Source organism: Shewanella sp. GutCb (genome assembly GCF_002836135.1).
Taxonomy (GTDB): domain Bacteria; phylum Pseudomonadota; class Gammaproteobacteria; order Enterobacterales; family Shewanellaceae; genus Shewanella.
Genome location: NZ_PJBL01000017.1, coordinates 57,672 through 115,342, shown reverse-complemented (window position 1 = coordinate 115,342; position 57,671 = coordinate 57,672). Strand labels below are relative to the sequence as shown.

The 57,671-nt window shown below is 43.6% G+C and carries 51 protein-coding genes (1 of these 51 only partly in view); 27 read left to right on the top strand and 24 right to left on the bottom strand.

What is annotated here, in order from left to right; genetic code table 11:
• Window positions 1–48 precede the first annotated feature (48 nt).
• From CXF86_RS10040 to CXF86_RS10025, 4 genes are read left to right on the top strand one after another with little or no spacing between them, the layout of a single operon-like run.
• On the top strand, window positions 49–1,440 hold the full coding sequence (locus CXF86_RS10040; protein ID WP_102038882.1) for a TolC family protein: 1,392 nt from the start codon (window positions 49–51) through the stop codon (window positions 1,438–1,440).
• On the top strand, window positions 1,430–2,401 hold the full coding sequence (locus CXF86_RS10035) for an HlyD family secretion protein (RefSeq protein ID WP_101089844.1): 972 nt from the start codon (window positions 1,430–1,432) through the stop codon (window positions 2,399–2,401). The genes CXF86_RS10040 and CXF86_RS10035 overlap by 11 nt, the downstream gene beginning before the upstream one ends.
• Window positions 2,402–2,435: 34 nt before the next feature.
• A complete protein-coding gene (locus CXF86_RS10030) occupies window positions 2,436–3,590 on the top strand; it encodes an ABC transporter permease (RefSeq protein WP_180961045.1) in 1,155 nt (384 codons plus the stop codon).
• A gap of 1 nt (window position 3,591) precedes the next feature.
• Window positions 3,592–4,761 carry an ABC transporter permease gene (locus CXF86_RS10025; protein ID WP_102038880.1) on the top strand — a complete coding sequence of 390 codons (1,170 nt, stop codon included), beginning with the start codon at window positions 3,592–3,594 and terminating at the stop codon, window positions 4,759–4,761.
• Window positions 4,762–4,919: 158 nt separating this feature from the next.
• Here the strand turns inward: CXF86_RS10025 and CXF86_RS10020 are convergent, their stop codons facing one another.
• Together CXF86_RS10020 and yjgA are read right to left on the bottom strand one after the other, a co-directional pair.
• On the bottom strand, window positions 4,920–7,778 hold the full coding sequence (locus CXF86_RS10020; RefSeq protein WP_102038879.1) for an Ig-like domain-containing protein: 2,859 nt from the start codon (window positions 7,776–7,778) through the stop codon (window positions 4,920–4,922).
• Between the two features lie 151 nt (window positions 7,779–7,929).
• Window positions 7,930–8,472, bottom strand: a complete 543-nt coding sequence (gene yjgA / locus CXF86_RS10015; RefSeq protein ID WP_101089848.1) for a ribosome biogenesis factor YjgA — start codon at window positions 8,470–8,472, stop codon at window positions 7,930–7,932.
• A gap of 693 nt (window positions 8,473–9,165) precedes the next feature.
• Between yjgA and pmbA the strand changes: the two genes are divergently transcribed.
• The 6 genes from pmbA (at window position 9,166) to CXF86_RS09980 (ending at window position 16,873) form a co-directional block, all read left to right on the top strand.
• The gene (gene pmbA / locus CXF86_RS10005) at window positions 9,166–10,506 is read left to right on the top strand and encodes a metalloprotease PmbA (RefSeq protein ID WP_101089850.1); all 1,341 of its coding nucleotides are present in this window, start codon (window positions 9,166–9,168) and stop codon (window positions 10,504–10,506) included.
• A 584-nt stretch (window positions 10,507–11,090) separates the two neighbouring features.
• Window positions 11,091–11,435 carry a metalloregulator ArsR/SmtB family transcription factor gene (locus tag CXF86_RS10000; protein WP_101089851.1) on the top strand — a complete coding sequence of 115 codons (345 nt, stop codon included), beginning with the start codon at window positions 11,091–11,093 and terminating at the stop codon, window positions 11,433–11,435.
• A 33-nt stretch (window positions 11,436–11,468) separates the two neighbouring features.
• Complete coding sequence (arsB, locus tag CXF86_RS09995) at window positions 11,469–12,506, top strand: ACR3 family arsenite efflux transporter (protein WP_102038877.1); 1,038 nt, start codon at window positions 11,469–11,471, stop codon at window positions 12,504–12,506.
• A gap of 186 nt (window positions 12,507–12,692) precedes the next feature.
• A complete protein-coding gene (locus CXF86_RS09990; protein WP_102038876.1) occupies window positions 12,693–13,700 on the top strand; it encodes an ArsJ-associated glyceraldehyde-3-phosphate dehydrogenase in 1,008 nt (335 codons plus the stop codon).
• A 165-nt stretch (window positions 13,701–13,865) separates the two neighbouring features.
• Complete coding sequence (gene arsJ / locus CXF86_RS09985) at window positions 13,866–15,092, top strand: organoarsenical effux MFS transporter ArsJ (RefSeq protein WP_101089854.1); 1,227 nt, start codon at window positions 13,866–13,868, stop codon at window positions 15,090–15,092.
• A 410-nt stretch (window positions 15,093–15,502) separates the two neighbouring features.
• Window positions 15,503–16,873: an alanine/glycine:cation symporter family protein gene (locus CXF86_RS09980; RefSeq protein ID WP_101089855.1), complete on the top strand. Its 1,371-nt coding sequence runs from the start codon at window positions 15,503–15,505 to the stop codon at window positions 16,871–16,873.
• Between the two features lie 82 nt (window positions 16,874–16,955).
• Here the strand turns inward: CXF86_RS09980 and CXF86_RS09975 are convergent, their stop codons facing one another.
• The 5 genes from CXF86_RS09975 to CXF86_RS09955 all read right to left on the bottom strand — a co-directional run bounded on the left by CXF86_RS09975 (window position 16,956) and on the right by CXF86_RS09955 (window position 20,151).
• The gene (locus CXF86_RS09975; protein WP_101089856.1) at window positions 16,956–17,135 is read right to left on the bottom strand and encodes a hypothetical protein; all 180 of its coding nucleotides are present in this window, start codon (window positions 17,133–17,135) and stop codon (window positions 16,956–16,958) included.
• Window positions 17,136–17,520: 385 nt separating this feature from the next.
• On the bottom strand, window positions 17,521–18,216 hold the full coding sequence (locus CXF86_RS09970; protein WP_101089857.1) for a TorF family putative porin: 696 nt from the start codon (window positions 18,214–18,216) through the stop codon (window positions 17,521–17,523).
• Window positions 18,217–18,473: 257 nt separating this feature from the next.
• Entirely contained in the window at window positions 18,474–18,746 is a 273-nt protein-coding gene (locus CXF86_RS09965; RefSeq protein WP_020910742.1) for an HU family DNA-binding protein, read from the bottom strand.
• Window positions 18,747–18,883: 137 nt separating this feature from the next.
• Window positions 18,884–19,681, bottom strand: coding sequence for a response regulator (locus CXF86_RS09960; protein WP_101089858.1), 798 nt, complete (start codon window positions 19,679–19,681; stop codon window positions 18,884–18,886).
• An 83-nt stretch (window positions 19,682–19,764) separates the two neighbouring features.
• A complete protein-coding gene (locus tag CXF86_RS09955; RefSeq protein ID WP_102038875.1) occupies window positions 19,765–20,151 on the bottom strand; it encodes a hypothetical protein in 387 nt (128 codons plus the stop codon).
• Window positions 20,152–20,331: 180 nt separating this feature from the next.
• Between CXF86_RS09955 and CXF86_RS09950 the strand changes: the two genes are divergently transcribed.
• Window positions 20,332–20,841 (top strand): DUF4240 domain-containing protein, encoded by a 510-nt coding sequence (locus CXF86_RS09950; protein ID WP_101089860.1) that lies wholly within the window; start codon window positions 20,332–20,334, stop codon window positions 20,839–20,841.
• A gap of 141 nt (window positions 20,842–20,982) precedes the next feature.
• Here the strand turns inward: CXF86_RS09950 and CXF86_RS09945 are convergent, their stop codons facing one another.
• Entirely contained in the window at window positions 20,983–21,291 is a 309-nt protein-coding gene (locus CXF86_RS09945; RefSeq protein WP_102038874.1) for a hypothetical protein, read from the bottom strand.
• A gap of 287 nt (window positions 21,292–21,578) precedes the next feature.
• Window positions 21,579–21,884, bottom strand: a complete 306-nt coding sequence (locus CXF86_RS09940; RefSeq protein WP_101089862.1) for a hypothetical protein — start codon at window positions 21,882–21,884, stop codon at window positions 21,579–21,581.
• A gap of 258 nt (window positions 21,885–22,142) precedes the next feature.
• Here CXF86_RS09940 and CXF86_RS09935 point away from each other — a divergent pair, with 258 nt between their 5' ends.
• Window positions 22,143–22,679, top strand: a complete 537-nt coding sequence (locus CXF86_RS09935; RefSeq protein WP_102038873.1) for a DUF3016 domain-containing protein — start codon at window positions 22,143–22,145, stop codon at window positions 22,677–22,679.
• 2 nt (window positions 22,680–22,681) lie between these two features.
• Here the strand turns inward: CXF86_RS09935 and CXF86_RS09930 are convergent, their stop codons facing one another.
• Together CXF86_RS09930 and CXF86_RS09925 are read right to left on the bottom strand one after the other, a co-directional pair.
• Window positions 22,682–24,451, bottom strand: coding sequence for a GGDEF domain-containing protein (locus CXF86_RS09930; protein WP_102038872.1), 1,770 nt, complete (start codon window positions 24,449–24,451; stop codon window positions 22,682–22,684).
• A gap of 159 nt (window positions 24,452–24,610) precedes the next feature.
• Complete coding sequence (locus tag CXF86_RS09925; protein ID WP_101089865.1) at window positions 24,611–24,922, bottom strand: prephenate dehydrogenase; 312 nt, start codon at window positions 24,920–24,922, stop codon at window positions 24,611–24,613.
• Between the two features lie 44 nt (window positions 24,923–24,966).
• On the opposite strand from CXF86_RS09925, the gene CXF86_RS09920 reads away from it, so the two are divergent.
• From CXF86_RS09920 to CXF86_RS09910, 3 genes are all read left to right on the top strand, one after another.
• Window positions 24,967–25,851 (top strand): TraB/GumN family protein, encoded by an 885-nt coding sequence (locus CXF86_RS09920; RefSeq protein WP_101089866.1) that lies wholly within the window; start codon window positions 24,967–24,969, stop codon window positions 25,849–25,851.
• A 131-nt stretch (window positions 25,852–25,982) separates the two neighbouring features.
• Window positions 25,983–26,816: a MaoC/PaaZ C-terminal domain-containing protein gene (locus CXF86_RS09915; RefSeq protein WP_180961048.1), complete on the top strand. Its 834-nt coding sequence runs from the start codon at window positions 25,983–25,985 to the stop codon at window positions 26,814–26,816.
• Window positions 26,817–27,166: 350 nt separating this feature from the next.
• Window positions 27,167–28,879, top strand: a complete 1,713-nt coding sequence (locus tag CXF86_RS09910) for a formate--tetrahydrofolate ligase (RefSeq protein WP_102038871.1) — start codon at window positions 27,167–27,169, stop codon at window positions 28,877–28,879.
• Between the two features lie 96 nt (window positions 28,880–28,975).
• Here the strand turns inward: CXF86_RS09910 and CXF86_RS09905 are convergent, their stop codons facing one another.
• Window positions 28,976–30,583, bottom strand: coding sequence for a mechanosensitive ion channel family protein (locus CXF86_RS09905; protein WP_102038870.1), 1,608 nt, complete (start codon window positions 30,581–30,583; stop codon window positions 28,976–28,978).
• A gap of 346 nt (window positions 30,584–30,929) precedes the next feature.
• Between CXF86_RS09905 and CXF86_RS23045 the strand changes: the two genes are divergently transcribed.
• A complete protein-coding gene (locus CXF86_RS23045; protein ID WP_257985322.1) occupies window positions 30,930–31,136 on the top strand; it encodes a hypothetical protein in 207 nt (68 codons plus the stop codon).
• Window positions 31,137–31,268: 132 nt separating this feature from the next.
• On the opposite strand, the gene CXF86_RS23040 is transcribed toward CXF86_RS23045, so the two are convergent.
• Window positions 31,269–31,394: a hypothetical protein gene (locus CXF86_RS23040; protein ID WP_257982718.1), complete on the bottom strand. Its 126-nt coding sequence runs from the start codon at window positions 31,392–31,394 to the stop codon at window positions 31,269–31,271.
• A 231-nt stretch (window positions 31,395–31,625) separates the two neighbouring features.
• On the opposite strand from CXF86_RS23040, the gene CXF86_RS09895 reads away from it, so the two are divergent.
• The 6 genes from CXF86_RS09895 (at window position 31,626) to rraB (ending at window position 36,344) form a co-directional block, all read left to right on the top strand.
• Entirely contained in the window at window positions 31,626–31,907 is a 282-nt protein-coding gene (locus CXF86_RS09895) for an ABC-type zinc uptake system zinc chaperone (RefSeq protein WP_101089901.1), read from the top strand.
• An 81-nt stretch (window positions 31,908–31,988) separates the two neighbouring features.
• Complete coding sequence (locus tag CXF86_RS09890; RefSeq protein ID WP_101089871.1) at window positions 31,989–33,182, top strand: hypothetical protein; 1,194 nt, start codon at window positions 31,989–31,991, stop codon at window positions 33,180–33,182.
• Between the two features lie 55 nt (window positions 33,183–33,237).
• The gene (locus CXF86_RS09885; protein WP_101089902.1) at window positions 33,238–34,089 is read left to right on the top strand and encodes a metal ABC transporter solute-binding protein, Zn/Mn family; all 852 of its coding nucleotides are present in this window, start codon (window positions 33,238–33,240) and stop codon (window positions 34,087–34,089) included.
• An 82-nt stretch (window positions 34,090–34,171) separates the two neighbouring features.
• Entirely contained in the window at window positions 34,172–34,972 is an 801-nt protein-coding gene (locus CXF86_RS09880; protein ID WP_101089872.1) for a metal ABC transporter permease, read from the top strand.
• Window positions 34,973–35,164: 192 nt separating this feature from the next.
• On the top strand, window positions 35,165–35,893 hold the full coding sequence (locus CXF86_RS09875) for a 1-acylglycerol-3-phosphate O-acyltransferase (RefSeq protein WP_101089903.1): 729 nt from the start codon (window positions 35,165–35,167) through the stop codon (window positions 35,891–35,893).
• A 28-nt stretch (window positions 35,894–35,921) separates the two neighbouring features.
• Entirely contained in the window at window positions 35,922–36,344 is a 423-nt protein-coding gene (rraB, locus tag CXF86_RS09870) for a ribonuclease E inhibitor RraB (protein WP_102038868.1), read from the top strand.
• A 74-nt stretch (window positions 36,345–36,418) separates the two neighbouring features.
• Here rraB and CXF86_RS09865 read toward each other — a convergent pair whose 3' ends face one another.
• A complete protein-coding gene (locus tag CXF86_RS09865; RefSeq protein ID WP_101089874.1) occupies window positions 36,419–37,387 on the bottom strand; it encodes a sensor domain-containing diguanylate cyclase in 969 nt (322 codons plus the stop codon).
• A gap of 13 nt (window positions 37,388–37,400) precedes the next feature.
• Complete coding sequence (locus tag CXF86_RS09860; RefSeq protein WP_101089875.1) at window positions 37,401–38,396, bottom strand: response regulator; 996 nt, start codon at window positions 38,394–38,396, stop codon at window positions 37,401–37,403.
• A 382-nt stretch (window positions 38,397–38,778) separates the two neighbouring features.
• Here CXF86_RS09860 and CXF86_RS09855 point away from each other — a divergent pair, with 382 nt between their 5' ends.
• Together CXF86_RS09855 and CXF86_RS09850 are read left to right on the top strand one after the other, a co-directional pair.
• Window positions 38,779–39,585, top strand: a complete 807-nt coding sequence (locus CXF86_RS09855) for a crotonase/enoyl-CoA hydratase family protein (protein ID WP_101089876.1) — start codon at window positions 38,779–38,781, stop codon at window positions 39,583–39,585.
• 111 nt (window positions 39,586–39,696) lie between these two features.
• Window positions 39,697–40,194 carry a YqhA family protein gene (locus CXF86_RS09850; RefSeq protein ID WP_101089877.1) on the top strand — a complete coding sequence of 166 codons (498 nt, stop codon included), beginning with the start codon at window positions 39,697–39,699 and terminating at the stop codon, window positions 40,192–40,194.
• A gap of 16 nt (window positions 40,195–40,210) precedes the next feature.
• Here the strand turns inward: CXF86_RS09850 and CXF86_RS09845 are convergent, their stop codons facing one another.
• Window positions 40,211–41,095, bottom strand: a complete 885-nt coding sequence (locus CXF86_RS09845) for a DUF3530 family protein (protein WP_102038867.1) — start codon at window positions 41,093–41,095, stop codon at window positions 40,211–40,213.
• 189 nt (window positions 41,096–41,284) lie between these two features.
• A complete protein-coding gene (rapA, locus tag CXF86_RS09840) occupies window positions 41,285–44,191 on the bottom strand; it encodes an RNA polymerase-associated protein RapA (protein WP_101089879.1) in 2,907 nt (968 codons plus the stop codon).
• Between the two features lie 330 nt (window positions 44,192–44,521).
• Here rapA and CXF86_RS09835 point away from each other — a divergent pair, with 330 nt between their 5' ends.
• Window positions 44,522–45,916 carry a PhoH family protein gene (locus CXF86_RS09835; RefSeq protein ID WP_101089880.1) on the top strand — a complete coding sequence of 465 codons (1,395 nt, stop codon included), beginning with the start codon at window positions 44,522–44,524 and terminating at the stop codon, window positions 45,914–45,916.
• 406 nt (window positions 45,917–46,322) lie between these two features.
• Here CXF86_RS09835 and CXF86_RS09830 read toward each other — a convergent pair whose 3' ends face one another.
• From CXF86_RS09830 to CXF86_RS09800, 7 genes are all read right to left on the bottom strand, one after another.
• A complete protein-coding gene (locus tag CXF86_RS09830) occupies window positions 46,323–47,957 on the bottom strand; it encodes a methyl-accepting chemotaxis protein (RefSeq protein WP_102038866.1) in 1,635 nt (544 codons plus the stop codon).
• Between the two features lie 165 nt (window positions 47,958–48,122).
• Window positions 48,123–49,259, bottom strand: a complete 1,137-nt coding sequence (locus CXF86_RS09825) for a hypothetical protein (protein WP_102038865.1) — start codon at window positions 49,257–49,259, stop codon at window positions 48,123–48,125.
• Between the two features lie 361 nt (window positions 49,260–49,620).
• Entirely contained in the window at window positions 49,621–50,958 is a 1,338-nt protein-coding gene (locus CXF86_RS09820) for an MFS transporter (RefSeq protein WP_101089883.1), read from the bottom strand.
• Window positions 50,959–51,379: 421 nt separating this feature from the next.
• Window positions 51,380–51,667, bottom strand: coding sequence for a ferredoxin family protein (locus CXF86_RS09815; RefSeq protein WP_101089884.1), 288 nt, complete (start codon window positions 51,665–51,667; stop codon window positions 51,380–51,382).
• Entirely contained in the window at window positions 51,664–52,956 is a 1,293-nt protein-coding gene (gene fixC, locus CXF86_RS09810; RefSeq protein WP_102038864.1) for an FAD-dependent oxidoreductase FixC, read from the bottom strand. The genes CXF86_RS09815 and fixC overlap by 4 nt, the downstream gene beginning before the upstream one ends.
• Before the next feature lie 90 nt (window positions 52,957–53,046).
• Window positions 53,047–53,988 carry an FAD-binding protein gene (locus CXF86_RS09805; protein ID WP_102038863.1) on the bottom strand — a complete coding sequence of 314 codons (942 nt, stop codon included), beginning with the start codon at window positions 53,986–53,988 and terminating at the stop codon, window positions 53,047–53,049.
• 11 nt (window positions 53,989–53,999) lie between these two features.
• Window positions 54,000–54,773 carry an electron transfer flavoprotein gene (locus CXF86_RS09800; protein ID WP_102038862.1) on the bottom strand — a complete coding sequence of 258 codons (774 nt, stop codon included), beginning with the start codon at window positions 54,771–54,773 and terminating at the stop codon, window positions 54,000–54,002.
• 1,090 nt (window positions 54,774–55,863) lie between these two features.
• On the opposite strand from CXF86_RS09800, the gene caiT reads away from it, so the two are divergent.
• Window positions 55,864–57,408, top strand: coding sequence for an L-carnitine/gamma-butyrobetaine antiporter (gene caiT / locus CXF86_RS09795; RefSeq protein ID WP_101089888.1), 1,545 nt, complete (start codon window positions 55,864–55,866; stop codon window positions 57,406–57,408).
• Window positions 57,409–57,464: 56 nt separating this feature from the next.
• On the top strand, window positions 57,465–57,671 hold the beginning of the coding sequence (caiA, locus tag CXF86_RS09790; RefSeq protein WP_101089889.1) for a crotonobetainyl-CoA dehydrogenase. Its footprint extends 930 nt past the window's final position; the window shows 207 of its 1,137 coding nt (coding positions 1–207); the start codon lies at window positions 57,465–57,467; its stop codon lies off the right edge, out of view.

Here is a 57,671-nt window from a genome sequence, read left to right as displayed (position 1 = left end):
AATGGTACTATTCACTCAATAATTAGAGTAATAACTCTAGAGGTGTAAATGAAACGTTCGCTCTGTGCTCTTTTGTTGGTTCTTCCGCTGTCGATACAGGCCAAGCCAATTGCGTTTAATCAAGCTTGGGATCAATTACTCAAGGTGAGTGATAAATTGCAAGCGGGCACGCAAGAGGTCAATCGTGCAGAGGCCGAGCGCGATGCTGGTGAAGATATGAATTTACCTTCAATTAACCTCACTGGTAGCTATACACGTCTAGAAAAGCCTATTGAGTTAGATCTGCGCGATCTCAATCCGTTGGCTTCATTGGATCCTGCTGCGTTACCTCCAGCGATAGGTGGTGCATTGGCAGGTATTCCAGGATCGCTATTTGTAACTCCTTTCACCGAACAAGATATCTTCCGCTCTAGTTTGCAAGCGATGTGGCCAATCTACACCGGGGGTAAAATTACTGCTGCGCAAGCTATACACGAAGCCCACGTTGCAGAAAAAGAGGAACAGTTAAAGCTGACCACTCGCGATCTGTTTGTGACTTTAGTTGACCGCTACTATGCAGTGGCAGTGACAGAAACGTTAGCGCAAACTAAAAAGCAGTTGGTAGACTCTCTTACGCTGCATGCTTCACACGCCCAAAAACTTGAACAGCAGGGGCAAATAGCCAAAGTTGAACGACTTAATGCGCAAGTGGCACTCGAAAATGCCAAGGTGAGTTACGGCAGTGCTAAGCGTCAATCTGAGATGGCAATGATTGCCTTATCACGCATGCTACATGAGCGTGAAGTCGACGCGACCTCATCACTGTTTATGCTAAATAATTCGCCGTCATTACCACAGCTATCCCAGCTTACGATGAACCAGCATCCGGCATTAAAGTTACTTGAAGCCAAAGAGGCACAAGCGCAGGGGCTTATCAACGTTGAAAAGGGCAGTTACTACCCAACGGTCTTTCTTTACGGTAATTACACCCTTTATGAAGACGATAGTCTGTTCTCAAAAATGGAACCTGATTGGATGCTTGGTGTTGGGGTTAACATTCCACTGCTAAGCCGTGATGGCCGCAGTGGCAAAGTCGAAGCGGCTAAAAGTGCACTGTTGCAGGCTCGATATACTAAAGCGCAAACCCAACAAGATTTGAATCTACTGTTAGAACAAAGTTACCGCCAATTACTTCAGGCGCAAGAGGAGGTAGTCTCACTCAATAGCTCACTTAGCTTAGCTGAAGAAAATAAACGCTTACGTGACATCGCTTTCAGGCAGGGCTTGTCGACCTCAATTGAAAAAGTGGACGCCGAACTTAAACTCACCGCGGTAGAAACTCAACAACTGGGCGCCCAGTACCGCTATATACAATCGTATGCGAGGCTGATGGCTATTAGCGGTCAGTTAGATGAATTTATTGGCAGAAGCCTTCAGCAAGGGGAACAAAATGCGCACTAACCGTATCTTGGCCGCAATAGCACTTATTGCACTAATCGGAATATTAGCTTACGGACTCGTGTTAGCTTACAGCCCTAAACCACAGGTATTACAGGGGCAGATTGAAGCCCGCGAATATAATATCTCCTCTAAAGTCCCTGGGCGTGTAGAGCAAGTTCTCGTGCGCCGTGGAGATAAAGTTAGCCAAGGCGATCTGCTATATGCGATTTATAGCCCTGAGTTAAAAGCTAAACTAATGCAAGCCGAGGGTGGTCGAGATGCAGCTAAAGCGATGCAGCAAGAGGCTGATAATGGCGCTCGTAAACAGCAAATTTCGGCTTCGAGGGAGGAATGGTTGAAGGCGCAAGCGGGATCTAAACTTGCTAATACCACCTTTGATCGTATTGAAGCACTATTTAATGACGGAGTCATTGCGCGACAAAAGCGTGATGAAGCCTTTACGCAGTGGCAAGCTGCAAAATATACCGAACAAGCTGCATTAGCCATGTATCAAATGGCGGATGAAGGTGCGCGCTATGAAACCAAAGCCGCAGCAGCGGGTAATACTAGAATGGCTGAGGGGGCGGTTAATGAAGTCAATGCCATATTGGCTGATAGTCAGATGCGATCGCCAAAAACAGCTGAGGTTAGCGAGGTTCTCTTGCAGGCGGGTGAGCTAGCGCCTAGCGGTTTCCCAGTGGTGAGTTTAATAGACATGAGTGACGCTTGGGCAGTGTTTCAGTTACGTGAAGATCAGCTAAAGCACGTCAAGCAAGGCCAAACAGTGTTATTAACCATACCCGCACTTGAGCGTGACGTTGAGTTTACCGTTAGCCATATTGCGGTCATGGGTGATTTTGCCACTTGGCGTGCAACTGAAAGCGGTCATGATTTTGATATGCGAACTTTCCAAGTCGAGCTACGCCCGAATGAGGCTATTGCTGACTTGAGAGTCGGTATGTCTATTCTGTTTGCTTTATAACACTCTGTAGCACGGGGCTGATGCTTTGATAAATATGCTAAAAAGAGAAACAGCTGCCCTGTTAGACGATCCTTGGCAGCTGGCGCTTATCAGCTATATTCCGCTATTGGGTATTATTGGATTATGGCTACTATTTAGTGCGGGCTTACCAAGACAACTTCCAGTGGCTGTGGTCGATTTAGATCAAAGCCAAGTGACCCGAGCGCTTGCTCGGCAGTTACAAGCAAACCCTGTTACACAACCCATCAGTTATACCGATCTCGCCAGCGCTGTCGACGCAATGCAACAAGCAGAGGTTTATGCGCTGCTAGTGTTGCCCCACGGCTTTAAACGTGACCTGCTTACAGGTAAAAGCCCGACGATTGATATCCGCTATAATAGCCAGTTTTTATTGGTGGGTAAGTTATTGTCGAGCCAGCTACAAGCAAGCATGGCCGATGGTTTAAAACCATTCGCGGCGATGAAACAACTCGCTGCGGGCGTGCCTAAAGCCAAGGTCGCGGTGAATTTAAGTCCGGTGAGCAGTCAAACAACGGCGTTATTTAACCGTAATAACAACTATGTGGGTTTTCTGGTGCCACCAGTATTGATAGCGTTGCTGCAACTCGTGGCCATGATGGTGTTTGCTAATAGCCTTAATCGAGAGCTACGCTGGAATACCACCTATGAATGGGTTTCACTCGGGATGTGGAAAGGTATTGCGGCGAAAGTGCTTTTCTATACGCCAATTGTGCTGCTGCATGGTGGCTTTATTCTCGCGCTTATCTATCTGTATTTAGGTTTGCCTATTGCTGGCAGTATCGCGCTACTGTTAGTTGCACAACTGCTGATGTTGCTCGCGGTGTGGTTACTGGTGCTGCTGATCTTCTTCGTCCTAAAAGACAGCGCTAGGGTTATTAGTTTTTGTACCGCTATGTTTGCCCCTGCATTTGCTTTTATGGGCGTGACATTCCCCACCCATGAGATGCCTGCACTTGCCCAATGGTGGCGCGTCATTATGCCATCGAGTCATTATATTGAAACTCATATTGCGGTGGTGAGTTACGGTCAAGGTTGGTTAGCGACCTTGCCCCAGTTTACTGGCTATTGGGGCTTCCTATTGCTACTCATTCCGATTAGCGTATTGGCTGCAAAAGGCTTCGATTCAGCAGATAATGTAACTGCACCACTCGCAGCTAAGGAGCATTAGTATGAGCTTCTTGCAGCTTATCATCGCAGAATTAAAAGCAATTTTGGCTGACAAAACCATTGTTATTACGGTATTTGGTGGCGTGCTTTTTTACTCTATTCTTTATCCGTTACCGTATCTTAATCAAGTGCCGACAGAGCAACAGCTGGTGGTGGTTGATCACGACCATTCATCATTAAGCCGTCAGCTTATTCGTCATGCAGATGCCAATGCAAAAATTCAAGTGATCGCCAAAGTGGGGTCAATTGATGAGGCTAAAAAATGGATAGAATCTGGACGAGCTCATGGCCTGTTGGTTATTCCGGCAGACTTTAGGCGCGATCTATTACTGGGTCGTGGAGTGACATTAAGTTATGGCGGCGATGCGAGTTACTTTTTAATATACTCCGCCGTTGCAGAGGGGCTTATTTCAACGGGGCTTGATGCAGGGAAGAGTATGCAGCGGTTGGGGTTACTGGCTCAAGGCAGTGGTGCGCAAGCGGCAGATCAAAGCCTTAATGTGGTTAAACTCAATAGTATTCCCGCTTTTAATCCAAGTTTAGGCTACACCCCATATATTGTACCTGGGCTGTTCCTATTAATTTTGCATCAAACATTGTTGATTGGGACCAGTATTCTCGGTGCTAGTCAGTGGAAAGAAACCGGCTATTGGCGGCAGGTAAGCCCGCTTAAATTAGTCTGTGGTCGCATGGCAGCCTTTATGGGGATTTATACACTGCTGACTAGTTACTATGTTGGGTATTGTTACTATTGGTATGACGTGAGTTTACAGGCAAGCTTTGGCACGGTTGCATTATTGCTATTGCCTTTCTTACTGGCCACTACCGCTGCTGGTATTGCTTTTAGTTGCTTGTTTACCCGACGCGATCTACCTACTCAAGTGTTACTGCTGATCTCCATGCCGATTCTGTTTGTGTCAGGCTTTGTGTGGCCGACAGCGTTAATCCCAGAGTCTGTTGTGGCAGTGTCGCAAATCTTTCCCGCAGTGCCAGGTATTATGGCGATGTTAGAGCTCAATCAAATGGGCGCGTCGTGGCAGAGTATTATGCCGCAATGGCTACAGTTATGGGCGATGACAGCATTTTACTTTGCGTTGGCATATGTTGGCGCTAAAGCCCGCTTAACCGCTCACTTAAAAGCTGATGTGCACCAATCTGAATTAACACCTTAGAGGTTAAGTCAATTAATGGAGTGCTCGTCGGCTGCATAGCCTCGAACAGATAGAGCGACAAATAAAAAGCCCGCAGCAATAATATTGCAGCGGGCTTTTTGCTGTTTCAACGTAATTGTATAGGCACTCATTAACTAAGTGCCGATAGTTTGCAGTAATTATGTACCTGTAAGTTGAACACCAAAACCGATAGTGGTTTTCACTGGTTTAGGGGTCAGTACTTCAATCGATACATTACTGGTCTTACTCAGTTCACCGGTACTTGTAGGGTCAATATCGTTAGTCAGTACAAAGCTGGTGCTGTTGCCACCAATGCCATTACGATTGGGTACCACAAAAGTGTCAGACTCAAGTTCACCCTGAGAGGCTGTAGTGGTCAAATTCGTATTAGCTGGCATTATCTGATTGGCGCTATCGAAGAAGCGAATGCTAAATGTCGATGAAGCACCAGCTGCTATAGCATTAGTCACGATAGCGGATGCATCATCACCGTCGCTATAGAGGGTAATGCCATCTTGTTGTATTTCAAAATGTGCTTGCGAACCAGACATCGTCAATATCAGTGCTTTTCGGATATAAGTTTTGTTAGCTTGGTCTTTACCGCATAAGCTGCCACTGGTGCATTGAGGACCATTGAATAGCCCGTCAGCAGTTTGGTAACTGCTGCTTGATGCGGTATTAAAATAGGGTTCACCTGAGGTGTGACTACCCGATTCATTGTCATCTCTAAACGCATCGCCTAAATCGCTAAAGCCATTAGGATGGTAAGTTTCAATATCTCTACCGTTACCAACGCAGGCAACCGCTGCACCACTGCTGTCTAAACAAGCTTTTGCAATTGCTCCACCATCAGCATCATCAAAAACGTTGTTACCATTAGTATCGAAAAAGGTCTCATGACCTAAAGCATAGGCGAGGACTGTAATGCGGTGGTTAGGCACACGAGCATTAGCCGATGTCCATTCCACGCTACAGGTGCCGTTGACTGTTAAACAGCTAGGCACTATTTGGCCGCCTTCAGCTGTGAAGTTAATCGTGGTGTCATCAGGCGCGGGGTTGCCAAAACTGTCAGATGCGTAGGCTGTGATTGCAACCTTTTCACCATTGTAATCACCCGCTTCAGGGTTAAATAAATCCGCTGAAACACTAAAGCCTAGTTGCTGCGGCAAACCAGTATTAATGGTTAACTGCTCAGACTGACTCGATACTGTCTCTTGTGTGTCGCTATCGATAGCCGTTGCAACCACTCGGACAGGTGTAGGTACGGTACCGGCTAAAACTCTTACAGTGGCTATGCCTAAAGAGTTGGTTAAACTATCTGCAGTTGCTAGTCCGTTCGCAAAGCTAATTCCGCCCACGATGGTATCCAGAGAGAAGCTGACCAGTTGCTGTGCCGCTGGTTGACCATTAGCACTTGATACTTTGAAAGTGATTAACGAAGACTCGCTAGAGCCCGTACCGCCAGCTCCTTTGATGCGAATTGAAGCGGGTTCAGCTGATATGAAGCTTAAATTAGCTAATGTTTGGCGAGAAAGTGTAAATGGCAAATTAGCGGTTAATGTCTGGTTTCCGGCAACGGTCGTTGCCACTATTTGATCATCACGTTCACTATTTCCACTACAACTAGTGTCTTGAAAAGTTGAACTAGCGCTGCCCGATAATGTGGTCACTGGAGAATCGAGACTTGCATTATTACTGGTAACACAAGTAGCACTAAAGCTAATGCTGGATGGCGTTTGCAAGCGTGCCACTGTGCCATCAGCACTTTCTGTGACGATAGTGGCTGTCACGCCAAAACTACCACCTGCACTGATTTGATAATCCCCATCGGCATCTGCAAGGAGTGTGGTTGCCAATATTCCTTCGACAAAATTGTTATCAGCATCAAAAGAACCGAATTTTAAGGTGCCATCATCTTCAACTGCGTCTTTGGCTAGAACTTCATATAAGCCTGAATTTTGATAGGTGTTATCGGCGTAATCAACTTTAGCTGACATGCTCGCGGCGCCGAGTTCCGTTTTACTTGGAGTATAATTTACCTGTGCTATACCGCTTGCATTGGTGAGTGCTGAACTTGGGTTTAGTGCCGCGCTACCTGCAGCGAAAGTTACCATCTGACCTGCTACACCTTGGCTTAGTTCATCTAAAAATTGCGCTTGCAGTTGCACCGTTTCCTCTGCTTTAAACTGAGTGACGATAGTACTGCCGTTAATAATCGCTGTATTGAGAGTGTAAGATGGTCCATCTGGAGTAGTATCTTTCGCGAGTACCTCATATGGCATCGAACTTTGATAATCTTTGCTCAAGTAGTTGATAGAAACTGACATGGTTGTAGCACCAAGCTCTGAATCTGTTGGAGTGTAGTTAACCTGTGCGATGCCACTAACGTCGGTTAACGCAGTGTTCGGCGCTAGCGTTGCGCTACCCGCAGTGAATGTAACTATTTGGCCTGCAACACCTAGGCCTTGTTGGTCAATAAACTTGGCTTGAAGTTTTACGGTATCTTCCGCTTTAAACTGAGTAACGACGGTATCGCCATTGATTATAGCGCTGGTTAGCGTATAAGTGCTTGGGCTGGTTGACGGAGTGAATTGATAGTTTCGGCTGCTATTAACTGTGGTTTCACCCTCAGTAAAACTGGCGGTTAATGTGCCCGCATTTTCAGTACCAGCAGCATTGCTGATAATGACTTCGGCTAAGCCGTTAGTGTCCGTTAGTTTACTTGTCGCTGATAATTCACCAAAAGAGGCCGTAAATGCGATGAGTTTCCCATTTCTATTACTGCCATCTTGTTTTAGATGTGCTACGGCACAAAAAGACTCTGAGGCATCAAAACTTTGGGCGTCGGTCGCTGCTGTACATACTCCATTCTCAAAGGTTTTAAAGCTTAACGCGAGGCTGTAACTGCCTCCATTATCGGTGTCTTCGTTATCACCAGAGGCGCCATTACAGCCGCTTAATAGAGATAAACATAAAAGAGTAAAAGGGATGGTGGCCAGCTTCTTGGTGAGGCGCATTCACAAATTCCTTGTGCAAGTATGAACAGTACTGTTTGAAGGGGTTAGTTAATTTGATCACAACGATACTATGAGTATTTATCATTGATCAAAAAAATAGCTCTCTGAATAAACGACTTATGCAGAGAGCTAATATCTAGATTGGTAACGATTATTCTGGGATTCCGTTACGTATATATTTACTGAACTCTTTTGCTGTTTTTGATAGCTCAATATCAGCATTTTTAGTGAGTTCTTTCTTGGTTTGACGGACAAATTGACGCAACTTTTGTCTGTCTAAATCTGGGTGTTTCTCGATCAACGCTTGAATCGCAGTGTCACCATCGTTGAGCAGTTGGTCGCGAGTCTTATCCGCAACATTACTCTTGGCGCTTTCATTGCTGTTTTTATTCAATACGTTTTTTATTGCGAGCTGTAGCTCTTCAATATCAACGTAGCGCATTAACTTGCCAATATATTGCAAATGGCGACGATAAGCTTCAGTGTTGCTCTTAATCGTCTTAGCTTTTAACACGTTGTCATAAATAATTTCATCAAGATTGAGTCTTTCAATCTGACTTTTACTTAGTAAAGTCAATTCGTTACCAATTTCTTGGTAGATGGCGATACCACGCTTAGCTTCAGCTCTGCTTTCGTAGTCATCATCTTTGTCATAGGGCTGGTGGAAATGTTCTGAGTCACCGACAATCTTCATATCTAAAATCTCTTACAAATACTGATTTAATAATAACATTTATAAAGCCAGTTGACCTGCCATATTTTATCTAGGTGAATCGAAAGCACACTAATAAGTAAACTGGCGCAATTATACTAATTTAAATAAATAGGTGATCACTCAGCGGGTGTTCAAAGCCCTGTAGGTAAGGATTGTATTTGCTCCTGCAATACAGACATTCGCCACATCCATGTGGCTAGCGGATGATTGAAGCTAATCGTTATTCTCGGCTCTGGCATCTTCGGTAATTGCTCCATGCATGACTCTACCCCCTAAATCCCTTTAGTCGTGCTTCGCTCTCGATAATTGCTCCTGCATTATTCTACCTTCGTCCATCCGTGGACTCGTACCTCCTAAATCTGACCGCCAAGGAGGGCGGGAATGTCTTATTTTGTATGGAACATAGTCGTATATCCAAAGCCCACAACGAAGCTTAAAGGGCTTTGCCATCGCATTGAACATCAGCCGCACTACGTGAGCCTCTTAGGTGTTCCACTTCTGCGTTACATTGACTTAAAAGGGAATAAGCATTTCTTCATCAGTGAGCCTTGCATTGAAAAGTCTGAGCGGCTCTGAAGTGACCAGATATTTAATGAGATTGGTATTATTTAATGTGATTGTTTTTTGGGTTTGTTATGCTTAAGTCATTACCGATTATTGAAGAGTAGATTTGTGTCCTCACCTAGCATTGATATCGAATTAGATTCCCTACAAGACGCCGTTTCAATGGCACTGGAATATGCAAAAACCTTAGGCACTTCTGGTGCTGAAGTTGCGATTAGTAAGCAGCAAGGGCTATCTGTTTCAACTCGTATGAAAGAAGTTGAGACGGTAGAGTTTAATAAAGATGGTGCACTGGGGATCACACTCTTTAGAGGGGGTTGTAAAGGCAGCTCCTCGACTTCAGATCTCAGTCCTGCAGCCATTAAACAAGCGGTAAAAGCGGCCGATGATATTGCCCGTTTTACGTCAGCGGATCCTTATAATGGTCTAGCCGATAAATCACTGATGGCGACAAAGTTTCCTGATTTAGATCTATATCATCCGCAGAACATTTCACCTGAAGAGTTAACTCGCATCTCGATTTTGGCCGAAGAGGCCGCACTCGACACCGATAAGCGGGTGCAAACCTCTGATGGCGCCAGCGCCAGTGCGCATTCAAGTGTCAAGGTATACGGCAACAGCCATGGTTTTTTACATGGATATTGTAGTTCTCGATATAGCTTAAGTTGTGTGGCTATTGGTGAGATTGATGGTGGCATGCAGCGCGATTATGACTACACCATCGCCAGAAAATACAGCGAGCTGTTAGCGCCAGAGTTGGTTGGAGCTTCAGCGGCCCAAAAAACGGCAGGCCGTTTAGGCGGCCGAAAGATTGCGACCACTGAATTACCGATTTTATTTTCTCCAGAGATAGCGACCGGATTGATGGGGCACTTAGTCGGTGCGATTAGTGGCGGTAGCATTTATCGTAAATCTAGCTTCTTGTTGGATGCCATCGACACTCAGGTTTTTCCGGATTGGTTTAGTATTGATGAGCAACCGCAATTAGTCGGTGCACTAGCCAGTTCAGCTTATGACAGCGAAGGTGTCGCGACTCAAGATCGTAAGATTATTGATAATGGTCGATTGGCCACTTATCTACTAACGAGTTACTCAGCCAGAAAATTAGGCCTGACAAACACTGGCCATGCGGGTGGGATCTATAATTGGACGTTGTCATCAACGGGGCAAACATTTGATGAGCTCGTCAAAGAGATGGGCACAGGATTGATTATTACCGAGGTGATGGGGCAAGGGGTTAATACCGTAACGGGTGACTACTCACGCGGCGCCGCAGGTTTTTATGTTGAAAATGGCGTTATCTTATATCCAGTTGAAGAGATCACCATTGCTGGCAATCTAAAAGATATGTATAGCAATATTGTTGCGGTTGCGAAAGACAGAGATTTACGCTCGTCGATCCGTACTGGTGGGATCTTGATGGACAAAATGAAGATTGCGGGTAGCTAACGCACTATCGTATATTTTAATATAAGGCTTCTTCGGAAGCCTTTTTTATAGTTTTTTTATCCGGCGTTGTCACCGCTTAGTGATGGTTTACGGCTTCACTCTTATGTTTAAGTCCAGACTCACGCCAAAAAAGTGCTCGGTAATTGTACTCGGGGTTGCTGACTTTAAATACTCAAATGATCGGCATTAATACCGTAACTTTGCTTGGCATTAGCTTGCGCTTTATCACTGAATTGGCAGCTTAAGCTAATCACCCCATCACAGCTTTGTAGATTTTGATAGCCAAAAATCAATAGATGAGGTGGAGTGGGTTTACTACCTACAAACCGCTACTTTCAATTTTTTGCATTGTTTTCACCTGCCTTAATTTTCGACCTATCATTATATAAATCATCCAGATACTAAACTTATAATGACTTAGTCAAACATTAACCTGTCTGCAGCGTATTTTTCAGAGTGAATAATATTTTTAAATCTCTACTTGAATATATGGAAAAACATATATATTATTTTTCATATATCCTATGTGTGCAAAAAACCATGGCTAATCTGGTTTTATAGACACCTTTTGCGAAGAGCACAATATGACTCCATTAGCTTTTTTTAAAGCACTCGCCGACGATACTCGACTACGCAGTTTATTGCTGATCCAATCGGAATCAGAATTGTGCGTTTGTGAATTGATGACGGCACTCGATGACATCCAACCTAAAATCTCTCGCCATTTGGCGCAATTGAGAAAACTGGGAATGTTAGTTGACCGACGTCAGGGACAATGGGTTTTTTATCGTATTAATCCAGAGTTGCCGTTATGGGCAAGCGATATTTTGCAGACACTAGCGCAGCAACAACCTGAGTTAATCGAGATTAATTTGGCAAGGCTGTTACAAATGGGCGATCGCCCAGAAAGAGTATTGCGCTGCTGTTAATTAAACAATGATCACTATTATAGGTTTTAGATTATGGGTATTTTTGAACGTTATTTAAGTGTGTGGGTTGGCTTAGCCATCGTTGTGGGTGTGTTTTTAGGCAATGTGATGCCGGGTGGGTTCACGCAAATTGCTGGGCTTGAGTACGCGCATGTCAATTTGGTTATTGCGGTTTTAATCTGGGTAATGATCTACCCCATGATGGTACAGATAGATTTTTCCGCAATAAAAGATGTCGGTAAGAGTCCAAAGGGGCTGGTGCTGACATTGGTGATCAATTGGCTGATTAAACCGTTTACGATGGCGGCGCTGGGTTGGCTGTTCTTTAAAGTTTTCTTTGTTAATTTTGTTGATCCACAAACGGCGAGTGAATATATCGCAGGGATGATTTTACTCGGCGTGGCACCTTGTACTGCAATGGTATTTGTCTGGAGCCAATTAACTAAAGGTGACCCAAATTACACACTCGTGCAGGTGTCTGTGAATGACTTGATTATGGTCGTGGCTTTTGCGCCCATCACGGCGTTGTTGCTAGGTGTGAGTGACATTCAGGTCCCCTGGGAGACATTGCTGTCATCCGTTGCGCTTTACGTGGTGCTGCCGTTAGTTGTGGGGGCGGCTACACGCTATTTGTTGCAGAGAAAGGGCGATGATAGCCAATTAAATGCATTTGTGGCTAAGCTTAAACCTTGGTCTATGGTTGGCTTACTGGCCACTGTGGTGTTGCTGTTTGGTTTCCAAGCGGAAACCATTATGAGTCAACCTCAAGATATTTTTCTAATCGCAATTCCGTTATTGATCCAAACTTACGGCATTTTCTTTATCGCTTTTTATGCGGCAAAGAAGATGAAGCTAAGCCATAAAATTGCGGCTCCAGCCTGTATGATTGCAACCTCTAACTTTTTCGAGTTGGCCGTCGCGGTCGCTATATCATTGTTTGGCTTGCACTCAGGAGCAGCGCTCGCCACTGTGGTGGGAGTGTTGGTTGAAGTACCAGTGATGTTATCGCTGGTGGCAATATGCAATCGCAATAGACATTTGTTCGTTGCGGACGAAGCATCTGCAACTTAGGGGCTGTTTATCTCTCTTGCTGAGTTTGTGTCGGTCTCTTTTTATATTAAAGAAGCAGTATTGATAAGCACTCGAAGGGTTATGGAAAACCGTTAAAAATCAATGACAATTGTAAGGCGAAAGTAATATCTTTTTTAGTGTGAAAAGTCTATTTGTATTTAAAGAATTTAAGGTTGGGAAACGACAATGACAATCAAAATTGGGATTAATGGCTTCGGCAGAATGGGGCGCTTGGCATTAAGAGCTGCGTGGCAGAATCAGGATGTTGAGTTTGTACAAATTAATGACCCAGCAGGTGATGCAGCGACATTAGCGCACCTGCTGACATTTGATTCGGTGCACGGTCGTTGGGCTGAAGAGGCTATCGCCGAAGGTGATGACATTGTTATTGGTCAACGTCGCATTGTGACCACTCGCAATAAAACCATTGCCGCGACTGACTGGTCAAATTGCGATGTGGTGATTGAGGCTTCCGGTGTCATGAAAACCAAAGCGCTGTTGCAAGCTTATCTTGATCAAGGCGTCAAAAGAGTGGTTGTCACCGCGCCAGTCAAAGAGGATGGCGTACTTAATGTGGTCATGGGCGTTAACCAGCATCTTTACAATAAGGATATCCACCCTATTGTGACGGCAGCGTCATGCACTACTAACTGCCTTGCGCCTGTGGTGAAAGTGATCCATGAAAAAATTGGGATTAAGCATGGCTCGATGACCACCATACATGACATTACCAATACTCAAACCATTCTTGATGCGCCGCACAAAGACCTAAGGCGTGCCCGCGCCTGTGGTTTAAGCCTAATACCAACGACCACCGGCAGTGCTACCGCTATTACTCATATTTTTCCAGAGCTAAAAGGTAAGCTCAATGGCCATGCCGTGCGCATTCCACTTGCTAACGCCTCACTCACGGATTGCGTGTTTGAGTTAGTGCGTGAAACAACTGAAGTGGAAGTTAACGCCTTGCTAAAAGCTGCGGCAGCAGGAGAGTTGAAAGATATTCTTGGTTTTGAGGAGCGTCCATTAGTGTCGGTTGATTATAAAACTGACCCGCGCTCAAGCATCATCGATGCACTCTCTACTATGGTAGTTAATGGCACGCAAGTGAAGCTGTATGTGTGGTATGACAATGAGTGGGGCTATGCCAACCGCACTGCTGAACTGGCAATTATGGTCGGTAAGCTAGATAAGTAAGGCAGAAAAAGCAGGGGAAAGCAGGAAGAGCCGGATAAAGCCGGGAAGAGCTGGGACGGTAATGGCTAAGACGGTAATGGCTAGAACGGAATGGCTAAGGCGGTAATATAGCGTGCTTTGCCTGATAGCGTTCTGCTGTATTGATAATATTTAGGTTGGTGATCTGTGTTAGCAAAATATCGTGCTTTACCTGAGAGTATTCGTCAGTATTTGCTGGTGACGGGGAACTACTGGGCGTTTACCTTGACCGATGGCGCGCTGCGCATGCTGGTGGTGCTGCATTTTTATGATTTAGGTTATACGCCGCTAGCAATTGCCATGTTGTTTCTGTTTTATGAGATTTTTGGGGTTATCACTAACCTAGTCGGTGGCTGGCTAGGCGCTAGGCTCGGCCTGAATCGCACCATGAACATAGGTTTAGGCTTGCAGATAGTCGCGCTGTCGATGTTATTACTACCGAGTGCTATGTTGGTGGTACCTTGGGTAATGGCTGCTCAGGCGCTTTCTGGGATAGCAAAAGATCTCAACAAAATGAGTGCTAAAAGTGCGATTAAAACCTTAGTCCCCAAAGATGCCGAAGATAAGCTGTATCGTTGGGTTGCGATGCTTACAGGTTCTAAAAATGCACTTAAGGGGGCTGGGTTCTTTTTAGGTGGCGTGTTATTAACACTTGTAGGCTTTACGGGGGCGGTGGCCATCATGGCGACGCTACTGTGCATTGTTTGGTTATGTAGCATATTCAATTTAAAAGCGGATTTAGGTAAAGCGAAGTCTAAGCCTAAATTTACCGAAATATTTTCAAAAAGTCGCCGAGTTAATATCCTTTCAGCAGCACGTTTGTTCTTATTTGCAGCTAGAGATGTGTGGTTTGTTATTGCTCTGCCAGTGTTTTTAGCCAGTCAATTAGGTTGGGAGCATAGTAGTGTTGGCGCCTTTTTAGCATTGTGGGTCATTGGTTATGGTGTGGTTCAGTCCGCGGCGCCGTTAATCACTGGACGCAATAGCGCAAAGACGCCTGATGGCGCGAGTGCAACGGTATGGGCCGGGTTATTGACATTGGTGACAGCAATATTAGCCGTTGTGATGTTTACCGGCTGGACTGATCTACAGTTTGCATTAATCACAGGTTTGATGCTGTTTGGTGCGGTGTTTGCCATAAACTCTTCTCTGCACAGCTACCTTATAGTGAGTTACGCTGGTGATGACGGTGTCTCACTCGACATTGGTTTTTACTATATGGCGAATGCAATGGGTAGGCTTATCGGGACCATACTGTCTGGTTGGGTGTATCAAATTGCAGGGCTTGGGGCTTGTTTGGCGGTTTCAACGATCTTTTTACTCCTTACTTATATCATCTCTTTTAAGCTACCCAGAACAGATCCTGCTTTGTGATAAATAATAGCCGTTTTGAAACAAGTCCGAAGCCACGCTTGTTGGCTGTTGTTACTGCACTGCTGGGTATTGTTGCTTTTTTGTAGGCTATTTGTGGGTGGTAACTAAGCTGTATAGCCTCCGCGTTGGTAAAAAAACCAAGCAATACAATTATGAATATTAATAAAATTCAACACCTTCTAGCGTCTTTGGGCGCTATTGTCATTTTCTTCAAGTGCCTTTCTCTCGTGTAGCCTTTTCAAAGGTTAACATTTCGTTGTACTCTGTTTGACCCGATGCGTATTGTTTGAGCTAGCGCAATCGGTGAGGACCTTTTGACCTTGCTCTCATAGGGAAGATCAAAAAGCCCTAAACACTTAGAATAAAATTATAAAAAATAACTATAAATAATCTGTATCTACGAGGTCTGAATGGAAGCTATTACTGAATTTATTGGCATGATTAACGGTGTAGTGTGGGGGACTCCTATGCTGGTCTTGATCCTAGGGGTAGGGTTATTCCTCACTGTTGGTTTGCGTTTTATGCCGATTTTAAAGCTGGGCACTGGTTTTAAATTGTTATGGTCAGGTCGTATTCCTGACAAAGATAAGAACATGAAAGGTGAGATTAGCCCGTTTAACGCGCTAATGACGTCGCTCTCCGCAACGATCGGTACGGGTAATATTGCGGGTGTTGCTACCGCTATTTTTATTGGTGGCCCAGGTGCGCTTTTTTGGATGTGGTGTACGGCATTAGTCGGTATGGCAACCAAATTCGCAGAAGCGGTATTAGCGGTTAAATACCGTGAAGTGGATGACAATGGTAACCACGTCGGTGGCCCAATGTATTACATCAAGAACGGCCTTAGCTCTAAGTGGGCTTGGTTAGGCACCGCATTTGCGTTGTTTGGTGCACTGGCTGGGTTTGGTATTGGTAACACCGTACAGGCTAACTCAGTGGCTGATGCGTTAAGCAGTAATTTTGGCGTACCAAGTTGGGTTACCGGTGTGGTGCTGATGGTCTTAGTTGGTGCGGTATTGATGGGCGGTATTAAACGTATCGCTGATGTTGCCGGTAAACTCGTGCCGATTATGACGATATTCTATATAGGCGCTGGCATCGCAGTACTGGTGGTTTATGCTTCTGAAATCCCAGCAGCATTCGAACTGATTATCCACAGTGCCTTTAACCCTGTCGCGGCTCAAGGCGGTTTTGCGGGGGCAGCAGTTTGGGCCGCGATTCGCTTTGGTGTGGCACGTGGTGTGTTTTCTAACGAAGCGGGTCTTGGTAGCGCGCCAATAGCGCACGCTGCAGCGCAAACAAATAACCCCGTTGCTCAAGGATTAGTGGCGATGTTGGGGACGTTCATTGATACCTTAATCGTTTGTACTATTACTGGCTTAGCGATTATAGTGTCCGGCGCTTGGACTTCGGGTGAAAATGGGGCTGCATTGACCTCTTTTGCCTTCTCTCAAGCGTTCCCATTAGGCAATTATGTCGTGGCTATAGCCTTGAGTGTGTTTGCGTTTACAACCATCTTAGGTTGGAGCTTTTACTGTGAGAAGTGTGTGCAGTTCTTGTTTGGTGTAAAGGCGATTAAGCCCTTTAGAATTCTTTGGACACTGGTAGTGCCATTAGGCGCTGTAAGCTCATTAGAGTTTATTTGGCTGTTAGCGGATACGCTGAATGCGATGATGGCAATACCGAACTTAATCGCATTGGCATTGCTGAGTCCGGTGGTATTTGCGTTGACCAAAGAATACTTTCTCAAGAAGCGTGAAACAGAGGCCGCAGAGCAGTAAGCTTTCTAATTAGCTTTCTAATTAGCTTTGTAAGCTCCTGGAATTGATTCAGGAGCTTTTTTTTTGCGCTTATACCAATGAATTAAGCCCAAAATTCATCTTCGCCCATCGCTCGACTGAGCTGGGTTCTTTCTAAATACGCTTCTAAGCGTTTTTTCACATCTTTTTTATGCGCTAAATCATCAGCAGCCTTTTTATTTTTTGGCGCTGTAAATGATTCCATCTCTGCATCGTTGGGCACAAAATCTAGTATCTGAGCCATCACGAATTCCTCTCAATTGAGTACCTATTTTCCTGATCCTTAATCGTTGTCGAATAAAGAAAATATTATTGATACATATAGGTTAATAACAGATTTTATCGTGCTCATATTGACAGTGGTTACTGCCACATTAGTGAGCGCTTAAGAAGGAATTTAGCAGGCCATTAGACAAAAATATGCGATCTACGTAACAAAATTACAGTTTTATAAAACTAAAGCTATAAAACCCATTGGCGGAGAGTAATTACTGAAATTTAATAACCTAAACTAGAGATGGTATATGACGATTAATAATGCAAAGGGCCGATGACTTTCAGTCAGCGGCGTTTTTTGTGCAATGGTATCTGCACAGCAACGGCCGCCACTGAAAGATAATATTCGAATATTACAAATCGAAGCTATAGCTATACCCTAGCAGCACTTTAGCATCATCATCTGTTAAGTCAGTATCACTGACCATAAAAGAGACAGTACCAAAATCTGTGTCTTTACTGAGGGCAATCGAATAGTCAGCGTAGTTGTCGGTACTGTACCAAGCGGTAACGACATCACCTGTTGAGTAGCCATAGTGCGCTGCAATTGAGAGAGTATCTGAGATCGGGTAAGTTAATGTGGTTTGCACGTAACCCATGTCTTTTTCATCGAGTGTAGGGTCGCCAGTGACATCATTTCCCGCATTGACTACATGTGCGTAGCTTACTTCAATCCATTTCCAGCTAAGGGCCACTGTAGCTTCGCCAAAATCGATGCTGTCGTCAGCATCTGGGTAAGCATAATAGAGATAGCTGATGTCATAGCCAAACTCTTTGCCTATGCTGCCAGCAAAGCCGGCATAGAAATCAATCTCATAACTGGTCTCGTTACCAAAATCGACATTTGATGCCCATGTTCCGGCGTAGAAGCCGACTTCGTGGCTGTAATCAATGCCACCTTGAACGGCTACTGCATCATTGGTTTGGGTAACACCACGCCATAAGTAGTTAGAAGTGGCGCCAATATTGGCTTCTACTGCGGCGTTTGCCGATAGGCTCATTAGCGCTGTTGCAGTCACGGCTGCGGTATTGATAAGTAGCTTGTTCATTATCTTCCCCTATAAGTATTTTTATAATAGTCACAGGGGATATAGCAAAGACCAAGCCAGAAATTTTAATGTTATAAAACAGATGTTTATTTGTACTGCTGTTGGTTTGTTCATTGGAATTGATTCAATCTAGGGCAGGTGGCACTGGATTAGTGCAAAGTTGAAGTGAAAAATGGTTGAACTTGCAGTCGTGGCCGATTAGCAGACATAAAAAAACCTCCTAATAGGAGGTTTTATATAAATCACAAGAGTTGTGATTAGTTAACGCTATCTTTAAGCGTTTTACCCGCTTTAAACTTAGGTACGGTAGCCGCAGGGATCTGGATTTCTTTGCCAGTCTGTGGGTTACGACCTGTGCGAGCAGCACGCTCTGATGTTTCAAAAGAGCCAAAACCAACAATAGAGATTTTTTCTCCATTCTTCATCGCTTCTGCAACAGTTTCTTCAAAAGATTTTAACGCACGTGCGGCTTCAGCTTTAGTGAGTTCCGCAGATTCAGCCATTTTTGCAACAAGTTCAGTCTTATTCATTTGAATCGTCTCTTCTTTCCGTAGATTTATTTATTAGTAGCGTTATGTAACATGCCACAAGCTTTTGCATTTGAAAAGAGCTTTAAGCCGATGAAATGACCTTTAAAGTCAAAAACAGGAAGGATTTCTCAATTTTTCTACTCCTCGAGCAGTTGATAGAGGATTCGTTTGACAACTTGAGGCTCAAAAGGCTTATCACAAAGTGCATTCACACCCGCTTGTGAAACGTTACTCAGGTGAGTTTCGTTAGCTTCAGATGACACCATCAGAATAGGAATATGAGATTGCTCACTATCGTTACGAATAAATTGGGTTAATGCTAAACCATCCACGGTGGGCATATTGTAATCAGTTATGACCAGATCAAACATCTGCTGCTGCAGTATTTCAATGGCTTCTTGGCCATCTTGAGCCTCCGTTATCATCCGTAAACCAAGATTGGTAATCGTGCGCTTAATGACGTTTCTTGCCATCTTGCTGTCATCGACGACGAGTACTCGCAGATCTTGTACATCAAAGTGGGTGAGGTCTAATTCGTCGTGGCTTAGTAGATCAATCGTGGCGTTGAGTGCTTTTCCTAGGTGGATTGAAGTAAACGGCTTAGGGAGAATAGCGACAACGCCTGACTGACGATAGCTTTCTAATTGCTCGCGGCGACACTCGCTTGAGACCAACATAAACTGAATATCACGAAATTGTTCTGATGATTTAAGTTGTTTTAGCAGATCTAGCGCGGTGCCATCTTCAAAGTGCATTGCACTGGCAACGAGATCTGGCTGGTGGCGCTTAATTATCCCCAGCGCTTGCTCAAGGTTGGTGGCTGTTTGGATCTGTTTCACACCCTCTTGCTCTAATCGGTTAACGATAATTTTACGTTGAGTATCTGAAGGCTCAACGAGCAGTATGGAGAGTTCACTAGGTTGTAAATCGCTCATAAATAGCTTTACCACTTATTATTTTTATTTGTTATATGGTTGATTTTAAGCATTATAAAACGCTGCCGTTTATCGGTTTGAAACTATTCTTCTTGTTTAAAGTAACGCTTTGTTTTTTGACTAAAGGCGACCCAGTACTGGAAGCTCATGGCGATTAATGCAGAGATAACAATGGTACTAATAGGAATATTTCGTCCTTGGAAAACCACCTTCACATCTTCAGGTGTAATTTGATAAGCAATGATTGCGGCTGTAGCCAGTGCGAGCAGTGCCACTGTTTGAATCGCGAGGTATATTTTTAATAACACTACAGCCCAAAATTGACGTAGTACAAGCCCGTATAACACTGGAAACACACCAAGGGTGAACAAGTCGTATGTTTGTGTTGTCGCGGTGCGCCATAACGCGGCAAAGGCGACCAAGACATATATAGCCATTAAAATTGCCAGCATTGGGTGAGGTTTCTTCATTGGATACCTAATTATTGACGCATTAAGCGTCGTCGTGCTTGAGGGAGATAACGGTGAGTGTAAAAAAATCAGTGCAGCGAGTCCACACAATCGCTCATTTAGTTTTAATAGCCAAGCTTGGCTATTTTATCGGGTATTACGCTAGAATAGCGTTATACCATCGTATTTTTAGAGAGCACAATGACAGAGTCACAGTTTTGGGAACTGGTTACCCGTACATCTCCTCAGCAAAATCAAACGGATTTAGCTGAATCACTAAAGCAAAACCTGAGCCCTCTGAATAATGATGAGCTTCGTGATTTTGACAAGATCTTTGGCCAGCAAATGCGTCGTTCGTATTCGTGGTCAGTGTGGGGTGCGGCCTATATCATCACTGGATGTGATTCTGAGTATGCTTTTGCTGAGTTTCGCTGCTTTTTGATCTCACTGGGAAAACAGTGGTATGACACTGTTGTCGAGTCACCAGATGAGCTTGGTAAGTTACTTGATTGGCCTGAAAAAGATGGTTCAGCCTATCCTTTTCTCGATGAGTATGACTTGATAGCGGGTCAGCTCTATGAAGAGCGTGCTGATGATGAGCTTCCTTATGTGCCATCAGGGCAAGCTTCACCTGCGGGGAAGAAGTTTTCACATAAGAAAAAACAACTAAAAGCGAGCTATCCAATTCTTAGTGCTGCTTTTCCGTTTTAGTTTATCCTCAAATATCCTCGAAAGGCAGGATTCAGCTTATCGATAAGTGACAGAGTTCTATGTATGAAGTCGCTAGGGTGTATGGGGAGCTATAAACAACAAAAACGAGGCAATGCCTCGTTCTTGTTATATTAAGCTCGCTTACTCGACGCAGGCGCTTACTTCACTGTCGAAATCAAAACCGTGAGCCTCACAGGTCAACTCCATAAACTCTTCTTCTGAGTCGCTGACTTGGTCATCAAATTCAGCCTGAATTTTGTTATCTAACGCAATATCCGATTGAGCTTGCTGCTCTGCTAGGATCTCAAAGTGTCCATCCACTGCTGCTTGCTCCGCAGGGGTAAAGTCATTGGCATTTGCTTGGCCGATGAAGCTAAATGAGAGCAGCATTGCTGCAAAGAATGCCATACGGCCAAAAAATGGCAGTGTTGTAATGTTTGAGTAGTTCATATTGGACTCCAAATATTAATCAGTAACCAGTTTAGGAACCGTTGACTCTTAACGACGATTTATAGCCCGTCAGTTAAGAGGTTTTCCTCTGGGGATGCGTTTGCTTGATACGTATGTTAACGAATGCTTCATGTACCAAAGCTGAACAAAAAGTGAGCTAACGACTGGTTGTGTTGAGCTTTAGTTTTTATGAAATAAAAACAGTTGGTTACTGATGGAGTGTTTTTTGTATTTAATTTTTTAGTCTTATATGTTGAAAGTGTTTAGAGCGAACAAAACAACGCTAGTTACTCATTAGTCATTGTTTTACAATGAAATCCTTGTCGCATAGAGTCGAAGCTACAGTTAAGGCCGCATTCCCAAACAACATTATTGAGTTGCTCTGACTGCTGTTCTGAAAATGCCTTGCAGCTTGGGTAATCGTCGAAATCATCGGTTTTTTCATATTTACTTGAGTTATAGCCATTCTTATAAATGAAAGCGGACCAAGTTTCATAGGATGAAGTTTGCTCTGATTGATTGATGCTAATAATTGCCCAAGTTAAACCTGTCAGTAATAGGAGCACAAAAAGGACTGGAGCGAGTTTCTGCATGGCACGATTTCCAATTTATTAGATGGCGACTTATTTTAGACAGCATAATATTTAGCGCTAATAATGCAAATCCTGTTTACAGTTTGGTTAGCTTAAGCAAGTTTTGATGCAATTTGATGCAACCATTCGGCATTGAGTGTGGTCTACTAATATTATATAGGTTATATGTTAACCATTTCACATTAAGTCCTTATTCAGCTTAGGTCGTTTATGATTGTGAAATAGAGCATTCCCCTTTGTTCAACCGTAGAGGTAAATATGAATTTAAAACACATACTCGTTGCTGGACTATTACTATCAGGTTCAATGTTATCAGGTTCAACATGGGCTGATGAAGCCGTTGAAAACCCTATAACAGAAAGTGGTATTGTTAAAGTTGAGTGGCAAGATCCAAAAAGTTTTCGCGATGTTAAGGCTAGCGGTGATATTCAATCCCGTTTTGAAAACCGTACGTTTGAAGCGCTAACTAAAAATTTAAACAAAGAAGCGGCTAAGATTTTAAAGCCGAATCAAAAGCTTGAAATGGTTGTTACTGACTTAGATTTAGCGGGTGATGTCAGACCGACGTTTGGCGCCACTACCAACGATTTACGTGTGGTTAAAGATATTTACCCACCTCGTATCACCTTTAGTTATAAAGTGACTGAAGGCGAACATGTCATCATAGTTGGCGATGAAAAATTAACCGACCTTGGCTTTGTGCACTCTATTCATAAGGCTAATAATAAAACTAATCGGTATGAAAATGCGTTACTCACATCGTGGCTAAAAGAGACTATTAAGCCAAAAATTTAAACTTAAAGCCGTGCTGACAGCGCGGTCACGTTAAGCACCTTTTCCTTGTGCAATTGAAATAGACTAAATAAGCCACTGGCTTGTTTAGCCTGTTTCTTTGCTAGAGCACTATAAACAGACAGTTGGTGTTCATTGCAATTTGAGGTGACTAGCGGTGGTAAAACGCCTGCCGTTAATGCGATTAAGCCGTGATAACAAGTAACACCTTCTCTGTCATCTGCCAGCATCCGTTTATCCTGCCAATGCTCATCGGAGTAAAATAGTGACTTCACGGCTTCAAAGTCACTAATAATGGTGAGTGCTTGCTGCTGAATATCATCGCAGGTGCTAATGATGACGAAGTCGTCCCCACCAATGTGGCCGATAAAATTATCGCAGCTTCGTTGACGTTGTAATAATCGTGATACCTCCATAATGACCTCGTCTCCACGACAAAAGCCGTAAATATCGTTATAAGGTTTAAAATGAGATAGGTCAAAATATGCAAGGTAGAACGGTTTATGTTGCTGTTTTAAGCGTTGTAACTCCTGTTGAATTGGAATATTCCCTGGCAACCCTGTCAGAGGGTTTGCATGACGAGCGACGGTAATTTTTTGCTCAGTGATCTGTGCTAAGAGATCTTTAGTATGACCAATCCCCAATAGCCGCCCTTGTTTTAATACAATAAACTGTTGCGCTACAAGCCCAGTTGACTCTGACGTTAGACGTTGACTGACTTGAGATAAAGGCTGGTGAGCTTCAATCTGAATCACATCGGTATCGAGAATGTCATCAACGGGTTGGTGTTCATGTAGTGATCGACCGTAAGGCGTACTAAACAGTTCTATAACGTGAGATCGAGCGATCAATCCAATCACTCGTTGTTGGTCGACTACGACAATGGCTTGTAAGGCGGGTTGCTGATTAAACTGTTCGCCGATAAGTTTTAGCTTAGTGCCGGACTGGCAAGTAATCGCACTGCAGCTGAGGCTTTCTGCCGACTCTGCAAACCGAATATGGTAAGGGATGGGCTCAATGTTATCTTTGAGGGTGATGCTTCGATTTGGTGATGCTTCTGGTCGACCCAATAGGTAGCCTTGACAGTAGATAATGCCCAACTGTTTTAATACCGCGAGCTCTTTTTCTGTTTCAATACCTTCTGCAATGACTTTACAGCTTAGATTTTGGCATAGATTGACAATAGAGCGCACGAACTCTTGTTTAACCGGAGATGAGTCAATTGAATCAATAAAGTGCCTATCAATTTTGACGTAATCTGGTGCAAGCTCTGACCATAGTCTCAGACCTGAATATCCTGCTCCAAGATCATCAATGGCAGTGAGAAACCCTTGGCTACGGTAATGGTTTAAGCAAGATTTGAGCAGATCGATATCATCGGCAGGATACTGCTCTGAGAGCTCAATGACCACTTGAGAAGGATGGATCCCCAATTCTTGCACCAAGCTTAATGTGAGACCTTTAGCATGATTGGGTTCCAGTAAGGCTTTAGGTGAAATATTGATGAACAACTTGCCTGATAGCGCAATATTCTTGAATTGTTGGATGGAGATCCGTCGGCAAAGGCTTTCAAGTTCAGATAAACGCCCTTCGTGAGCCGCTGTTTTAAATAGTGGTACAGGAGAGTAGAGCGGGCTATGTTCGGGTCCACGACTTAGCGCTTCGAAACCATGAACTTGATACGTTGAGATATTACATATGGGCTGAAAAACAGCTTTGATTTTCTCTCGATCGATGATCTTAGCGAGTTCACTTTTTAGATCAATAGCGGTCATGTGTTCTACTCAATATTTAAGAAGTAGAAGATTGTATGACGCTTGGATGACATTAAGATGTCAAAAATCAATCCATTAACATTTTTTCACGCTTTCACTTACCTTAATGGCTATAAGGTAAGCGTCGGTTTTATTAATGGATCGACTGGCCCCGCAAGGTTATTTGGTATTGGCTTTAAAAGTCTGCATCGTTTGCAATAATAAGCCAAGCTTACGGACGTAGCTTTCTAATCCAGTCGCCATGGTGTCAGGTTCGTGGCTCATCGCGTCCATTTCAGCAGCAAGTTCGGTTACATAAGGCTGAAAGCGATTGCTACTGGTAGAAAATCCCTCGTCCTTAGTGAAAATAGTATTAAACTTAACGTGGCCTGCTTTTTTGAGCCCATCGAGTCTTGTATCTGCATCGATAGCTTGTCGGTAGGCGGTTTGCAAACTGGCTTTTAGTTGCTCGATAACCTGTGTGTGTGGCATAACAGCCTCTCATTTTAAAATTTGCTGAATTATAAGGGGCAAGTATGTTGGCAACAAGTATTCAGAAAGGTTTATTATCGATAGTTGGTATGTGTTGTGTCGTTGCAGCCCAAATAGCCAGCGCTGCGCCAACGGATAAACCGCCTTTCTACCAAGTTTCTTATCAAGGTAAAACCGCCTATCTACTGGGCTCTATCCATATTGGTAAAGCTGATTTTTATCCATTAGCGGATCAAATTGAACAGGCATTTTCGACATCAAAAGCGATTGTCGTAGAAGCAGATGTTCGCGATGCTAACGTTGCAGCATTATTACAAAGATATGGCGCTAAACAGTTACCGATTGATGATAAAACCAAAGGCGTATTAGCCAGTTATTGTAAAGATAAAGCCAACTTATGTGCCGCCTTAAGCAGCTATGCACCCTGGTTACAATCAATGCAACTGAGTGTGGGGCGCTACACTGCTCTGGGATATAGCGCACTTTATGGCGTGGACTCAGTGTTAGTTGCTCAAGCAGATCATAGACCTGTATATGAGCTCGAAAGCACCGAGTTTCAGTTTGAGTTGCTATCATCTTTTAGTCCTGAGACGCAGTGGGAGATGGTACGCGAAGCAATAGAAGCACCAGATGAAGATATGCTAAAACTTATTTCGGCGTGGCGCCGTGGCGATGAAACTGAGCTGGCAGATTTAATGGAAGGAGAGATGCTCCGCGAAGGCAATACTGAAATGGTAGAGAAGATGCTGTGGGACCGTAATAAGGGGATGGCTAATAAAATCGAGGAACTGATGACATCAGCCTCAACTAAGCAACCTTTATTCATTATTGTTGGTGCCGGACACTTAGTGGGGAGTCGGAGTGTACAGTCCTACTTGGAGCCTATTGGCGTGAGCAGTAAAAACTGTTGGCAAACCACCTGTACTTAAGGCGATTGCTCATCACTATTATCGGCTTTTTCTGTTTTAGGGTATAATCTGCGGATCGTTTATTTTTTGTCTGTGTTTTAATGTAAGGTTTGATTAGTTTGACTGAAGAATACTGTATTGATTTAAAGGCTATGCCATCGCTGTTTTCGCTGTATCGAAAGATATTTTTTGGGCGCAAACCTGGTTGGGATGAACAGCCGCTGCCTATGATTAAAGTAAGCAGTCCAAATGTGGCATTGTCCGCAGAAAAAGTTGAGCAGTATGCCAAGGTATGCGGTTTTGATTTTGATGGTCAAACGTTACCGCCGACTTATTTGTATGTAATGGCGTTTAGATTACATGCAATGATTTTCACTCATGACGCAATCACCTTTCCTTTGCTTGGTATGCTCCATTTAAAGAACAGCATCACCTTATATCGTCCAACAACGGTTGCTGAAAGCTATGATATTGAATGTTCATTAACGACCAGCCAAATGACCGACTCTGGCTTGGAGTTTGAATTGGTATCAAAAGCGTTTGTTGCTGGCGAGTTAGTCTGGGAGTCACTCTCAACCTACCTATATCGCATCGAAGGTAAGACTAAGCGAATGCGCCCACCCAGAGCCAGTGATATCAACTGGGATACTGCTCAAGCATGGAGCTTAAGTGAAGACTTGGGCCGCCGTTACGCCAAAGCATCAGGCGACTATAATCTTATCCATCTGCATCCAGTATTGTCTAAACGCTTTGGGTTTGATCGTGTTCTAGCGCATGGTATGTGGTCTAAAGGGCGCTGTATTGCAGAAGTAATGCCTGAAATCGTGGCTAAACCTTGCAAGATAGATGTTGCCTTTAAATTACCCTTGTTTATGCCTGGTAACGTCAGCTTTGCGGCGGAACAAAAACAAGATAGTTTGATATTTGAGCTAAGAGATCAAAAAGGACGACGTCCGCATTTGACCGGTGAAATCACCTTTTTATAAAGCATTGGTCATGATGAAAAGGCGCTGTATTGCGCCTTTTTCGATCTAAACCCTGACGATTCCGAATGCTTTTTTCAGCACTCCGGTAGAAAAGTGGAACAAGGTAATAATTGAGATAATGGTGATTCCAATTTAGATTGTAATGCTATTCGCCAAAAGCCTACGACAAATTGTGATAGTTGAAAATCGCTATTTTGCATGGTCTATTTCTGTCATCTGGTGATGATTTTATTGATGTAGATTACAAAAAGCTAAAATAGCATTCGCTCACTATTCAACCTCGGTTTCAGATCCTCTATATTGCACTCGTGACTCTACCTTATTTTAAACAAAACAGTGGATACCTACGAATGCTGTCAGATATACAAATTTCTAGTGAGCATACCTGCAAACCGATTGCAGATATCGCCGCTAAACTCGGCATTATCGACTCTGAACTGTCCCTCTATGGTGCTAACAAAGCCAAAGTTTCCCTCACCGTTGCCCACCGCTTGGCTGATAAACCAAATGCCAAACTTGTGATCGTCACGGCAGTAACACCTACGCCTTTTGGTGAAGGAAAAACAGTAACCACTATTGGTTTGACGCAGGCGATGAATGCCATTGGGATAAAAACCTGCGGCTGTATACGCCAGCCAAGCATGGGACCAGTATTTGGTATTAAGGGCGGGGCTGCAGGAGGCGGCTACGCGCAAGTGGTGCCAATGGAGGAGCTGAATTTACACCTTACTGGCGATATACATGCAGTGAGCAGTGCGCATAATCTCGCTGCAGCGGCTATTGATGCTCGTCTATTCCATGAAACAAGGCTGGGCGCTGATGCATTTACCCAAGAATCTGGCTTAACAGCCCTCAATATTGATGTTAAAAACATTCTTTGGCGCAGAGTGGTTGATCATAATGAGCGTAGCTTAAGGCAGATTGCAGTCGGTCTTGGCGCGGTCAATGGCCCTGTACATGAGTCAGGTTTTGATATTACTGCTGCATCGGAGTTAATGGCGATTCTAGCATTGAGCAAAGACCTTCAAGATCTCCGGCAAAGAGTGGGGCGGCTAGTGCTGGCACTCGATCTAGAAGCAAATCCGATTACTGCAGAGGATATCGGTGTGGCAGGCGCCATGACTGTGATAATGAGAGATGCGATTAAGCCAACATTGATGCAGACGCTCTCTGGCGATCCTTGTTTTATTCACGCGGGTCCTTTTGCCAATATTGCCCACGGTAACTCTTCGATTATTGCCGATGAATTGGCAGCAAGATTGGCTGACGTGGTGATAACGGAAGCTGGTTTTGGTTCTGATATGGGCTTTGAGAAGTTCAGTAATATCAAAGTCAGAGAATCTGGCTATAAACCGTCAGCAGCTGTGGTTGTGGTCACGCTAAAAGCGCTTAAGGCCAATAGCGGTATTGAATCGGATATCGCGATAGACCAACCTGACTTGCTCCGTCTAAAAGCTGGTTTTGCCAATTTAGAATGGCATATTAATAATGTGCATCAATACGGTACACCTGTAGTGGTCGCTATTAACCGTTTCCCAACGGATACCGCCGCAGAGCTTGATTGGCTAAAAGCACAAGTGAGCCACACCCGTGCCTTTGGCTGTGAGATAAGTGATGCTTTTGCTCGCGGCTCTGAAGGCGGCGTTAAGTTAGCGAAGGTGGTTTACGCTGCCACCCAAATAGAATCTGAATTTAAATGCTTATACCAAGCGGAAGATAGCTTAGAGGCTAAACTGATGACGTTAGCTGAAGTGGGATATGGTGCGGCGAGTGTTGCTATGTCTGATAAGGCCAAACAGCAATTGGCTTGGCTAGGTAAACATGGCTATAGCCATTTGCCTGTTTGTATTGCTAAAACGCCGATGTCTATCAGTCATGACGCTAGTTTAAAGGGGGTTCCTACAGGTTTTGAACTGCCTATCAATGAACTCAGGCTTAATGCTGGTGCGGGCTTTATAACGGCTTTAGTGGGGAAGGTGATGACGATGCCGGGCTTGGGGATTCGCCCTGGTTACTTAAATATCGATATCGATAGCAATGATGAGATTATCGGCTTAGCTTAAGTGACAGCGGATCTTCATCGTTAGTATTTATGGAGCTATTTTAATTTAAAAGCCCCGCCAGCAAACGCTGGTGGGGCTTTTAGCTAATACAGCAATTTAGGTTTCTTGGTAGATATGGACATCGCGTTGTGGGAACGGAATACTAATCCCTTCAGCGTCAAAGCGCATTTTGACTTCACGGGTGATATCCCAGTAAACATCCCAGTAATCAATAGGCTTAACCCATGGGCGTACAATAAAGTCGACCGAAGACTCACCTAACGTGTGTAGCTTTATCATCGGCTCAGGGCTTTTCAACACTTTAGGATGCGACATCATGACATCGTTTAAGACTTTTTCGGCATGTTCAATGCTGTCTTTATAACCGATGCCAAACGTTAAGTCGACTCGACGTACTTGCTCAACAGTGATGTTGTTAATGGTATCGCCCCAAATTTTATTATTGGGGATGATTAACCTTTGGTTATCTAACGTTTTGATGGTGGTTGAAACCAGACTCATATGGCTGACTCGCCCGGTGACGCCAGCGGCATTAATGAGGTCATCAACATCAAAAGGGCGGTAGATTAAGATCATCATGCCTGAAGCAAAGTTAGATAGGGTGTCTTGCAGTGCAAAACCAATAATCACACCGGCAATACCGAAACCTGCTAGCAGCGGCGCCAGCTCAAACCCGAGTTGTGACAGGCCAATCAATAAGCCTAATGCAAAGACCACTTTTCCCACCATAGAGATAAAAAAGTCTTGCAGTAGGTAACTAAATTTAAGCTTAGAGTTACTCACTGTTTTTTGTACGATGCGCTTAGCAATTTTCCCGACCAAGCTCGATAGAAACAAGATTAAACTAAAAATGAGAAGTTTGAACACCACACTGGCGCCATTTTCTAAGGCCTGATTTTTGGCAATCGACATCCACTCACTCAGTAGGCTGCTTGCCACATCTAAGTTGAGTACATCTTGAGTGATATCGCCAGATATACTGAACAAAGTTTGCTTATATATAGCGGTATCTTCACCGAGTTCATCTAAAAGCTCGATGGCAGTCGATAAACTGGTAGAGCTTTGAGCAAGACGCTCCTTTAGTTCGACAACCACGGCAGTTTGTTCACTGGTCGCGTCTTTACCTGCCACCGTTACATCTGTGACAGCTTGCGTTAATCGCGACTGGTTATAGTGTACAAAGCTATCGAGATCATCAGCCCGGCTCTCTAATGCTTTGATGAACCTTTGATTTTGGACTTCAACATCAACGCCTGCCATTGTTGCCCAGGCCAATAGTTCCTTTTCTGCAACGTAAAGCTTGTCTTGTTCGCGTTGGATCTGTACCAATTGCAGCATGATTTCACGGTCATTATCCGCGCCAACTTGACCCATCAAGGTTTCTTTTTGAGTCTTAAAATAGTCTTCAACTTGATTGGTAAAAGCGAGTTGTTTGACAATATATGGCTTTAGTACATCCAACTTTGCGGGTGTATCTTCAATCTGCTGCTTCAGTTTTTCCTGTAACAAGGTTGCATTACGACTGATGCGATATTCAATAAATGATTTTATTTCTCCCTTGGTGCCCGTTAATACTTTTACATCACTATCAATAGCGCTTTGGATCTTGTTTAGCTCAATCGTGAGTGGCTCATCATTTGCCGAAGCGATAGAGGAGAATAAGCATAAGCCGATAAAGAGTAGCTGGGTAAGCAATCTATGCATTTTTGGATATCCATTAGTTCCCTGAAGTAACTATATTATTACTCAGATTTAACAGTGTCGATTTGTTATTTAGATTTTATAATGACTTTGGGCAATAAAAGGTCTGACTAAGGCCCAAACCTGTTAGAATTGGCGGCCAGTTTTGGGCCGTAAAGCGCCAGTTTCTGGGGTGTGCTCGTCATACGACAACCTTAACTAACTAATTATATAGAGAGAAGCGCCTGTGATATGTGCACATTGTTCTAAGCCTTTCGCCATAGATAAAATCGTTAACCAAAGAGGAAAGGGCTTAAATGGTGAGATCCAGTGTCCGCTTTGCGACGCTTGGTTGGGTAAAAGTGCACCCATGGCTCGCGTTAAAATGGCGAGTTTTTATATTGGGTTTATGGCAATAGTGTGGGGATATTTTGATGAGACTATGCGGACGATCTGTATCCCGGTGACAATATTTGCAGTGATGTTACTGTTGGTAAGCCATATGATGGATCATATGAAAGTCACCGAAGCGCCAGAGAGAGTTGATGACAGCGAAGAAAGGCAGAAATACCGATAAATTCTGATGACTCAATGCCATCAGAATAGAGGCTTATTGAGCAGCGAGTTACATTTCAGCTCATTCAAGTTTTCATTCGAAAATCAATCCCAAATTTAACTTGAATGTTAACGAAATAGCCCGTTGACAGCGTTAGTCGATGACTTGAACTTGTGCTTCAAGTGCGGCTTCTACGTAGTAAATACCGCCAAGTACCACACCAAAAAATAACGCTGTCATAATAATGAATTTTAAGTTTGAGCGAAGAAGTTCAAGCATGATGTTGGCGCCTTATTAGTAAATAAACTCTTAATTCATATCTCTATGAATTAATGCTAGTGCTGAAATCTTAGCCCTATCAGCTTAAAACAGTATTAATTGTCATTCAAGTTTTAGTGATATTCATCACAAACACTTTGTAACGCTTTCACTTTAGGGAGTACTTGACTTCAATCTTGAACCACCTACACTTGGCTGGTTTTTTAAAACAAGGTTAACACTTTGATTCAACTGAGTAGAGCGAAGCAGAAACTGGTAATAGGGCTTATTGCCGTATTCCTGTGCCTGTCATTTGCAGCGTCCGCTCATGATCTGAGTCACTTGGATGATGGCGCTAAAAACCATTGTACTCTGTGTTATCACCAACACCACATCAACAAACTGCTGCCTAGCTTTGAGTTTAATATTGCGGTAGAACGCCAGTTCGTTGAGAGCCAAGAGTATATCCTTCCAATATTTAACTCGCGCCATGTGAGTTTTTTCAATAGCCGTGCCCCCCCCGTTACTGTCTAAGCAATTCGATAAAAATCAATTACTAAATTAAATAAGTATTCCCTATGGGAAGGCTTTGCTTAGCTGTATTTCGGAGAACTAATGACTATTTCAACTATGCGCCTAACTGGCGTAGCTGCTGCGTGCGCAATTTTTTCTATTAACGCTTTTGCTGAAGATTCAAGCTTAACCAACCCTGCCATTAGTGCGGTATTAGATGGCTACTATCAAAGTGCTGAACGCCCAATGAGCGAGCGTGTCGAGGGTTTTGGGTTGGGCCACACTGAAGTGGCAATGAGTGCCAATATTGATGATATGTTTTACGGTAAGTTAACTGCAGTGATAGAGATGCATGACGGTGAAACTGAACTAGGCCTTGAAGAGGCATTCATTCAAACAATGGCGATGCCTTACGGCCTTTCAATGAGGGCGGGACGTTTCTTATCCGACATTGGTTATCTTAACAATCAGCATGTGCATACTGATGCTTTTTCTGATCGGCCGGCGGCATATCGTGCATTTTTAGGCAGCCATTATTTCGATGATGGTGTGCGACTAAGCTATGTTGCACCAACGGATCTTTATTGGACTATGGGCGTCGAAGCGTTCAAAGGTGACAATATGCGCGCTGCTGACGAACATAACGAGCGCGATTACAAGTCAACAGGGGTTTATACCGCATTTACTAAGATTGGTGGTGATGCTGGTATTAATGGTTCATGGCAGGCGGGTTTGAGTTATTTACGTAATGAAAATGGTCGCATGACTGCCGAAGAGCATGATGATCATGCTGCAGTTCAAGATGAGCATGATCATAGCCATAGTGCGCAGTACACCGGTGAGAATACCTACGTAGCAGACTTTGTTTACAAGTGGGCACCGAATGGGAATTATAAATACCAACACCTCACTTTGAGTGGTGAATATTTCCGAGTGACTGACTTTAAGCCGCTTGAAGAACATCATGATGAGCATGACGATGATGGTCATGATGATTCTGGTACGGATTATCAAGACGGTTGGTACTTAAGCAGTGTTTATCAGTTCTCCCCTAAGTGGTCTGCAGGTTTACGTTATGGCCAAGTCGACACTCAGATGATGCATGATGATCATTTTGATCCACAAAAGTTGAAAGAAACTGAGGTGAGCCTTGCATGGCACCAAAGCCATTTCTCAACAGTGCGTCTGCAATATACCAATCAACAAGGCACTAACTTCGATGGAATAGAAGACGATAACGTTATCACTCTTCAATATATTATGACTCTGGGGGCTCACGGTGCGCATCAATTCTAAGCAGTTCTTACCTAAAGTATTAAAAACACTTACCTTAGCTGTAACGCTAGGTTTTATCAGCAATGTACAAGCAGAATTTAATATTTTTGCCTGTGAACCTGAGTATGCAGCACTGGCGAAAGAGCTAGCGCCTGATGCACGGATCTATTCGGCCACCACGGCGATGCAAGATCCTCATCAAGTGCAAGCCAGACCGAGCCTGATTGCTAAAATGCGTCAAGCAGATCTCGCCATTTGTGCGGGGGCGGATCTTGAAATTGGCTGGCTGCCGATGCTGCAGATGAAGTCGGCAAACGCTAAGGTACGTTCTACCGATCAAGGGCTGTTTTTTGCTGCAGAGCAAATAGACACTGTGGATCAAATGAAATCGGTTGATCGCTCAATGGGTGATGTTCACGCCAAGGGCAATCCACATCTGCACTTTGACCCAAAACGCTTGCTGGGTGTTGCTGAGGCATTGACACAAAAGTTGATTCAACTTGATCCAGACTCCACCGCGCAATATCAGGCTAACTTAGCCAGTTTTAGCCAACGTTGGAATGACGCAATTCCTCGCTGGGAAGAGAAGGCAAAGCCACTGAATGGTAAAAAGATTATTGCTTACCATTCAAGCTTTAAATATCTGTTTAACTGGTTAGGGTTGGAGCAGGTTGCTGATCTTGAACCAAAGCCTGGAATCCCACCCAGTAGCTCACATCTAGCGAGTCTACTTACCCGCGCTAAGCAGGGTGATATTATGGCAGTCATTATCGCGTCATATCAAAGTGAACGTGGTGCGGATTGGTTGGGTGAACGTGCTGATTTACCGGTTATTGTGCTGCCGATGTCAGTAGGTGGAAATGAGCAAAGTGTTGATCTGTTTAGCCTGTACGATAGTGCGATAGACTTATTACTCGCCGCTAAATAGCCACTGTCCAAGAGTAAAGCAAGTGAACGCGATATATTGCGTTCACTTGCTTTTTAAATGACGTTAACCAGAGTAAATACCGATGTTTGATCTGGATCTTTTATCTATTTTGTTCCCCGCATTTGTTGCGGGGATACTCGTTTTGTCTACCCATGTGGTACTAGGACAACAAGTGCTAAAGCGTGGGATCATCTTTATTGATCTTGCTATTGCACAGGTCGCAGCATTAGGTGCCATCGTGGGCCATCTCAACCATGATATTGAAGCCTTACCTTTCTCCAATGTGTGGATGCCCGCATTATTTGCCATTGCGGGTGCGGGCTTTATCGCTTGGTTATCTAAACGGATGGCAGATGAACTGGAGGCGATTATTGGTTGTTTCTATGTATTAGCTGCCGTGGCTGCGATGCTGCTATTATCGAATGACCCTCACGGGGCTGAAATGCTAAAGCAGTTGATGTCAGGGCAGATACTATGGGTGAGCTGGAGTCAATTGTTTCTGCCTGCCAGTATATATGCAGCTATTCTTCTATTATTGGCTTTTAAACCTAAAATTCTTGCTGGGCGAGGTTTCTATCTGATATTTGCGGTAGTCATTACCCTGTCAGTCGAGCTGGTAGGCGTCTATTTAGTGTTTAGCTCTCTGATATTACCCGCGCTGGCGGTTAATCATTATGCTGGGCGTTTTAAGCTCGGCTGGGCTTATGTGGTCGGCTTGTTCGGTTATGTTGCAGGCTTAGTATTATCCGCCTCATTTGATTTGCCAAGCGGTGCGGCCATCGTGGCGACGTTAGCCGTCAGCGCTATTTGCTTTAGATTAGTACTGCTTCTACGGAAAAAATATTGGCCTGCAAAGGCTGGTTTAGTTGAGGTCAGACCTTAACGCTACACTCTATAGGCTATTATCCGCGATGATTAAATATGCGCTAGATTAAAGTTCGCTTAAGTTGGGTGCGCTAAAGTAGCCTAAGTCTGGTGCTGTATAGCCTAGGTTCAGGCTACATGTGTAAACTAAATATTGAGTCGTTAGTACTTGCTGGCTATACTGGCGCCAATTAAATCGCGGGAGATTGTAGTGCTGTTAATCCTTAGGTGTTTGATTTTATCTGTCATGCTTGTTTTAGCCTTTATTATTGGTGGATTAGCGTGCGTTTTACGACCACGTCACCGTGATAATGTGCATATGTTCGCTAAGATTTTTTCTTGGGCTGCACCCGTGTTGGGCATTAAAGTTATTACGCGCAAGTCTAAATGTGAAAGCGATGAGCCTCGTGTGTTTCTAGCTAATCATCAAAACAATTTCGATATGTTTACCCATACTGCGATGGTACCTAAAGGTACGGTGAGTTTAGGTAAAAAGAGTCTCGCGTGGATGCCGTTGTTTGGTCAAATCTACTGGCTATCAGGTAATATTTTGATTGATCGTAAAAATCGCAGCAAGGCGTTTGATACCATGGCAGCGACAGCGAGAAAAATCAAAGAGAAGTGCTTGTCAGTATGGATATTCCCTGAAGGAACACGTTCTCGTGGCAAGGGGTTGCTGCCTTTTAAAGCTGGTGCTTTTTATACGGCGATTGCGGCGGGCGTGCCTATGGTGCCTGTACTGGCGTCTAATCAAAGTCATATCAAACTGAATCGTTGGAATAATGGCATTGTTATTATTGAGATGATGGAGCCTATCGAAACCAAGAGTTTTGATAAAACACAAGTTAAAGAGCTGTCTAAGCGGATCCATATCTTGATGTCCGAAAAATTGTCACAGTTGAACCAAGAAGCTTCTGCATTAATGACTAAAGCGGTATAATCTTCGCGAAATTTTTGAGGAGTAACTGATGTCTATTGAACGCCTGTTAAACGAACAGAAAGCAGAGAACCGTGAAATCGTTGAAGCAATACTTGCTGACGGTTCATTACCTGATGCCGATTACACGATTGAGCATCACTTCTCATCGACCAATTTTGATCGCTTGGAAAAAGCGGCAGTAGAAGCCTTTAAGCTTGGCTTTGAAGTGAACGATGCTGAAGAGATGGAGCTGGATGACGGTTCCGTGATTATCTGCTTTGATGCCGTCGCTTCACACCAGCTCGATGTTGAGTTACTCGATACCGCTTGTGAGAAGTTAATTCAGTTAGCGGCAAAACAAAAAGTTGATTATGACGGATGGGGCACTTACTTCATTGATGAAGATGGCGAAGTCCGTGATGAAGAAGATGAAGATGAAGAAGACGACGAAGACGAAGATAAGCTGCATTAAGCTTTACTGATTTTAGTCCACATCTGATACAAAAATGCCCATCAATGATGGGCATTTTTGTATCTAAATCTTGATTAACTTAGCAGGTGTTGGTGAATAACACAGGAGTTTTTTCCTGCCCCTTTTGCTTGATATAAAGCTTGGTCTGCTAATGACAACCAAGATTCACTGCTAAGGATCTGTGGCTGAATGTCACAAATGCCGATACTAATAGTGACTTTAATAATATTGTCAGCATACATTGTTTCAGACTGCTCAACTTTTTTGCGTAATCGTTCCGCAAAATAAAGCGCATTAGCTGCAGGGGTATTGGCTAATACTACGCCAAACTCCTCGCCACCATAGCGACCTGCGCAATCGGTTTCACGCAAAGATTTATTAATTAAGTGAGATACATTCTGAATCACTTTATCGCCAGCCTGATGGCCATAGGTATCATTGATCACTTTAAAATTATCAATGTCTAGCATCACTAAAGTGGTTTCATCGCCGTAGCGGCTGTTACGGTCGAACTCTTTTTGCATGCATAACTGCCAGTGACGACGATTATACAGTTGAGTTAACCCATCTATCTGGCTTAGCACTTCAAGGCTCTCATTGACTGCTTTAAGCTGCAATCTGTTGACGGCAACATCCGTCACATCATAAACAATCATGCTTAAATGGGTCACTTCACCTGTCAGTGATGACAACGGCAATAACGTGACATTCTGGTACATGAAATCAGCGCGGCCGGTGATGGGGCGGTAATTTTTAAATTGAAAAACAAACGGTCGTTGTTCCCAACTAATAAATGCACGATTTTTAAGGAGGAATACTGATTCCATTTTATGCTTAAGCCACTTAGAAGGTAAGTACTCAAACTGCTCAAATAGGTTCTTGCCCTTAATCGAGTTGGGTGACACACCACTGTGGTTTTCCATAAAACCATTCCACAGCTGGATATTGTAATCTTGATCGAGTACGACTAAGCCCACTTCAATGGTTTGCACCATATCAATTAGCCAGTGGAGCTCATTCATTGCGCTTAGATCGTTTGCCATCTTATGATCCATCTTAATCTAGCAAGTAGCCGAGCTTATAATTAAGCGTGGGCAAAGAGTCTTCAGTAAACAACAATAGTAAATCACATTGAATGTCATGATCTTCAATACGATAATTAATTTCCATTGCCAGCGTGCGTTCCCATTTGTCAGCATTCTCATGAATGAGATCATTGGCTGTACAGTGTCGGCCAAGCACCACGGGATGGCTTTGGCTGAACTTCATATGCAGTTGCTCAGAGATCCCATTGAGAAAGGCACCGATAAGTACGTTGCCCGTATCCATCATGACCTCAAGCTCAGTATTTTCATCTTCGGGATTTTCAAGCTTCATCAGCTTTGCCATGTCTTGAAAAGAGGAGTCATGGAATAGCAGCAGTGCTTCGCCTGCGATGCCAGCGCCGATAAAACCTTGGCATAGAGCCGACACGGTACCATTTTCTTCCGTGGCTTTAAGCGTCATCGTCAGCTCGCTAACCTCGAGTACATTGACGTTGGGGATAGGCAGTAATACAAATACGTTGAGTAGCTTTGAAAGTAGATCCGCTGCACGACCCATAGCGACGTTAGCGACCTCCTGACAAGCATCACGTAAGTCGACCTCAACCATGGGGTTTTGTGTTTGGTTTGCGCCAACGGCGAGCTCTAAGATGCCGTATTCCTGCAGAATATGGCTAATAGCGTCAACGCTAACGGGTTTTTGAATAAAATCGAGCGCGCCGAGTACTTTGACTCGTTCATGCGCTTTTATTTGGATGTCACCAGAAACAACAATGACGAGCGCAGGAAGGTCTTCTCTTTGAATTGCTTCAAGCACTTCATAGCCATCCATAACGGGCATGTTCAAATCTAGAAAAACAATCGCGCCTTTACCTTCGCGTATCGCATCAATCCCTTCGGCACCATTAGCAGCATAGGTGAGTTCTACGTCCCACTCTTTTGGCAGGGTTCGCGCCATCTGCTTTCTTGCGAGCGCAGAGTCGTCACATATCAGTACAGGGAATGACATTATTATTCTTACGTCCTAGTTTCGTGCAAAATCAGCTATTTGTTATTATTTTTAAAGCTCAATTATCAATTCGATAACTTATATCTTTATGAATATAAACATTTTTATTAAAGTTTTACCTATTCACTCAGATTTCTAATAGTTTGCTACGTTAGTCGCTACGTTGCAATTGAATTAGTTTCTTATCAATGTCATAAAACGGGCGTTTTAACTAAACTTGTCGCTATTTAGACTGATTATTAGCCATCAACTCAGAATCAGAAAGCGACATTTATTTGACGATAGTCAAAATTTAAGTGCATGTTATAGGTATTAACGATTTATGCCAAATATGTTAACTTGATCTTCTGGACAGACCAGTGCTAAGAAAAAGGATTTGAAAATGAGCAATAATTTAGTCTGTGTGAGAAAAGAAGAGGGTATTGCTTACGTGTCTCTAAATCGCCCAGATAAGTATAATGCTTTGAATTATGAGCTTTTTAAAGAAATAGATACCTGTATCAATAGCCTTAAAAAGGATAAAGCACTGCGAGCGGTCATTCTGTTTGGCGAAGGACATAGTTTTTGTTCTGGGCTCGATGTGAAGAGTGTTAATCGTTCGCCATTCGATGCTGTGAAGCTATTATTTAAACTGCTACCTGGCAATGCTAATTTGGCTCAACGTGTTTCTATCGGCTGGCGCCGACTGCCAGTGCCTGTTATCGCCGTGCTTGAAGGCGTTTGCTACGGTGGTGGTATGCAAATCGCCCTAGGGGCAGACTTTAGAATTGCAGCGCCAGAGTGTAAATTGTCGATAATGGAGGCTCGTTGGGGGTTAGTGCCTGATATGGCTGGTTTTGTTGGGCTTAGAGAGCTAATGCCTAAAGATCAAGCGCTTATGCTAACGATGACGGCGGATATATTGACGGCTGAGCAAGCACGGTCTTTCAACTTACTGACTGCGGTTGAAGCCGATCCTATGGCTGCAGCGATAGTATTAGCCCAGCGGTTGATACAAACATCTCCCGATGCCAACGCGGCGATTAAGCAAAGTATTCAAAAAAGTTGGAGCGCGCCCATTCGGCAATTACTGCGAAGAGAGTCGTGTTATCAAGTAAGATTGCTTGCTGGAAAGAATCGAATTATTGCGGCAATTCGGCAATCAAAAAGTCCTCAGAAAGAGTACAAAAATAGACAATCTGGTTGGTAGTTTTTATTAATCACTCAATTTGTGATCCGCTTCACAAATTGCTGTGAAGTTTGTATCGCAAGCGGAGGCATATTTTACACTTTTGATTCTTAGCTTAATTTATGGGAATAAATGATTGTGCGCGAACTTTTTGAACGGTTTTTATGGAGTAGCCGACTCTCGGTGATGGTTGGTGTGTTGTCCTGCATCATTGCGGCATTTGTGGTGTTCGCGATGGGGCTTAAAGATGTGGTTCATATGCTGCAACTTATCTGGGGCTACGTGTTTAGTGGCAGTCATGCTATCCGTAACGACTTAGTGATGGTCGTGGTAGAGATTTTAGATACTTTTTTACTGGGTTCAGTGTTGTTGATTTTTGCTTTTGGTTTATATGAACTATTTATCAGTAACTTGGGTGAAGCGAGTAAAAGCGAAGCTGGCGGAAAAATCCTAATCATTAGCAGTATCGATTCCCTTAAGAGCAAGTTAGGCAAAGTGATACTGATGATGCTTATCATCAAGGTCTTTTCATTCTTTAGTGAAATGAAACCGACGACTAGCTTAGATCTGTTGTATATGGGTGTGACCGTGGTATTAATTGCCTGGTCGCTAAAACTAAGTAAAGACTAAGACAATTATGCAGAGCCTATCTATTCGGATAGGCTTTATTAATCCGCAATGCGAACCCTTCGATAATTTTACTGCCCCCGCTCCAACCTTCTTTATGCTGTAGATCAAGTAAGATCTTATATTGATGATATCTAAAAGGCGCATTTTGAGGCGAAAGATCAAATCGACTTTGCTGGGTAGCAAGTGAGGCGGAGGTGCCATCTCTAGACTGAATATCGAGAACTGGAATGGTCAGCTCTGCCAATTGAGCTGCTAGTGCTTGGTTTTGGCTGGGATTGTCATTATAGGGATTGATGATAGCGAGCATATCGGGCATGGGGAGCTTATTGTCTTTGAGCAATTCGATGATGATACCGGCGCTGTCGTCACTACTGATCAACAAGCGTTTGCCCTGAAATTGCTTACCTAGGTTATCGAGCTGCGACATAGAGCTAATGAAAAAACTCTGCTGTCGTTGAATATTAAGTGTTTGTTGTTCTTCACTAAAAACTGGCATGGCTTGGGTGCTTTGTTGGTTAAGTTGCTTTTCCCCTGCGTTGGCGACATGCACAGCTTGTGTGGTGTAATTGGGCATGCCTGGTCTTTGCGGTGGTGTAATGGCTAATGTGGCCCAACCCGCTTTGTTTAGTTTACGGCGTAAGTAAGCGGTGAAGCCGCCTTCGTCAGGGCTGAGGCCTAGTCCTGGAACAATAATCGCTAGTCCTAATTTTTTCTTTCCTTGCCAAGGCCTCAATAGAACAGGGTAATCTTGATCATCAACTTGGACATAGTTGATTTCATTTTCTGGCAGGTAACTGAATTTTGATGTCGAGGCTAAAGTGGTAAAAGAGACCATTGATATTAGTAGGGCAAAGGCGAGCGCAAGTCCGCAAGAGGCAACGCTTAAATGACGATGGTACATACGCGAGAAACAACCTTAGGGCACAATAGTAGGGGAATAGGCTAACGGTGTCAGCCAGTATATCGTAAATAGTAACCGCAGTATAAACCTTGCCCGCTATAATCCTATCTCGCAGAAAATATAGCGCTAGAAATGAAAAAGCCCTACTTTAATAAGCAGGGCTTTGGTCAGCTGAAGCTAATGATTAGGTTAAGCGTGGCTAACTAACACCAAGCGAACTGCATCAAGCTGAAGCTGGCTACCATCCAAGTAGCGATTTAGTTCACTCATTTGTCCACTGAGATGGGTTAACTCTTCCTCACGGATATTTGGGTTAACCGCTTTAAGTGCTTTTAGTCGCTCAAGTTCACCTGACAGTTGTTGAGTCATTTTTTCACGAGCGCTTTCCGTTAGCAATTTCAGCTCGGCTGCAGCAAAGGTCTCAGCTTTAGCAAATAACGGATGTAAAATCGCTTGCGATGCGGTGACTAACTTACTGGCAAGATGACGATTAACAGCGCTTAATTGTCTATCGAAGCTTTCGTAAGTCACATTCTCTGACAAGTTATTACCATTCTTATCGAGTAAGATACGAATAGGTGTCGGCGGCAAATAACGATAAAGCTGGCTCGATTTTGGTGCAGAAGCATCAGCCATATAGATAAGCTCTAAGAAAATAGTGCCAGCGGGTAATGCTTTGTTCTTTAGCACTGCCACACTCGTGGTACCGGTTTCTGACGAGGTGATTAGATCTAGCCCAGTCTGCACTATCGGGTGTTCCTGAGTGATTAAGGCGATATCATCTCGAGATAGTGCGATATCACGATCGAAGGTAACCGTAATACCATCTTCTGGCAAACCTGGATAGGTCGGGAACATCATATGTTCACTTGGGCGCAGCACAATGGCGTTTTCACCACTGTCTTCTTGCTCAACACCAATGATGTCCCATAGACGAATAACCGAACCGATTAAGTGAGTATCTCCGTCTCTTGCCGCCAAGCTTTCTACCAGTTTGTTTGCTCGTTCGCCGCCATGAGAGTTAATCTCAAGCAGTTTATCGCGACCTTGTTCCATGGCCACTTTAAGCTCTTGATAACGCACCTTGGTGTTTTCGAGCAAAGTCTCAAGAATAGATTCATCGCTATTGACTAAGGTCTCTAGCAATTCGGCTGCAAATTCACCAAATAGAATGTGTCCACTTGGACAAGTACACTCAAAGGCGTTTAGCCCTTGGTGATACCACTGCATTAAACGTTCTTGAGCGGTACCGGCCAAATAAGGCAGATGGATCTCAACGTCATTCTTTTGCCCGATACGATCGAGACGGCCAATGCGTTGCTCAAGCAAGTCCGGGTTAAGCGGTAAATCAAATAAGACTAAGTTGCTGGCAAACTGGAAGTTACGACCTTCTGAACCTATCTCACTACAGATCAATGCCTGTGCTCCACCAGTTTCCTGGGCGAAGTATGCGCCGGCTTTATCGCGTTCGATAATCGACATGCCTTCGTGGAATACGGTAGCTTGAATACCTTCGCGGGTACGCAATGCTTCCTCCAAACTCAAGGCCGTTTCAGCTTGGCTGGCAATAATGAGCACTTTTTTGCTGCGATTAGTCTTAAGGAAATCAATTAACCAATCAACACGAGGATCAAACTTCCACCAACTGGCACTGGCACTGTCAAAATCGTGGTAGATTTTTTCAGGGCTGAGTACTTGTCTCACTTTGGCGTTAGTGTCTAAATGTTTGTTCATCATTTCGCTAACGCGAGAAGCGGTAACGTATTGTTCTGGCATCGTCTGCGGATGAATATGTAAGTTACGTGTTGGGAAACCTTTTACCGAAGCACGACTGTTACGGTATAACACGCGGCCAGTACCATGACGGTCAAGCAGATCTTGCAGCAGCTCTTCACGGGCTTGATGACGCTTATCGTCGCTCGCGCTCTCGTCTTGAATAAGGCTAATGCTGTCACTGATATCTTTTTCAGATAACAACTCTGTTAGGCTGGCAATGGCATCACTTGAAAGAGCATCGCGACTGGCTAATCCCTCTGCAGCGGTGGCAACATCTTTATAACTCTCTTCCTCTTTTAAGAAAGAGGGGTAGTCATAAAAACGATCCGGATCGAGTAAACGCAGGCGGGCAAAGTGACTCTGATGACCTAATTGATCTGGGGTGGCTGTCAGCAGTAACACGCCCGGAACCACTTCACTTAAGGCTTCAACCACCTTATAAGCACGGCTTGGTGCATCTTCAGACCACTCTAAATGGTGAGCTTCATCTACAACCATTAAATCCCAGTCGGCATCCAATGCTTGCTCTAAACGTTTTTTCTTCCGTAATAGCTCGAGTGAGCAAATCACCAATTGTTCAGTGTAGAAAGGGTTGTCGTTATCAGCATAAGCCTCAACGCAGCGGTCTTCGTCGAAAACAGAGAAACGCAAGTTAAAGCGGCGCAGCATCTCTACAAGCCATTGGTGGCGTAAAGTATCTGGCACAATAACCAAAATACGTTCAGCGCGGCCTGTCAGCAGTTGTTGATGAATGATCAAGCCCGCTTCAATGGTTTTACCCAGACCCACTTCATCGGCCAGTAATACGCGCGGCGCAAAACGTCGACCTACTTCATGAGCAATCCACTGCTGATGTGGGATCAATCCAACTCTTGGCCCTTGTAATCCAAGGAGATCGGATGTCGCCAATTTATTTCTAAGTAACTGACACTGATAGCGCACACCGAAACGGTCCATGCGGTCAATTTGACCTGCAAATAGACGGTCTTGCGGTTTATTAAAACGAATATTGTGATTAAGTAACGTTTCACGCAGGCTAACTTGCTCGCCGGTTTCGTTATGAGTGCCGTGGTAGGTAATAAGGTTATCTTTTTCTTCAACTTCAGTGACGGTTAAGCTCCATTCGTCATGGCTCTCAACTTTATCGCCTGGATTGAAGATAACGCGTGTTAGCGGGGCTTCTGAACGAGAAAACAATCTATTCTCGCCAGTCGCAGAAAAAAGTACAGTGACCATACGGCCTTCCATACCGACGACTGTACCCAAACCTAATTCAGATTCGGTATCGCTGATCCAGCGTTGACCTAGGGAAAACGGCATTTAAAATTCTCATATACTGGGTGAATCACAAGGGGGCGCGTATGTTATAACAATCCCACACATTTTGAAATTGAACCTACTAATATTAGCTTAATTCTGTTGACGATAGATTATAAATCATTCAGTTGAATAAGAGTATTTTTCTGTGTCATCAAGTTGTCACATTGTAGCGATAATCATGAAACCTTAGCTTACGATTAAAAACCGTACGAGGGCATTGAAGCTTGGCTATATTGGTGGCAGTATGAAGTGAACGAAATGTAACCAATATCGACCATAAAGGAGCTTAATTTATCTCGTAATCAAAACTAATGCACAATTGGAGGCGCCATGGAACAAGACGACAGAAAGTTGTTTGTACTGGATACCAACGTATTACTGCATGAACCTTTGGCTATTTACTCATTTAAGGAGCATGACGTAGTCGTACCAATGACAGTTTTAGAAGAACTGGATCTGATTAAGGACAGAAAGAGAGACGTTAGCCGCGATGCAAGAGTCGCGATTCGAGCATTAGAAGACATTTTGGGCGGTAAGACTACGCCAGAAGAGATCGTTAAAGGGGTGCCACTACCTAGGCGAGAAGATCATAGTGATGCTAATGGCACTTTATCGATTTTCCCTGACCATCAAATTGAATTTACGATGGGCAGCATGCCGGGTGACAGTAACGATAACCGCATTATTAATACCGCTCTATACCTACAAGAACAGCACAAACCTCGCAGTGTGGTCCTCGTCACCAAAGACATCAATATGCGCTTAAAAGCGAAAGGCGCAGGCATTCAATTGGTTGAAGACTATCGCACTGACCAGTTAATTGACGACATCCGCTTTTTAACTAAAGGCTTTCACAAGTTTGACGGCGACTTTTGGCAACATACCGATGATGTCACCACCGAAAGTAACGGTCGCCATACGGTGCATAAGGTGCCTATCGATAAACTCGGTGATGACATTTTCTACACCAATCAATACCTGTTGGATGAAGGTAAAGAGTTCTGTGGCCGCATTATCGAGAAAACCGCAACCGAGTTGAAGTTTTTAGATCTCGGACAAGAACGATTGATGAACCTCAATGCATGGGGGATTAGGCCGAAAAATATTTATCAAGGCATGGCGTTACAGGCATTACTGGATCCAGACATTGATCTGGTGATCTTAACCGGCCCAGCTGGCTGTGGTAAAACTCTACTGGCGATGGCCGCTGCGCTGGAGATGGTGGTGGAACGGGGTAAGTATGACAAAATTATCGTCACTCGAAACACGCCTGAAATTGCCGAGTCGATAGGTTTTTTACCTGGCACGGAAGAGGAGAAAATGACGCCTTGGTTAGCCGCGATTACCGACACCTTAGAGGTGCTGCATAAAAATGATGTTAACCCCAGTGGCAGCATGAACTACATCATGGACAAGGCCAATATTCAGTTTAAATCGATTAACTTTATGCGTGGTCGCTCTATTCAAAACTCCGTGGTGCTGCTGGATGAGTGTCAAAACTTAACTGCATCGCAGATCAAAACCATGATCACGCGAATGGGAGAGGGGACAAAAATGATTTGTAGCGGTAATTTGGCGCAGATAGATTCAAACTATTTAACTGCGGTTACCTCTGGTCTCACTTATATTGTCGAGCGTTTTAAAGATTTTGATGGTAGTGCGAATATTTACTTAAATGGCGTGGTTCGCTCACGTTTAGCGGAGTTTGCAGAAGAAAACCTATAAGCTCAGCAAGCCGTTTTTACCACTCAAAGGCCTCATTTTTATTGGGGCCGTTACCTCTAATCTCACGCTTATATAATGGAACGTTTTAAAGATTTTGATGGTAGCGCGAATGTTTACTTAAATGGCGTAGTTCGCTCACGTCTAGAGGAGTTTGCTGAAGAAAACTTATAGGTAGATCCAGTGTATTAGGATAGATAATATTCAGGGGGGGATCTTTAAAAGTTGATTTTTATAAATACCCTTTAAAATTCAACTGAAATCAGTCGCAAGAAGACCTCAATGAAAATAGAGGTCTTCTTTGCATATCCAGCACATTTAAAATGTGCAATTTGACGATGAACTCCTAAGTACTTCCAAAGCTTAAATACTTTATAGAAGCAAGGTTGTTGGAGTGGGCTAATTAAGATTAAGTTGTCTTAAACTGATCGAGTAAACTCTTGAGGCCTAAAGATAACTGGCTCAACTCTAAGCAGGCTTGAGCCGTCTGCTCTGCTCCGGTTGCTGCCTCCGATGAGGAAGAGTTGATGCTTTCTATACTGCAGCTGAGATTTTCTGTCACCGAGTTTTGCTCGCTGCAAGCACTGGCAATTTGAATATTCATTGCTGCAATTTGTGTGACAGCCTGTTCTATCTCTGAGATCTTCTCTCCTGTTGAGTGGGTTTGCGATACGCAACCACGGATCATCTCACAGCTTTGCTTTGTTGCAACCCCAGCTTCGACGGCGCGCATTTGTAGCTTCTCGATTATCTCAACTATTTGACGGGTGGAGTCTTGGGTTCTTCCTGCTAATGTGCGAACTTCATCGGCGACGACGGCAAAGCCACGTCCTTGCTCGCCTGCGCGGGCCGCTTCAATGGCTGCATTTAAAGCCAGTAAATTAGTTTGCTCTGCAATGCCGCCAATGACATCAACCACCATAGAGATACTCACGGAGTCTTTTTCTAGCAGGGCTACCATCTCTCCAGCATTTTCGATGACTTCTGACACATGTTGGATCTCAATGATACTTTGTTGTACATCTTTATTGCCTTGTGCTGCATGGTTTGTTGCCGAATTTGCTGAGCTGGAGGCATCCTCGGTATTCATCGCAACTTCATTAACGGTTGCTTGCATCTGTTGCATAGCAGTGGCAACCATCGTGATTTCATTTTGCTGCTGTGACATTCCTTGGGATGATTGCAATGATATCGCGCTCACCTCCTCGATTGAAGAACTTAGTTGAACGACAGCACCACCTATCTCACCGACTAACTTTCGCAAGTTCTGCTGCATACTGATGCAGGAGTCAGCAAGTTGTCCAAGTTCATCATTGCCAATTTGGTCGCGTTTTATCTGATAGACAAGATCCCCTGCAGCAATCGCTTCGGCCATGCTCATCACTTCACGCAATGGGTTACGAATTTGTCGTCCAAGGAAGATAGTCATGAGAATCATCAAGGCGAATAATACTCCAACACCGATATAGGTCTTGATGGTTGCGGTGCTGACACCTTCTAGCGTATTGGTGCGGTCGTCTGCGGTGCGTGCCAAATTGATCTCTGTGAGCTTGGTTAAGGCGTCTTGCATCTTATTAAACTGTTTGTAAGAGCTGAGGAGGTATTTATTTGCGCCTGACAGATCATTTTGCAGAACGATGTCGTTGAAACCACTCTGGGCACTGAGGTAATCTTGCCAGTGGCGTCTCGCTAATGTGAGAGCTTGGCGTTCATCCTCTGTCTGTATGTGCTTTTCATAGGCGTCAATCATGTCGGTGACATCATTAATCATATTGTCGGTCGTTTGCATCCAGCCCTTCATTCCGGGATCGCCAATACTGGGAAGAAAGGAGAACTGATCCCGGCGAATGAAGATGGTGACATATTTGATTTTTTCGACTGCTATTACGTTGGGTAACACTTCATCAGTCAGAGATAAAATATTATCGCGTGTGTTGTTCAGTCCCGATATAAATAACATGCAGAGGGCGATTACAGCCACGGCGACGCAGCTAAAGGCTAAGCCGATTTTTTTATTAACCGATATGTTTTTAAGGTTCATCATGATTTGATCACTTCATTCCTTTGGTGTAAAAAAACCTTCGGCAGGGCGAAGGCTGGGTCATAAGATGTCCATGTAATACGTCGAGATGAGACCGTGTTAACCCTTAAATTGGAAGAGGAGCAATTAATCTGGGTGTAGCTAATTGCTTACCTCCTCCGTGCTTGTTTAGAAGTAATAAGCCATGCTGATGTTGAAGCGCTTATCCCAATCATCACCCACTTCAGGCAGGCCGATATGGTCGTTGTTTGCCGTTGAGAAAGTCATGTTCTTACCCATGATGAAGTCAATCTGGGTGTAAGTAGGACCAGCGGCAATGGCCGCACCTAGTACGTTCTGCATGCTGTCATCGTAGGTGACATCGGCAACATCTGGCGTCATCAGACCGAAGTCATTGTAGAACTTTACGCTACCCCAATCGGTTGGAATTGTTTTTGCTAAGTTGACACTGTATACCTGTGCCTTAGAAGCAATTTCATACTGCCAGCTGACCACTGCGATGGCTATTTTGTTGTCATCTGCGCTATCAGCGGCATCATATTCATACTGCATAGCTTGAAGTTGTAGGTTCCAACCATGGAACTTGCTGTCAAGACTAGCCGCAAAAGCGTATCTGTCGCCATTGTTACCCGTTTTAGAGTTATAGATCTGACCAACCTCAACTGAGCCACCAAAAGTAGTTGATCCGCCTTCGTGCTCCATGGTGTAGGTTTGGCGAAGGTTAAGCTGATTGGTCTCTTCGTTGTTATATTCGGTACCGTTGATAGTGCCGGTATACAGGTCAGCTGCGTACTGTTTGTTTTCGCTTGCTGCATATTCGGCGCTCTTGTAGAAGGCCATATCAGTGTGCCAACCATTTTTCTCAAAGGTGGCTTTTGCACCAATATCATAGTCGTCTTCAAAACCAAGATAATAAGGAAGGCCGAACCAGTAGCTGTTAGAGATATAACCTAAGTTACCGAATGGAACTTGGTTAATACCGAATTGAAGTTCCCATTCAGGATTTAAATTGTAGAATGCATAGCCATATTTAATATAGTTAGTATCGGCAGTAAAACGATAATCCGACCTTAAACCCCAGTCACCAAGTTTACCGTCGAATCGTAGAGATGCCATGTTAAAGGTCATGTCACCCCCTTTATCTTTTGAACTCTCACTGTAGTCTTTATATGAGTAGTTAATACGCACGCCACCGTGAATATTAATACCGTCTTCTTCATCCGCAGCAACGGTGTTAAAGCTACTTAATGCAATAGCGCTTGCAATAAGAGAGATACAAAACGCTCTTTTAGTTTTCATCATCATTATATTCCGATTGTATTCAAATTTTTTAGTGCTTAGTTTGCACTTATATGAAAAATTGTTTTTTACTTATATAAATCAATGTGGGTAATTAAATACAGGCAAGTAATCCCCCCCGGTCTAATCACCGGTTATATTTAATTCATAAGCTCCGTACAGGTTCGACATCCTTTTCGGATTGCGCGGACATTCTCCTTTTATTAATTGGTTTCGCCTTCATATATCAATATCCGGCTGCTAATATTCAAAGCTGTAAAATTAAAAATAAAGAATATATTGTAATTTTATATTTTATTGAGTCCCGTACCTTATCTGTGTATCTTTTTCAGATGTACGAGACTCTTTTAATATTGCAGATAATAATTTATCTACTGACTTTAACTGAAGCGGTGAAATCAACTGAACTGGTTGTTTCTAACGTTAATCCTTTTGTTTCTGGTGCCATGAACACTGAAACAATTAATCCGAGAAGTGATATACCAGCACCGACAAGCAATGTTGATGATATACCATAGGTGGCCATATAAACGGGCAGAGCATAAGTCGAGACGATGGTACCTATTCGACTAAAGGACATCACTGCGCCAACGGCAGACGCCCGTATCTCAGTAGGAAACAGTTCATTTGGATACAGCCACTGCAAGATCCCTGGACCACCGGAGAAGAAAGCGTAAACTGCAAAAGCGGCTACTATCAGCCAGATGCTTGGATTTGGTACGATACCAAGCAGCGCTAAGGAGGCAGTCATAATGCCAAAGCTGCCGATCAAAAGTGGTCTGCGACCGATAGAGTTCAGCCAGTACATCGCAGGAATACACCCGGCCATAAAGAATATACTGATAACGATATTACCTAGGGCCGCATCTTGACCCTCCGTAAATCCTAGCAGTCCGATTATTTGAGGCCCAAATGTATATATGGCGAACATAGGAATAACCTGACAGCTCCATATCGTACCGATGAATATTATTCTTTTTAAATAGACAGGCTCAAAAAGTTTACTATATTTGGTCTCTTCGGCCTCTTCAAAATTAATATCAATATCCTTACCAAAAAACTTATGCATTATTTCACGGCACTCTTCCACACGGCCTTTCTTAAGTAACCATCTTGGTGATTCAGGTAGATGAAAACGCCCGAGTAGAATAACGAGACAGGGGATAATCGCACTACCGAACATCCATCTCCAGCCGTCTTGCACATCGTATAAAAGATAGCCGACCATGTTGGCGGCAGTTGCACCGACGTACCACATAGCAGCGATGAAACCCATGGTGAATGCGCGTTTCTTTGTCGGGGAGAACTCGGCAACCATAGAGGTTGCGATGGGATAATCGGCTCCAATGACGATACCAATTAGGAATCGTAAAATGACTAATTCGATGGGAGATGAGATAAACATGGTTGCAAATGAAAGTACCGCAATAGCAATAATGTCTATCATAAACATTTTCTTACGACCGACTAAATCTGCCACATAGCCAAATAGCGCGGTCCCGATAAATAGGCCGACCAGCGTCGCTGCACCAACTAAACCTATCCATTGTGCATCTAGTCCTAATTCTGGTGTAAGTTGTTGAAGTGCCAGTCCAATAATAACTAATACATAGCCATCTAAAAATGGACCGCCGCTTCCCCAAAGCATTATTTTTCTATGAAGTGGAGTAAACTCCATATCATCGAAGTTTTTCTTTGATTTCATACTACTAACCACCAATTTCATTTGTTCTAATAAGAATGTTCACGACTGTTATAGTTGCAAAAAAATATAAAGATACCCTTAACCAATTAGCTGAGAGTTTTTTCTTTGCATATACTTCTTCGAATCAGATAACCCTATTCTAAAATTTTACAACGTAAACATTTAAATAACAGTGATGTAACTAATGGTTTTGCTATATGTTTTATTTATTTAGAATTTTTACATTAATACATCTGCTGATATGTTCTGATTTTTAAATTTGTCGTGCTATATTTATTTTTATATGTTTTCAGTTTTACGTTTGAATGTGTTTGTGGTTTTCAACTAACCACTAACTACCTAAGTGATAATTTAATTACATATACCACTGTGATTTTTAAAACAGAGGGTGTTTTAAAAACACCCTCTGTTAATATTATGGTTACCCATAACGGTATTCTATTCCAAATGTACCTCTAGGGTATTCCCATTTTTCCAGAATAGTGTCGCCACAAAGAAATTTACAGGTACCACATTCCAGACAACCCGCAGAATCAAAACGGATAGACCCGTCATCTTCGAGTTTATATAAACCAGCCGGGCAAGCGTTTACCAACTTGCGATACTCGTTCATATTCGGATTATCTTTGAGGATAATATGTGGATGACCTTCATCTACGTGAAATTTATTGACGCCCAGTTTAACGTCTACATTGACTGACTCGGTCATATTGAAGTGACTCCTTTAATGCCATCTTTGATCAGGTTCATGTAACCCACCTCTTTACAATGTTTCATGAGGGTCTTGCGTAGTGGTTGTGATTCGCTGCCATCTACGGTGAACATGCTTTGCATTATGTCGGCAACCATCTTTGGATACTGATTGAAGATCCGGGGTGTTTCCATGAATGCGGGAAGGTTCTTATAGAGTTTCAGATCTTTCATCAGGAAGCTGTCTTCCAGGAGTGTCTGATATGAAGATAAGCCTTGTGCGCTAAAATCACCTGTTGCACGAGCCGCTAAAACGGCTTTTGCTGCTGCTTCGCCAGAAGCGATGGCAAGATCCATACCGCGAACGGTATAGCCAATGTTTAAGCAAAAACCCGCCGCATCTCCGGTTATCAATACGCCATCATCGACCAGTTTCGGTACCATATTAAAACCAGCTTCCGGTACGACATGACCCGAATACTCAAGTAACTTACCGCCTTCAATCAATGGCTTAATCATTGAGTGATTTTTGAAATCTTCCAACATTTGCGGAACCGTTTTATCTGAACTGCCGATGTCGTGTAGTCCGCAAACGATACCCAGTGATACAGTGGTTTTGTTAGTGTAGATAAAGCCACCACCCATCAAACCATTTGATGGCGAACCGGCGAATAACCATGCCGCACCCTCATCGTCAGAGAGGTTAAATCTATCTTGAATAACCTCTTTCGGTAGTTCAATCAGCTCTTTTACCCCTACGGCCATCACGTCAGCGTTGACCTTAGGTTTTACCATGCCTAATTTCTCAGCCAGCACAGGATTAACGCCTTCAGCTAGAATGACTGACTTGGCTAGCAACTCATCACCATCGGCTTTAACGCCTATGACTTTGCCATCTTTAGTGATGAGCTCATCGACACGAATACCGCTAATAAATTGGGCACCCACCTCTTCGGCTTTTCCCATCAACCATTGGTCAAAATCACCTCTTAAAACTGTATAGGATTCTTGAACTGGTGTTTGTGCTCGGCCATTATGGTAGTCAAGGGTGACACCGGTATCATCGGTCAAGAAGGTGACTTTTTCTTTAGTGACTTTTCTTTCTACTGGTGCTTCTTTAGCAAAACCGGGAATAATTTTCTCTAGGCTATGCGCATAGAGTCGGCCACCTGTCATGTTTTTGCTTCCGGCAAAGTTGCCGCGTTCAATAACGAGAACATCAGCTCCCTCTTTTGCTAATACATAAGCGGCAACGCATCCAGCAAGCCCGGCACCTACGATAATCGCGTCAAATACATCTTCTGACATACAAATTTACTCTTCACATAATTTGGTTTTTAACACCGGACTTTCTGTGCCCAGTGTTAAATGGGGAGATAAATACGACCCGCTGGTCAATTAGCTTTTAAAGGCGCTGATGAGTGCTGGTACGACCTTATTTAAGTCGCCAACAATTCCGTAGTCTGCATACTGGAAAATGGGGGCGTTTTTATCTTTGTTTACCGCAAGAATTGTCTGTGAACCCAATGCACCAACCATATGCTGTATCTGTCCAGAAATACCCAAAGCCAGATAAAGTTCTGGTTTTAGCATGACCCCAGAAACACCGATGTAACGCTCACGTTCCATCCATTTTTCTGTTTCGGCAATCGGGCGAGAACAACCCAGCTCTGCACCAATTGCAGCACCAAGTTCGGCAACCATTTGCAGGTTCTCTTGTTTGCCAATACCGCTACCGATAGCAATAACGCGTTTTGCCTTACCTAAGTCCACGCTTTCGCCTTGCTTAGCACGGCGCTCGATGCACTTGATAGCAGATTTAGGTTCGATGAATGAAACCGAAACTGCTTCACCCGTTTTTGAAGTGTCAGCTTCGGCGGCTTCGAATACGCCATTTCCGATAGTCACAAGTGCGATGGGTGATACGATTTTCTCTTCACCTATCGCTAGGCCGCCGTAGACCATATGCTTGGCCGTGACACCTTCACCGACTGTGACTTCTGAAGCGTCGTTGACCACACCAGCCTTAAGCTGGACACCTACTTTTGCAGCCAGTGCTTTACCGCGTTTAGTCGCACCTAACAGCATTAAGGTGTGCGTATCGCCATTAGCGATCGCATGGGCCATCGTTTCGGCATAATCTTCAATGATCTTGTTGGCGTCTTTTTCACCCAGGTAATACACATGGGTTGCACCCAATGAGTATGCTGTGGCGATTTCATCTTCAGAACCAATCACGAAAGCAGACACTTTTTCGCCTAGCTGAACGCCGCCGGCGATAACTTCAGGTAAACGGGAAGCGATATCACTAAATACCCATACATTAGACAGTTTGCTCATCATTTTTTCCCTTAGTTAAGTGCTTTGCGCAGGTATTCTGCAAATTCTGCGACTTGTTTTTCATCATCGCCGTCAATAATGATCTTCTTACGATCAGTTTGTTTTGGTGCCAGTACTGAAACTGATTCAACCAGAACAGGTATTTCAGCAAGCTCGAGATCTTCGATACTTAACTTAGTTACCGGCTTTTTGGATGCGGCTAAAATAGTCTTCATCGATGGGATTGATGGATCGTTAATATCGGCTGAAACAGAAATAACGGCAGGTAAGGTGATCTCAAGCACTTCGACTTCATCGTCTAAGGCTCTTTCAACGGTAAGCTTACCGTCTTGGACTGACACTATTTTACTGACGGCATTGATGGTGGCAACGTCCAGTAACTCACCCAGTTGTAGACCCACTTGTTGCGCGTATAAGTCACCTGAGCCATCACCACAAATAATCAGATCAAAGCCATTTTTCTTTGCGGCAGCCGCTAATACACGGGCAGTCTGATGAGGAAGAGCCTGTTCGAATTTTTCGTCAACGACAACCGTTAGCTCATCGGGTCCGCGAGAGAGGATGTCTTTACGCGCTTTAGGGTTATCTAAAGCCTTGCCGCCTATGCTTAAGGCGGTGATCTTGCATTCTCCAACAAGGGCTTTGATTTCGACCGCAGCTTCTACCGCATTGAGATCAAACTGGTTGATCTTTGGTGCAGCTTTGCTGGTGTCCAGAACACCGTCAGCTTTCACCGAGATATCTTGCTCTTCAGGAACTAATTTGTAACACGTAATAATTTTCATTATGTCTCCAGTTAAGATATTGCATACTTCTAAATTTGATATATGGCTATGTTCTTTATGATTTAACCTATACAACCTCAGAAAATGTCTTGACGGTAAACCGCTGCATACTTATTGTTTTTTGCCAATTCGGCGTATCAATAACTGTAATCTCTTCATGTTATAAATAAATCATATATAGCGACTTTAATATATCTACAGTCTGTTATTTAGAAGTGTGTTTTATTACCGTATGTTCATTTAGTAGGATGTGCAATTATAGGTCTAGAATTAATAATGCTAATGTTAGACTGGTCACACTTATTAACAGTATCCTGTTAGTGTTTCTAACGTTAATATTAGTAATTCTAATGCCTCTCATTTAATAGGTGTCTTAGCTCTTTAAATACAAGGGTTTTTAGCTGGTGTAATAACAATATTAGCTCTGCTAATAGCGTTGGTTATTAATGGTTTTATTGTATTTCTTAGTATTTCTAATAGTAATGTTAGCTCTACTAATAAAGGGTTTTAGCCGTACTAATATCACTATTAGAAATACTATTTTGAGTAATAGGTTTTGCCGATTCTCGCTTTATTTTTTGGCTATGTTTTTTTCGGGCTTACAATGTGCGCGTGTAATAAAGGTGAATAAAAACAACGGTATGTATCTTTACCTTGAGTGTTTGATTCCATTGGTTCTTTCGTTTTTTATTAATTTTTTGTTGCGTTAACCCACTTTTAAACTTCATTTTTAGCCCCTGTTTTGTGATGGGAATAACACTATTTTAAAAGTGATTTTTTCCGTTTTCTTTCTATTTCAAATGATCGTGATAACGATCACTGAATAAGAAAGTTAAGGAATGCATTATTCTGTCGTCAACCAAGCAGTGTTAATTAATAAATCAACGTTGTGGTCAGTGGGTAAGAAAATGAAAAAGGTGTGTTAAGTTATTTTAATTTGCGTCTCCAACCATTCTTAATAGTTAGCATTAATAGCCGGGGGTAATCTTCCTAGCTATAAGCTAATACTAGGTCTGATAAGTATACAGATTGAAATAACTTCGAAACCTTCACTATTATCCTCCTAAATATAAGAGGGAGATGTATTAAGATGAATGAAAAAACGATGGATGTAGATATCACCGAAGTAAAAAAGAGGAAGGTCACTATTGACCCGAAAATATTTTTTCCTTCATTGCTTATCGTCATATTGCTTTCTTACTTGACTGTAAGAGATCTGGACGCAGCTAATTTGGTAATTAAGGATGTATTTCACTATTTGACCCACACATGGGGTTGGGCGTTTGAATGGTACATGATCGCAATGGCAGCGGGTTGGGCTTGGCTGGTCTGGGGACCCTATGCAAACAATCGCTTAGGTCAGGAAACACCTGAATTCAGTACCGGAAGTTGGATCTTCCTAATGTTTGCTTCCTGTACATCGGCAGCAGTGTTGTTCTGGGGGTCGTTAGAAGTCTATTACTATGTAACTTATCCTCCCTTCGATCTCGAAGCACTGTCGGTTCCAGCAAAAGAGTTAGGACTTGCTTATAGTCTCTTCCATTGGGGACCTCTGCCTTGGATGGGTTACGGTTTCTTTACCGTTGCTTTGGGTTACTTCCTGTTCGTTAAGAAAATGGATGTAGTTCGTCCCAGTGGCACCTTAGAGCCGATTCTAGGTAAACATCATAAGGGGATTATTGGTACTTGTATCGATAACATCTATGTGGTCGCCTTGATCCTTGCTATGGGTACCAGCCTAGGTCTGGCTACACCTCTTGTGACTGAGTGTATCCAATGGTTGTTCGGCATTCCTCGTACCCCGGCAGTCGATACAATCGTTATCTCTTCATGGATTATCTTTAACGCTGTGTGTGTCGCCTTCGGTCTGCAGAAGGGCGTTAAGCTTGCCAGTGATCTGCGTAGCTACCTAAGTATCATCATGCTTGTTTGGGTGTTCCTTATCGGCGCCACCAGCTTCACGGTTAACTACTTCACTGAGTCAGTCGGTGTCATGTTGGACCTACTGCCTCGCATGCTCTTCTATACCAGTTCAATCAGTGAAGGCAGCTTCCCGCAAGATTGGACCGTGTTCTACTGGGCTTGGTGGGTAGTGTATGGCATTCAGATGTGTATCTTCCTGGCTAAGATCTCTCGTGGTCGTAAAGTACGAGAGCTTTGTCTGACAATGGTGGGTGGTTTGACGGCTTCTACTTGGTTCCTTTGGACCATTCTGGGCAGTAACACCATGAACTTGATGAATGAAAATATCATCAACATGCCTCAGCTAATTTCTGAACATGGTGCTGCCAGAGCGATCATCGAAACCTGGGCCGCACTACCGTATAGCACGATTACCATGTGGGGCTTCTTCATCTTATGTTTCCTCGCAACGGTCACCCTGATCAACGCCTGTTCTTACACGTTGGCGATGTCTACCTGTAAGGGAGTCGATGCTGATAACGAGCCACCAGTGTGGGTGCGTGTGGGTTGGTCTGTACTTGTAGGTGTTATCGGTATCGTGTTGTTGTCACTGGGCGGACTTAAGCCTCTACAGACGGCAATTATTGCCGGTGGTGCGCCGCTGATTATCGTCAATGTCATGATTATTATCTCTTTCTTGAAAGATGCTCGTAAAAACAAATGGAGCTCTTAGTGTTGGCCTACAAGCCTGCTCTTTAGCCAAGTAATAGCAATTTATAGGAATATACGATGGATTTTAAATTAAACGACGAGCAAGAGTTATTTGTTTCTGGTATTCGCGACTTAATGGCGAAGGAGAACTGGGAAAACTACTTCGCAGAGTGTGACGAAAACAGTCAGTACCCTGAAAGGTTTGTCAAAGAGTTAGCCGATATGGGGATCGACAGTTTGTTGCTTCCTGAAGAGTACGATGGATTCAATGAAGGCATGGTAACT

What these genes read in the sequence shown, in the direction of transcription:
- CXF86_RS09910 (WP_102038871.1), top strand. Translation starts at nt 27,167, where the DNA reads ATGCTGTCAGATATACAAATTTCTAGTGAGCATACCTGCAAACCGATT.
- CXF86_RS09820 (WP_101089883.1), bottom strand. Translation starts at nt 50,958, where the DNA reads ATGAAATCAAAGAAAAACTTCGATGATATGGAGTTTACTCCACTTCAT.
- CXF86_RS09815 (WP_101089884.1), bottom strand. Translation starts at nt 51,667, where the DNA reads ATGACCGAGTCAGTCAATGTAGACGTTAAACTGGGCGTCAATAAATTT.
- CXF86_RS09925 (WP_101089865.1), bottom strand. Translation starts at nt 24,922, where the DNA reads ATGCCACACACACAGGTTATCGAGCAACTAAAAGCCAGTTTGCAAACC.
- arsB (WP_102038877.1), top strand. Translation starts at nt 11,469, where the DNA reads ATGGGTATTTTTGAACGTTATTTAAGTGTGTGGGTTGGCTTAGCCATC.
- CXF86_RS09955 (WP_102038875.1), bottom strand. Translation starts at nt 20,151, where the DNA reads ATGAAGAAACCTCACCCAATGCTGGCAATTTTAATGGCTATATATGTC.
- CXF86_RS09920 (WP_101089866.1), top strand. Translation starts at nt 24,967, where the DNA reads ATGTTGGCAACAAGTATTCAGAAAGGTTTATTATCGATAGTTGGTATG.
- CXF86_RS10040 (WP_102038882.1), top strand. Translation starts at nt 49, where the DNA reads ATGAAACGTTCGCTCTGTGCTCTTTTGTTGGTTCTTCCGCTGTCGATA.
- CXF86_RS09935 (WP_102038873.1), top strand. Translation starts at nt 22,143, where the DNA reads ATGAATTTAAAACACATACTCGTTGCTGGACTATTACTATCAGGTTCA.
- CXF86_RS09960 (WP_101089858.1), bottom strand. Translation starts at nt 19,681, where the DNA reads ATGAGCGATTTACAACCTAGTGAACTCTCCATACTGCTCGTTGAGCCT.
- CXF86_RS09950 (WP_101089860.1), top strand. Translation starts at nt 20,332, where the DNA reads ATGACAGAGTCACAGTTTTGGGAACTGGTTACCCGTACATCTCCTCAG.
- CXF86_RS09940 (WP_101089862.1), bottom strand. Translation starts at nt 21,884, where the DNA reads ATGCAGAAACTCGCTCCAGTCCTTTTTGTGCTCCTATTACTGACAGGT.
- rraB (WP_102038868.1), top strand. Translation starts at nt 35,922, where the DNA reads ATGTCTATTGAACGCCTGTTAAACGAACAGAAAGCAGAGAACCGTGAA.
- CXF86_RS23045 (WP_257985322.1), top strand. Translation starts at nt 30,930, where the DNA reads ATGGCTCGCGTTAAAATGGCGAGTTTTTATATTGGGTTTATGGCAATA.
- CXF86_RS09855 (WP_101089876.1), top strand. Translation starts at nt 38,779, where the DNA reads ATGAGCAATAATTTAGTCTGTGTGAGAAAAGAAGAGGGTATTGCTTAC.
- CXF86_RS09905 (WP_102038870.1), bottom strand. Translation starts at nt 30,583, where the DNA reads ATGCATAGATTGCTTACCCAGCTACTCTTTATCGGCTTATGCTTATTC.
- CXF86_RS09830 (WP_102038866.1), bottom strand. Translation starts at nt 47,957, where the DNA reads ATGATGAACCTTAAAAACATATCGGTTAATAAAAAAATCGGCTTAGCC.
- CXF86_RS09965 (WP_020910742.1), bottom strand. Translation starts at nt 18,746, where the DNA reads ATGAATAAGACTGAACTTGTTGCAAAAATGGCTGAATCTGCGGAACTC.
- CXF86_RS10000 (WP_101089851.1), top strand. Translation starts at nt 11,091, where the DNA reads ATGACTCCATTAGCTTTTTTTAAAGCACTCGCCGACGATACTCGACTA.
- CXF86_RS09980 (WP_101089855.1), top strand. Translation starts at nt 15,503, where the DNA reads ATGGAAGCTATTACTGAATTTATTGGCATGATTAACGGTGTAGTGTGG.
- CXF86_RS09915 (WP_180961048.1), top strand. Translation starts at nt 25,983, where the DNA reads ATGCCATCGCTGTTTTCGCTGTATCGAAAGATATTTTTTGGGCGCAAA.
- CXF86_RS09860 (WP_101089875.1), bottom strand. Translation starts at nt 38,396, where the DNA reads ATGTCATTCCCTGTACTGATATGTGACGACTCTGCGCTCGCAAGAAAG.
- CXF86_RS10020 (WP_102038879.1), bottom strand. Translation starts at nt 7,778, where the DNA reads ATGCGCCTCACCAAGAAGCTGGCCACCATCCCTTTTACTCTTTTATGT.
- CXF86_RS09845 (WP_102038867.1), bottom strand. Translation starts at nt 41,095, where the DNA reads ATGTACCATCGTCATTTAAGCGTTGCCTCTTGCGGACTTGCGCTCGCC.
- CXF86_RS09835 (WP_101089880.1), top strand. Translation starts at nt 44,522, where the DNA reads ATGGAACAAGACGACAGAAAGTTGTTTGTACTGGATACCAACGTATTA.
- CXF86_RS09930 (WP_102038872.1), bottom strand. Translation starts at nt 24,451, where the DNA reads ATGACCGCTATTGATCTAAAAAGTGAACTCGCTAAGATCATCGATCGA.
- yjgA (WP_101089848.1), bottom strand. Translation starts at nt 8,472, where the DNA reads ATGAAGATTGTCGGTGACTCAGAACATTTCCACCAGCCCTATGACAAA.
- CXF86_RS09880 (WP_101089872.1), top strand. Translation starts at nt 34,172, where the DNA reads ATGTTTGATCTGGATCTTTTATCTATTTTGTTCCCCGCATTTGTTGCG.
- CXF86_RS10030 (WP_180961045.1), top strand. Translation starts at nt 2,436, where the DNA reads ATGCTAAAAAGAGAAACAGCTGCCCTGTTAGACGATCCTTGGCAGCTG.
- CXF86_RS09800 (WP_102038862.1), bottom strand. Translation starts at nt 54,773, where the DNA reads ATGAAAATTATTACGTGTTACAAATTAGTTCCTGAAGAGCAAGATATC.
- rapA (WP_101089879.1), bottom strand. Translation starts at nt 44,191, where the DNA reads ATGCCGTTTTCCCTAGGTCAACGCTGGATCAGCGATACCGAATCTGAA.
- CXF86_RS09865 (WP_101089874.1), bottom strand. Translation starts at nt 37,387, where the DNA reads ATGGCAAACGATCTAAGCGCAATGAATGAGCTCCACTGGCTAATTGAT.
- CXF86_RS09945 (WP_102038874.1), bottom strand. Translation starts at nt 21,291, where the DNA reads ATGAACTACTCAAACATTACAACACTGCCATTTTTTGGCCGTATGGCA.
- CXF86_RS09825 (WP_102038865.1), bottom strand. Translation starts at nt 49,259, where the DNA reads ATGATGATGAAAACTAAAAGAGCGTTTTGTATCTCTCTTATTGCAAGC.
- CXF86_RS23040 (WP_257982718.1), bottom strand. Translation starts at nt 31,394, where the DNA reads ATGCTTGAACTTCTTCGCTCAAACTTAAAATTCATTATTATGACAGCG.
- CXF86_RS09970 (WP_101089857.1), bottom strand. Translation starts at nt 18,216, where the DNA reads ATGAACAAGCTACTTATCAATACCGCAGCCGTGACTGCAACAGCGCTA.
- CXF86_RS09990 (WP_102038876.1), top strand. Translation starts at nt 12,693, where the DNA reads ATGACAATCAAAATTGGGATTAATGGCTTCGGCAGAATGGGGCGCTTG.
- CXF86_RS10025 (WP_102038880.1), top strand. Translation starts at nt 3,592, where the DNA reads ATGAGCTTCTTGCAGCTTATCATCGCAGAATTAAAAGCAATTTTGGCT.
- CXF86_RS09975 (WP_101089856.1), bottom strand. Translation starts at nt 17,135, where the DNA reads ATGGCTCAGATACTAGATTTTGTGCCCAACGATGCAGAGATGGAATCA.
- CXF86_RS10035 (WP_101089844.1), top strand. Translation starts at nt 1,430, where the DNA reads ATGCGCACTAACCGTATCTTGGCCGCAATAGCACTTATTGCACTAATC.
- caiT (WP_101089888.1), top strand. Translation starts at nt 55,864, where the DNA reads ATGAATGAAAAAACGATGGATGTAGATATCACCGAAGTAAAAAAGAGG.
- CXF86_RS09850 (WP_101089877.1), top strand. Translation starts at nt 39,697, where the DNA reads ATGATTGTGCGCGAACTTTTTGAACGGTTTTTATGGAGTAGCCGACTC.
- fixC (WP_102038864.1), bottom strand. Translation starts at nt 52,956, where the DNA reads ATGTCAGAAGATGTATTTGACGCGATTATCGTAGGTGCCGGGCTTGCT.
- CXF86_RS09890 (WP_101089871.1), top strand. Translation starts at nt 31,989, where the DNA reads ATGACTATTTCAACTATGCGCCTAACTGGCGTAGCTGCTGCGTGCGCA.
- CXF86_RS09805 (WP_102038863.1), bottom strand. Translation starts at nt 53,988, where the DNA reads ATGAGCAAACTGTCTAATGTATGGGTATTTAGTGATATCGCTTCCCGT.